Source organism: Streptomyces fumanus (genome assembly GCF_014655295.1).
GTDB classification, from domain to species: domain Bacteria; phylum Actinomycetota; class Actinomycetes; order Streptomycetales; family Streptomycetaceae; genus Streptomyces; species Streptomyces fumanus.
The window spans coordinates 228,114-283,485 of the sequence record NZ_BNBI01000005.1; the positions used below are offsets into that span (position 1 = coordinate 228,114).

Here is a 55,372-nt window from a genome sequence, read left to right on the forward strand (position 1 = left end):
GGCGGCGACCTCTTCGCCACCTGTGCCTACGTCGACCTGGGCCTGGAGGAGGGGTCCGCCTGGTGCGTCCGGGCCGGACACCTGCCGCCGGTGCTGCGCCGGCCGGACGGGCACACGGAGATCGCCGAGGCGGAGGGCGGTCCCCCGCTGGGCGTGGCCGCCCAGGCCGAGTTCCCGATGAGCCCGCTGCGCCTGACGCCCGGCACTCTGCTCGCGCTCACCACGGACGGCCTGGTGGAGTCCCCCGGCGCCGACATCGACCAGGGCATGGCCCGCTTCGCGCACGCCCTGGCCGGCGCCGACCCCGCCCGCCTCGGCCCGGTCGCCGACGCGCTGCTCGGCCGGGCCCGCCGCAGCGACGACGTCGCTCTGCTGCTGGTCCGCTACGACGGCATGGCGCTGCGCCCGCTGCGCGAGAGCTGGACGGTGTGGCGGCTCCCCGAGGCGGTGCGGCACGCCCGCCGCTTCACCGGGCGCACCCTGCGCTCCTGGGGCGTGCCGGCCGACGGCGCCGACGCCGTGCTGCTGGTCGTCTCCGAGCTGGTCACCAACGCCCTGGTGCACACCGACGGGTCGGTCCGGCTCGACCTCACCCTGGTCGGCGGCACGCTGCGGATCGCGGTCGCCGACGCCTCGCCGCGGACCCCGGTCAAGCCCACCAGCATCGGCTGGGAGGCCACCGGCGGCCGGGGCATCCTCCTGGTCGAGGCGCTGTCGGCGGCCTGGGGCACCCTGCCGGTCAGCGGCGGCAAGCAGGTGTGGTGCGAGATCGGCGTGGCCGGACCCGGCACCTGAGGGCGGTTCGGCCGGGTCCGTCCCGGAGCACCCGGTTCGTTCCCGCCGCCACGGTGCGGCAACGATCGCGGCCTCGCTGTCGTGCTGCCCAGGCGCATCAACTAACGTTCCGTTCACCCGTATCGACAGTAGGGTGAACCAGATGAAGGCACTGGTGCTGTCCGGCGGCGCGGGCACCCGGCTGAGGCCCATCACACACACCTCGGCCAAGCAGCTCGTCCCCGTCGCCAACAAAGCTGTCCTGTTCTACGGACTGGAGTCCCTGGCCGAGGCCGGGATCACCGAGGTCGGCATGATCGTCGGTGATACCGCCGCGGAGATCGAGGAGGCGGTCGGCGACGGCTCGCGCTTCGGTCTGAAGGTCACGTACATCCCGCAGGAGCGCCCCCTGGGGCTGGCCCACGCGGTGCTCATCGCCCGGGAGTTCCTGGGCGACGACGACTTCGTCATGTACCTCGGGGACAACTTCATCGTCGGCGGCATCACCGGCCTCGTCGAGGAGTTCCGCGCGCACCGGCCCGACGCCCAGATCCTGCTGACCCGGGTCGCCGACCCGCGCTCCTTCGGTGTCGCCGAACTCGACGCCTCGGGGCAGGTGATCGGCCTGGAGGAGAAGCCCCGGCACCCCAAGAGCGACCTCGCGCTGGTCGGCGTCTACCTGTTCACGCCCGTCGTCCACGAGGCGGTGCGCGCCATCGAGCCGTCCTGGCGCGGGGAGCTGGAGATCACCCATGCCATCCAGCACCTCATCGACGCCCGCGCCGACGTGCGCTGCACGGTCATCGAGGGCTACTGGAAGGACACCGGTAACGTCGGCGACATGCTGGAGGTGAACCGGGCCGTCCTGGAGGGCATGGAGCGCCGCATCGACGGCGAGGTGGACTCCGCCTCCGAGTGCATAGGCCGGGTGGTGCTGGAGCCGGGCGCCCGCATCGAGCGCTCCCGCGTCGTCGGACCCGTCGTCATCGGCGCCGGCACCGTGGTCAGCGACTCCTACGTGGGACCCTTCACCTCCATCGCGGAGAACTGCCGGATCACCGACAGCGAACTGGAGTTCTCCATCGTGCTGCGCGACTCCTCGATCCTCGGGGTGGGCCGGATCGAGGCGTCGCTGATCGGCCGGCACGTGGAAGTGACCCCGGCACCCAGTGTGCCCAGCGCCCACCGACTCGTCCTCGGAGACCACAGCAAGGTGCAGATCCACTCATGAACCTCCTCGTCACCGGCGCCGCCGGGTTCATCGGCTCCCGCTACGTCCGCATGCTGCTCGACGACGACGCCGCCGGGGCGCCGCACGTCACCGTGCTGGACAAGCTCACCTACGCCGGCACCCGCACCAACCTCGAACCCGACCATCCGCGCCTGGAGTTCGTCCAGGGCGACATATGCGACGCCGACCTCGTCGACAAGCTGATGGCCGGCGCCGACCAGGTGGTGCACTTCGCCGCCGAGTCCCACGTGGACCGCTCCATCGCGGGCGCCGCCGACTTCGTCCGCACCAACGTGGTCGGCACCCAGACCCTGCTGGACGCCGCCCTGCGGCACGGCACGGGCACCTTCGTGCACATCTCCACCGACGAGGTGTACGGCTCCATCGACTCCGGCTCCTGGCCCGAGACCCACCCGCTCCAGCCCAACTCGCCCTACTCGGCGTCCAAGGCGTCCTCCGACCTGCTCGCGCTGGCCTACCACCGCACCCACGGCCTCGACGTCCGCGTCACCCGGTGCTCCAACAACTACGGCCCGCACCAGTTCCCCGAGAAGGTCATCCCGCTGTTCGTCACCAACCTCCTCGACGGCCGCAAGGTCCCCATCTACGGCGAGGGTCTGAACGTCCGGGACTGGCTGCACGTCGAGGACCACTGCCGCGGCATCGACCTGGTGCGCACCCAGGGCCGCCCCGGCGAGGTCTACAACATCGGCGGCGGCACCGAGCTGAGCAACCGGGAACTGACCGGGCTGCTGCTGGAGGCGTGCGGCGCGGGCTGGGACATGGTCGAGCACGTCGAGGACCGCAAGGGCCACGACCTGCGCTACTCCGTCGACTGGTCCAAGGCCCGCGACGAACTCGGCTACCGCCCCCGGCGCGACTTCGCCACCGGCCTCGCCGACACCGTCGCCTGGTACCGGGACAACCGCGCCTGGTGGGAGCCGCTGAAGCGGCGCGTCACCGGGGAGCCGACGTGAGGTGGCTGGTCACCGGCGCGGGCGGCATGCTCGGCCGGGACATGGTCGCGGAGCTGACCCGGCGCGGCGAGGACGTGGTCGCCGCCGGCCGCGCCGACCTGGACATCACCGAACCGGCCGCCCTGGAGGCCGCGTTCGCCGGGCACCGCCCCGACCTGGTGGTCAACTGCGCCGCGTACACGGCTGTCGACGACGCCGAGACCGACGAGGCCCGCGCCCTGGAGATCAACGGCGAGGGCCCCCGGCTGCTCGCCCGCACCTGCGCCGCGCACGGCGCCCGGCTGCTGCACGTCTCCACCGACTACGTCTTCGCCGGCGACCGCGACGCCGGGCCCTACCCGGAGGACCACCCCCCGGCCCCGCGCACCGCCTACGGCCGCACCAAGCTCGCCGGTGAGCGGGCCGTCCTGGAGGAACTGCCGGACGCGAGCGCCGTGGTGCGCACCGCCTGGCTCTACGGCGTCCACGGCCGCAGCTTCGTGCGCACCATGCTCGAACTGGAGGGCCGCCGCGACACCGTCGACGTCGTCGACGACCAGCGCGGCCAGCCCACCTGGAGCGCCGACGTGGCCGCCCGGCTCGCCGACCTCGGCCCGCTGGTCGGCCGCGGCGCCACCGGCGTCTACCACGCCACCGCCGCCGGCGAGACCACCTGGTACGGGCTGGCCCGGGAGGTCTTCGCCCTGATCGGCGCCGACCCGGACCGGGTGCGCCCCACCGGCAGCGCGGCCTTCCCCCGGCCCGCGCCCCGCCCCGCATACAGCGCCCTCGCCCACGGCCGCTGGCAGCACACCGGCCTGCCCGCGCCCCGCGACTGGCGTTCCGCCCTGCACGAGGCACTTCCCCGTATCCGCAAGGAGTCCAGTTGAAACGCCATGAGTTCCTGCGGGAACTGCACAAGGTCAGCGCCAACCGCAACTACCTGGAGATCGGCGTCAACGACGGCCGCAGCCTGACCCTCTCCAGGGTGCCCAGCATCGCCATCGACCCCGCCTTCAAGGTCGTCACCGAACTGCGCTGCGACGTCCACCTGGTGAAGGCCACCAGCGACGACTTCTTCGCCCGGGACAACCCGCTGGGACACCTCAAGGGCGGCCGGCACCCGCTGCGCAACCTGCGCCGGGGCCGCTCCCCGGTCGGCCACTGGCGCCGCACCACGCTGGACCTGTCCTTCATCGACGGCATGCACCTCTTCGAGTACGCGCTGCGCGACTTCATCAACGTGGAGAAGCACTCCGACTGGGCCAGCGTGATCGTCCTGGACGACATGCTGCCGCGCAACACCGACGAGGCCGCCCGCGACCGCCACACCGACGCCTGGACCGGCGACGTCTACAAGGTCACCGAGGTGCTGAACCGGTACCGGCCCGACCTGGTCACCGTCCTGGTCGACACCAAGCCCACCGGCCAGTTGGTGGTCTTCGGCGCCGACCCGGGCAACACCGTGCTCAAGGACAAGTACGACGAGATCATGGCCGAGTACCTGGTCGAGGACCCGCAGAAGGTCCCCGAGAGCATCCTGGAGCGGACCGGCGCGGTGCCGCCCCAGGCCCTGCTGGAGGCGGGGTTCTGGGGCCGGCTCGTCAAGGCCCGCAACCTCGGCCTGGGCCGCGCCAAGGGCTGGGAGCCGCTGCGCCGCTCCCTGGAGCAGGTCGGCGTCAGCCGCTAGCGGCCGCCCGGCCCGCCCGCTACGACCGGCCGCGCAGCCGGTCGTAGTGGGCGGTGCAGGCCGCGTACGAGGGCAGCAGCCCGGCCCGCTCGGCCTCGGCCAGCGACGGCGCGGCGGCGTCCTTCTCGGACAGCACCGGCTCGATGCCGCCGGGCCAGTCGATGCCCAGGTCCGGGTCGAGGGGGTGCACCCCGTGCTCACGGCCGGGGGCGTACCCCGTCGAGCACAGGTACACCACCGTCGCGTCGTCGGTGAGCGCCATGAAGCCGTGCCCGAGCCCCTCGGCGAGGAACACCGCGTGCCGGTTCTCCTCGTCCAGGCGCACCGCCTCCCACTGCCCGTAGGTGGGGGAGCCGGTGCGCAGGTCGGCCACCACGTCCAGGACCGCGCCGCGCACACAGGTGATGTACTTGGCCTGGCCGGGCGGTACGTCGGAGAAGTGCACCCCGCGCAGCACCCCCCGCCGGGAGACCGAGCAGTTGGCCTGCGCGAGGCTCAGGTCGTAGCCGGTGGCCTCGCGGAACTCGGGGCCCCGGTACCACTCGTGGAAGCTGCCCCGGTGGTCGGGGAAGATTTTCGGCTCCAGTACCCAGGAGCCGGCTATGTCCAGTGATCGCACCCTCACGTCCTCACTTTCCTGATCCGGGCGGCCGCCTTGGCGACGACGGCGCCGAGCAGCCGGCGGGCCCCGCGCGCCAGTTGCAGGGCCGGTCCGGGGCGGGGCCCGGGGCCCACCCGTACCGTGTCGCCGGTCCCGCGCAGCGACTGCGGCAGCGCGTGGAAGCGGGGCCGGGCGGCGTCCGGGGCCAGGCACACGGCGGTCCGCCATACCCCGCCGGCCGGTACGGCGGCGGGCAGCACGGCCGTCAGCCCGGACCGCGCCGGGTCGGGCGTCGGCGCCAGGGTCGCGGGCACGTCGAGGGTGCGGCCGGCCGAGGCGAGCCGCAGCAGCACCGCGGTCTCGCCGGGCACGTACAGCGGGAGCCGGGCGCTGAAGCGGTCGCCGGTCACGGAGAGGTCGGCGCCGGGCAGCCCGAGGCGCCGGGTGGAGGCGGCGTGGTCCAGCGAGAGGTTGCGGTGCGGGGTGGTCCAGTACGGCAGGACCTCGCGTCCGGCGACCACGCCGGCGACCGGCTCCGGCCGGCCGGCGGGCGGCACCGGGCCGAGCCGGCACTCCTTGGTCCAGCCGCCCAGCTTGATCCGGGCCACCGCGTCCCACACCCCGGTGCCGGGCAGCGTCCCCGGGTCGACGGTGGCGGTGGCGCGCAGCGTCAGCCGCACCCGCCCGTCCTGCCCGGCCGGGACCGCCTCGCGGGTGAACTCCACGGGCTGGAAGTGCTGGGCGGCGCTGGCGCGTTCGCGCAGCAGCAGATCGGCGGTGGCCGCCGGGAACCGGGCGGCGGTCTGCGCGCCCACCCAGGCGATCGCCTCGGCGACGTCCTTCGGCGGCCCGTCCAGGGGCGTGGCGACCGCGTCGGCGGGGAAGGTCATCGGCTGCCCGGCCGAGGCGTACTCGGCGGTGAACTCGATCCGCAGCGTCCCGTCCCGCCAGGTCACGGCCCCCGGGGTGGTGCGGGGCGCGATGGCCGCCTCCCACTCGGCGAACGCGACGACGTCCTCGTACCGGTCGGCGGCGGTCAGCGCGGCGACCACCTGCTGGGTGGGCTGGAGCGCGGCGGCCACCCCGGGCCCGAAGCGCTCCACGACGACCTGGTGGATCTCCCGGAAGAGTTCGCGGCGGTAGTCGTCGGGCAGCGCCAGCAGCCGCTTGCCGCGCAGCCGTTCGACCATCTCGTTGCGCAGCCAGCGCCGGAACAGCCGGTCGCGCAGCGCCCCCGGCTCGGTGTACTTCTCCACCACGTCCAGGGCCTCGCGCAGGTTGGCGAAGTAGCCGACCGGGTCGAAGCGCTGGAAGCCCGCGTTGGACGCGTCGTCCCGCCGGACGTGGTAGTAGCAGACGTAGTCGCTGAGCACCGAGATGTTCTCGGCGCGCAGATACGCCTCGGTCACGAAGACGTGGTCCTCCAGGCGCCGCCGGCCCTCGGGGAACCGCAGCCCGATCCGGTCCAGGAACTCCCGGCGGACCATCTTGTGCGGGGTGAGGCTGTCGATCAGCGGGGCGTTGGCGAGGGTGGCGCGCGGATGGTTGCGGCGGAACAGCTCCACCGGCACCGGGCGGCCCTTGCCGGCCATTTTGCCGACCACGACATCCGCCCCGTTGGCCACCCCGTAGTCGTACATCCGTTCCAGGGCTTCGTCGCCCAGGTAGTCGTCGTTGTCGACGAACATGACGTACTCGCCCCGGGCGGCGGCGATGCCCACGTTACGGGGTTTGCCGGACCAGCCGGAGTTCTCCTGGTGGATGACCCGCATCCGGGGGTCCTCGGCGGCGAGCGCGTCGAGTCGGGCCGGAGTGGCGTCGGTGGAGCCGTCGTCGACGAAGACCACCTCGTACTCCTCCGGAGGCAGCGACTGCCGCTGGAGCGAGGCGATGCAGTCCTCGATGTAGGTCCCGGGGTTGTAGACGGGAACGATGACGCTGACCTTGACCGGCATCGGGCTTGGGCCCCCCTGGGTCTCTTGCCGTTCACGTGCTGGTGTCGCGAGGTGGGCCCGATGCTAACCCGACCGCCGCGGGCCGCCGCCCCCGGGCCGGTGTCGAGACCCTTCCGTGAGCCGGCCGCCGTCCGACCGGCCGCCCCCGGCCCGCGCGGTTACGCTGGCCCGGTGCGCCTGCTGATCATGTCCGACACCCATCTGCCCAAGCGCGCCCGGGAGCTGCCCGCCCCGCTGCTGGCCGAGCTGCCCCGCGCCGATGTCGTCCTGCACGCGGGGGACTGGGTGGACGCGGCCACCCTGGACCTGCTGGAGCGCCGCAGCCGCCGGCTCCTCGCGGTGTACGGCAACAACGACGGGCCGGAGCTGCGGGCCAGGCTGCCGGAGGTGGCCTACGCGGACCTCGGCGGCCTGCGCTTCGGCGTGGTCCACGAGACCGGCCCCGCCCAGGGCCGGGAGGCCCGCTGCGCGGCCCGCTTCCCCGACCTGGACGTGCTGGTCTTCGGGCACAGCCACATCCCCTGGGACACCACCGCCGACAGCGGCCTGCGGCTGCTCAACCCCGGCTCACCGACCGACCGCCGCCGCCAGCCGTACTGCACCTACCTGACCGCGACGGCCGCCGGCGGACGGCTCGCCGACGTCGAACTGCACCGGCTGCCGCGCCGCTAGACCCGCCGCGCCGGGGTCAGGACCGGGAGCCGGCCGCGAGGAACTGGGTGGCCGCCAGCTCCGCGTACAGCGGGTCGGCGCCGACCAGTTCGCGGTGGGTGCCGACCGCGCGGACCCGCCCGGCGTCCATCACCACGATCCGGTCGGCCATCGTCACCGTGGACAGCCGGTGCGCGACCACCAGCACCGTGGTGGCGCGGGCCACGTCGGCGACGGTGTCGCGCAGCGCCGCCTCGTTCACCGCGTCCAGTTGCGAGGTGGCCTCGTCCAGCAGCAGCAGCCGGGGGCGGCGCAGCAGGGCCCGGGCGATCGCCACCCGCTGCCGCTCGCCGCCCGACAGCTTGGTGCCGCGGTGCCCGACCAGCGTGCCCAGCCCGTCCGGCAGCCGGGCCACCAGCCCGTCCAGCCGGGTCGTGCGCACCACCCGGGCGATCGCGTCCTCGTCGGCGTCCGGGTTGCCGAGCAGCAGGTTGTCGCGCAGCGAGCCGGAGAGCACCGGCGCGTCCTGCTCGACGTAACCGATCGCGGCGCGCAGCAGCGGCAGCTCCCAGTCGGCCAGGTTCCGTCCGTCGAGGGTTATCTCGCCGGACTCGGGGTCGTAGAACCGTTCGATGAGGGAGAACACGGTCGTCTTGCCCGCGCCGGACGGGCCGACGAACGCCGTCATGCCCCGGGCGGGCACCGAGAACGTCACCCCGTGGTGGACGTAGGGCAGGTCCCCGGCGTACCGGAAGCGCACGTCGCGGAAGGCGACGGCGGCCGGTCCGGCGCCGGGGGAGGGCAGCGGGGCGGCGCGCCCCGGCGGCTCGGCGGGCAGGCGCAGCGCCTCCTGGATGCGGACCAGGGCCGCCGCGCCCGTCTGGTACTGGGTGACCGCGCCGATCACCTGCTGGAGCGGGGAGATCAGGAAGAACACGTACAGCAGGAACGCGACCAGCGTGCCGATGTCGATGGCTCCGGTGGCCACCCGCGCCCCGCCCACGGCGAGCACGGTGATGAAGGCGACCTGGAGGGCCAGGCCCGCGGTGTTGCCGGCCGCCGCCGACCACTTGGCGGCGCGCAGGCTCTGCCGCCAGGACTCCTCGGCGGCCTCGTGCAGCGCCCGTTCCTCCCGGCGCTCGGCGCCCGACGCCTTCACCGTGCGCAGCGCCCCGAGCACCCGCTCCAGCGCCGCGCCCATCACCCCGACGGCCTGCTGGGCCCGCTTGCTCGCCCGGTTGATGCGCGGCGCGATCAGCCCGATCACCACACCCGCGCCCGCGATCACCAGCACGGTGACGCCGAGCAGCACCGCGTCGACCAGGCCCATCATCACGACCGTCGCCGCCAGGGTGAGCCCGCCGGTGGCGAACCCGACCAGGGACTCGGTGGTGACCGTGCGCAGCAGGGTGGTGTCGGAGGTGATCCGGGCCATCAGATCGCCCGGCTCGGTGCGGTCCACGGCCGCGATCCGCAGCCGCAGCAGATACGAGGACAGGGCGCGGCGCGCGCCCAGGACCACCGACTCGGCGGTGCGCCGCAGCACGTAGGCGCCGAGCGCGCCCACCACCGCGTTGACGACGACCAGGGCCGTCATGGCCAGCAGCGCCCCGGCGATGGCCCGGTCGTGCGACAGGTCGTCGATCAGTCCCCGGGCCACCAGCGGCAGCAGCAGCCCGGTCGCCCCGGTGAGCAGCGACAGCACGGCACCGCCCAGCAGGGTCCAGCGGTGCGGCCGTACGTAGCCCAGGAGCAGCCGCCAGGGCGGCGGGCCGGGCTCGGAGGCGGTGAGGGTCACGGGCGCTCCTTCGCGCGGGTCGGCGGACGGGCCCCAGGCTACGTCGGCGATCCCTTGCCGATCGGTTGCGCGTAAGGTCGGCAGCGACGACGGACAGCGGCCGAGGAAAGGGTCAGCACCATGGCGCAGGAAGTACGCGGCGTGATCGCACCGGGCAAGGACGAGCCGGTGCGGATCGAGACGATCGTCGTGCCCGATCCGGGTCCGGGCGAGGCCGTGGTCCGCGTCCAGGCGTGCGGGGTCTGCCACACCGACCTGCACTACAAGCAGGGCGGCATCAGCGACGACTTCCCGTTCCTGCTCGGCCACGAGGCGGCGGGCGTGGTGGAGTCGGTGGGCGCGGGCGTCACCGACGTGGCCCCCGGCGACTTCGTGATCCTGAACTGGCGCGCGGTCTGCGGCAAGTGCCGGGCCTGTCTGCGCGGGCGGCCCTGGTACTGCTTCGACACCCACAACGCCGAGCAGAAGATGACCCTGGCCGCCACCGGGCAGGAGCTGTCCCCGGCGCTGGGCATCGGCGCCTTCGCCGAGAAGACCCTGGTCGCGGCCGGGCAGTGCACCAAGGTGGACCCGGCGGTCGCCCCGCAGGTGGCCGGGCTGCTGGGCTGCGGGGTGATGGCCGGCATCGGCGCCGCCCTCAACACCGGCCAGGTGGGCCGGGGCGACACCGTCGCCGTGATCGGCTGCGGCGGCGTCGGCGACGCGGCGATCGCCGGGTCGTACCTGGCGGGCGCGGCGAAGGTGATCGCGGTGGACATCGACGACCGCAAGCTGGAGACGGCCCGGACGATGGGCGCCACCCACACCGTCAACTCCCGGGAGACCGACCCCGTCGAGGCGATCCGCGAGCTGACCGGCGGCTTCGGCGCCGACGTGGTCATCGAGGCGGTCGGCCGGCCCGAGACGTACCGGCAGGCGTTCTACGCCCGTGACCTGGCCGGCACGGTCGTCCTGGTCGGGGTGCCCACCCCGGAGATGAAGCTCGAACTGCCGCTGCTGGACGTCTTCGGCCGCGGCGGGGCGCTCAAGTCCTCCTGGTACGGCGACTGCCTGCCCTCCCGGGACTTCCCGATGCTGATCGACCTGCACCTCCAGGGCCGCCTGGACCTGGGCAAGTTCGTCACCGAGACGATCCGCCTGGACGAGGTCGAGACGGCCTTCGCGCGGATGCACTCCGGTGACGTGCTGCGCTCGGTGGTGGTGCTGTGATGGCCGCCCGCATCGAACGCCTCGTCACCTCCGGGCAGTTCAGCCTCGACGGCGGCACCTGGGACGTCGACAACAACGTCTGGCTGGTCGGCGACGACCACGAGGTGATCGTCATCGACGCCGCCCACGACGCCGACGCCATCGCCGAGGCCGTCGGGGACCGGCGGCTGACCGCCATCGTGTGCACCCACGCCCACGACGACCACATCGGCGCCGCCCCCGCCCTGGCCGAGCGCACCGGCGCCGTCATCTGGCTGCACCCCGACGACCTGCCCCTGTGGCGGCGCACCCACCCCGACCGCGACCCCGACGCCTGGCTGGCCGACGGCCAGGTGATCGAGGCGGCCGGCGCCGATCTGACGGTGCTGCACACCCCGGGGCACGCGCCGGGCGCCGTCTGCCTGTACGATCCCGGCCTCGGCGCCGTCTTCACCGGCGACACCCTCTTCCAGGGCGGGCCCGGCGCCACCGGCCGCTCCTTCTCGCACTTCCCGACGATCATCGACTCGATCCGCGGCAAGCTGCTCACCCTCCCGGCCGCCACCCGCGTCCTCACCGGCCACGGCGACCCGACCACCATCGGCGACGAAGCCCCCCACCTGGACGAATGGATCGCCCGCGGCCACTGACGGCCGATCACCGGGAAACGGCCCGGAAAAGGCGACAGAAGATGTCCGGCTTCCCGGACACCCTCGACCAGGAACCACGAGGACCACGGGAGGCCGTACATGTCAGCACCGCTCACGGGCAAGGTCGCACTCGTCGCCGGGGCGACCCGGGGCGCCGGACGGGGCATCGCCGTCGAACTCGGCGCCGCCGGCGCCACCGTGTACGTCACCGGCCGCAGCACCCGGGCCCGGCGCTCGGAGTACGACCGGCCGGAGACCATCGAGGAGACCGCCGAGCTGGTCACCGCGGCCGGCGGCCACGGCATCGCCGTACCCGCCGACCACCTGGACCCGGAGCGGGTCCGGGCGGTGGTGGACCGGATCGACCGGGAACAGGGCCGCCTGGACGTCCTGGTCAACGACATCTGGGGCGGCGAACTGCTCTTCGACTGGGAGGCCCCCGTCTGGGAGCACGACCTCGACAAGGGCCTGCGGCTGCTCCGGCTCGCCGTCGAGACCCACGCGATCACCAGCCACCACGCCCTGCCGCTGCTGCTGCGCCGCCCCGGCGGCCTGGTCGTCGAGGTCACCGACGGCACCGCCGACTACAACCGCGACCACTACCGCGTCTCGTTCTTCTACGACCTCGCCAAGACCGCCGTCCTGCGCATGGGGTTCGCCCTCGGCCGGGAACTCGGGCCGCGCGGCGCCACCGCCGTCGCCCTCACCCCGGGCTGGATGCGCTCCGAGATCATGCTGGACCACTTCGGCGTCACCGAGGACACCTGGCGCGACGCCCTGGCGAAGGTCCCGCACTTCGCCATCTCCGAGACGCCCCGCTACGTGGGCCGGGCCGTCGCCGCCCTCGCCGCCGACCCCGGGGTGAGCCGCTTCAACGGCCGGTCCCTGTCCAGCGGCGGCCTCGCCCAGGAGTACGGCTTCACCGACCTGGACGGCAGTCGCCCGGACGCCTGGCGCTACATCGTCGAGGTCCAGGACCCGGGCAAGCCGGCCGACGTCACCGGCTACCGCTGACGGTCGGCACCGGCCAGCGCGCGGGATGGCCCGGCGGCAGCGCCAGGTCCTCGCGTACGGCCGCGTAGTACCGCTCCCGGGCGGAGCGCTGCCGTCCCAGCAGCACCTGCCAGGCGTCCGGGTCCCGGGTCCCCGCGCGCAGGAACCGCTCCATCTCCATGGCCGCCGCCACCCAGAGCCGGGCCCGCTCCACCACCTCGGTGCTGCCCAGCAGGAGCAGCGCCTCCCCGGCCGGGTCCCGGGCCTGGGCGGCCTCGGCCATCAGCGGCGCCGCCTCCTCGGGCGTCAGCGGATGCGGGTGCGGGTCGTTGCCCAGGTGGGCGGCGACCCGGTAGGTCAGCGTCACCGACCGCTTGAGGGCCCTCGCGAAGTCGCTGTAGACGGCGAGCCGGCGCTCCTCCCAGCGGGCGGCCGTCTCCCGCCGCAGCCGCACCCGGTCACTGCGGACCACCGCCAGGTACGAACCCAGCGCACCGATGACGACGCCGATCAGCGCGGGCAGTTGTCGTACGAACTCGGCCATGGAGGCACGCTATCCGCCCGGGCCGGTCCCCGGGCAGGACCCCGAAGTACGGGACCGCCCACCGCCCCGGGCCTGAACTGCCGTACGGCCCGGGGCATATGGACGTGACAAGAGACACGGTCCGTTATGTCCGTTTAACTCGTGATTACTCACGGCGTCTTCACCTCGCGCGCCGTATGCTTCACAGCATGTCCACCACTGTTGAACCCTCTTCCGAGCGATCGGCTGACGAGGTCAACGAGGAGATCCGGGCCCTGTGGCGCCGGTCGGGCGGGACACTGAGCGTCGAGCAGCGCGAGGAATACCAGCGGCTCGTCCTGGAGTGGGCCGCCGCGGCCCCGCAGCGGGTGAGCGCCGCCTGACCGGCGGCCGGGCCTTCCTCCTCGTCGCACCTTACCCCCCCGCCCGGGGCACTCCGCCCCGGGCCCCTGCCCTCCTCACCGCCTCGACCGTCCCGTACGGCACCGGCGGCGCGCTGCCTGCCGCCGCCACGGTGCCGGGGCACGGCATTCCCCCCGCACCCCTCCGTCAGCGCCAAGTCGCCGAGTACTGCCGCCGGTAGGCGCCCCGCTCCGCCTCCGCGCGCAGCCGGCGGGTCGCGGCCAGCGCGATCAGGCTACCCGCGACGATCAGCAGACCGGGGCCGACGGCCCGGCCGCCGGTGAGGCGGCCCAGCGGCGTCTCCGCCTCCCGGCCCCCTGCCCCGGGCGGGGCCGTCTGCGGGGCGGTGCCCCCGGCGGCGGCCGGCGCCGACGGTGCGGGCGTCCCCGGCGCCGCGGTGACCAGGCGCACCCCGAGCGAGGCCAGCGCCTCCCGCACCGGCTGGAAGAACGTCGTACCGCCCTCGGCGCAGTCACCGTTGCCGCCCGAGGTCACGCCGAGCGCGACGCCCTCCGAGAACATCGGGCCGCCGCTGTCCCCGGGCTCCGCGCACACGTCCGTCTCGATCAGCCCGGTGACCGTGCCCTCCGGATAGTTCACCGTCGCGTCCACCGCCGTCACCCGCCCGGCGCGCAGCCCGCTGGTGCTGCCGCTGCGGAACACCCGCTGCCCCACGGCCGGATCGCCCGCGCCCGTGATCCGCACCCCCTTCCCGTCCCCGACCGCGACCACGTCGGCCCCCGCGCCCGCCCGGCCCCCGGCGTACTCCACCAGCGAGAAGTCGTCGCCCGGGAAGCTGCCCGCGACCGTCTCCCCGACCTCCCGGCCGCCCCCGTCGCCGGCGAACCACACCGACCCGGACGGACCGCAGTGACCGGCGGTGAGGATGAAGTCGCGGTCGCCGTCGGTCACGTTGAACCCCGCCGAACACCGCCCGGCCGCCGACAGGATGGGCAGCGCCCCGTTCAGCCGCGGCGTGAACACGCCCTCGGTGCGCTTCATCCGCACGAACCCGCCGATGCCCTCCGCGACCCGCGTCAGCCGCGACCAGTCCCCGGGGGAGACGGTGCTGTCGCCGCGGACCACCACCTCGTTGGCGCGGTAGTCCACCGCCCACGCCGTGCCCGCCACCCGGGGGGCCGCGCGCAGCGCCGCCGTCGCCGACCGCAGCTCGCTCATGCTGTGCCGCACCAGCTTCGCGCCGGCGCCCGCGCGGCGGACCGCCGCGGCGCCGTCCGCGTCGGTGACCGCGACCACCGGCCGCCCGTCCGCGCCCACCCAGTGACCCGCCGTACGGGAGGCGCCCAGCGTCCGCGCCAGGGCGGCGCCGGTCCCCGCGGCCGGCCCGGCCAGGGCGCGCGGCGCCCCCGGCGGGCCCCCGGGTCCGCCCGCCACCGCCGTGGTCACCATCGTGCCCCCGAGCAGGAGACCCCCGACGGCCGCCAGCCGTACCGCCCGCCCAAGGACGCGTCGTCGTGCCCGTCTCATGGTTGCGCTCCTCTACGGCCGCAGTCGCGGCGCCCGCCGGAGGCCGGGCGTCCGGTCTCCCGTACGTCTCCCGGGACCCGGGCGTTCAGCGCGCCGGCGACCTATCGTGGGCCCATGACGAACCCCTTGCGCGTCCTCACCCTCGACGACCTCAGGCGCCGCACCAGCATGAAGTGGCGCACCTACCCCGAGGACGTACTGCCGCTGTGGGTGGCCGAGATGGACGTGCCGCTGGCCGAACCGGTCGTACGGGCCGTCGCGGAGGCGATGGAGCGCGGCGACACCGGCTACGCCGCCGGCACCGGCTACGCCGAGGCGCTGGCCGCGTTCGCGGGCAAGCGCTGGGGCTGGGACGGGCTCGCGGTGGACCGCACGGCGATCGTCCCCGACGTGATGCTGGGCGTGGTGGAGATGCTGAGGCTGGTGACCGGCCCCGGCGACCCGGTGATCGTCAACCCGCCCGTCTACCCGCCGTTCTTCGCCTTCGTGACCCACCTGGACCGGCGGATCGTCGAGGCGCCGCTCGGGCCGGACCTGCGACTGGACCTCGCCGCTCTGGAGGACGCCTTCCGGCGGGCCGTCGGCGGCGGCGGCCGGGCCGCCTACCTGCTGTGCAGCCCGCACAACCCGACCGGCACCGTGCACACCGCCGGGGAACTCGCCGCCGTCGCCCGCCTCGCCGAGCGGTACGGCGTCCGGGTCGTCGCCGACGAGATCCACGCGCCGCTGGTCACCGGCGGCGCGCGGTTCGTGCCGTACCTGAGCGTGCCCGGCGCGGAGCGCGGACTGTCGCTGATGTCGGCGTCCAAGGGCTGGAACCTGGCCGGGCTCAAGGCCGCCCTCGCCGTGGCCGGCCCCGGCGCCGCCGCCGACCTGGCCCGGCTGCCCGAGGAGGTCGGCGACGGACCCAGCCACGTCGGTGTGCTCGCCCACACCGCCGCCCTGCGCGACGGCACCGCCTGGCTGGACGCCCTGCTCGCCGGGCTCGACGAGAACCGGCGGCTGCTCACCCGCCTGCTGGCCGAGCGGCTCCCCGGCATCGTGCACCGCGCCGGGGAGGCGACGTACCTGGCCTGGCTGGACTGCCGCGCCCTGGGCCTCGGCGACGACCCCGCGGAGGTCTTCCTGCGCCGGGGCCGGGTGGCGCTCAGCCCGGGTCCCGACTTCGGCACCGGGGGCGCCGGGCACGTCCGGCTCAACCTCGCCACCACGCCCGAGGTGCTCACCGAGGCGGTACGCAGAATGGCCGCCGCCGTGTCCTGAACCGCACCGGCCCTCTCGTCCCGCGGTGCGGGCGGGCCTAGACTCGCTGACCATGGACGAGGCGTCGCTGGCCCGGCTCGGCGCGGGCAAGTACCTGCTGCTGACCACCTTCCGGAAGAACGGCACCCCGGTCGCCACCCCGGTGTGGGTGGTCCGGGACGGCGACGCGCTCGGTGTGTGGACCGTCGCCGGCTCCGGGAAGGTCAAACGCGTCCGCAACCGCCCCGACGTCCTGATCGGCCCCTGCGATCTGCGCGGCCACCCGACCGGCGACCAGCGGCCCGCCACCGCCGAGATCGGCGACCAGGCCACCGTCGCCCGCTACCGCGCCCTGATCGCCCGCAAGTACGGCCTGACCGGCCGGCTCACCCTGCTCGGCAGCAGGCTGCGCCGGGGCCTGAACGGCACGGTCGGCATCCGCCTCACGCTGAACGAGTCCAGCACCGACCGCACCTGACGCCCTGTCAGGTCCAGGCGCGGTACGGCTCGTCGACCAACTGGAAGACCGGCTCGCCCCGCACCGGGTCCTTCACCGTCGACAGCCGCACCCGGTCCCCGCTGTGGATGCCGATGAGCGGGCCCATCACCCGGCCGCGCACCACGAAGCCCTCGGCCATCTCGATCAGCGACACATTGCGGGCGACGGGCGTGTTGCGGTGCGCCACGGTGGAGTGCCGCACCGTGCCCGTGCCCTTGCTGCGCTCGGTCCGCAGATCGCTGCCCCGGCAGACCGGACAGAGCAGCCGGTGGTACATGGCGGTGCCGCACCAGGTGCAGCGCTGGAAGAGCAGGCCCTGCTCGGTGTCCTGGGCCCCCGGTTCCAGGACGCCCGTCGCGGAGCCGACGGCCTGCTGAGCGGCGCTTCCTGAGGGGTGGTACACGCTGGTCAACTCCCTGCACTCGGCCGGAAACCCGCGTGCGCGGTCACCGGGCACGCGTGTGCGCGGTGCGTCGTGCCACCGTGCACGGCATCAGCGTATGGCACTGAGTGACACCCGTAAAGGCACTGCGTATCACCTCCGGGGGTGGCCGGGCGGAACCGGTCAGCTCCGGCCGAGCGCGGACTCCAGCTCCCGCACCACCCGCCACAGCGGCGCGTCCCGGCGCGCGACCACGACCACCACGTCCTCGGGCCGCTCGCCGCGCGGCGCCGGAGGCGTGCCGCCGAACGCCGACCGCACCTGCCCGAGCGCGTGGTCCACCGCCGCCACCGCGTCGCCCCGCCCGTCGGCGCGCAGCCAGGAACGCAGCGCGTTGTTGTGCGCCGCGACCACCGCCGCGGCGATCACGTCCGCCCGCAGCGCCCCGTCCGGGCGGCCGGCCAGCCGGGTGCGCAGATACCCGGCGAGGGCGCGCTGGTAGCGCCACACCACCGACAACTCGTAGGCGCGCAGCCCCGGCACCTCCTTGGTGAGCCGGTAGCGCTGCACCGAGAACGCCGGGTTCCTGGCGTACATGCGCACCACCAGCCGGGCCGCGTCGCACACCCGGCCCATCGGTTCGGCGTCGGGGGGAGAGGCGGCCAGGAAGGCGGTCAGGCCGGCCAGGCACCCCTCGTGGTCGGGGAAGACCACGTCCTCCTTGGACGGGAAGTACCGGAAGAACGACCGCCGTCCGACCCCCGCGAGCGCCACGATGTCGTCGACCGTGGTCCGTTCGTAGCCCCGCTCCAGGAAGAGCCGGAACGCCGCGTCGACCAGGGCGTCCCGCATCGGCGGCCGGCCGGCCGGGCCCGGCGCCTTCCCGCCGCGGCGGGCCGCCGCACTGCTGGAGCTGCTCATGGCGCGAACGTAGCACCGGCCCGGCCCCCGTGGCACGCGGTGCCGGACAGAGAGGAACCGAGTCCCCCGTTACGATCGTTGCCCGCCGTCCCCGAGGAGTCCCCGTGCCGCCCCGCCGCCCCCGCGTCCTGTACGTCACCGACCTGGCCTACCCGGCGCGCGGCCGGCGCTACGGCGACGAGGACGTGTTCCTCACCGCACGACTGCGCGAGGAGTTCGACCTGGCGCTGTGCCATCCGCGCGACGCCGCCGCCCTGCTGGACGCCTTCGACGCCGTGGTGGTCCGCAACAGCGGACCGGTGCTCGCCCACCCCGAGGCGTACGCCGCCTTCCGCCGCCGCGCGGCCGAGCGGGGCACCCGCGTCTACAACCCGCTCTCGGGCCGCGCCGACATGGCCGGCAAGCAGTACCTCGTCGACCTGACCGCGGCCGGCTTCCCGGTCATCCCGACCGTGGACCGCGCCGAGCACCTGTCCCGGCTGCCCGCCGCCGACCGGTACGTGGTCAAGCCCAAGCTGGGCGCCGACTCCCTGGGCCTGCGGACCGTCGGCGCCGACGCGGCGCGCGAGGCGCTGGCCGGGGCGGACGGCACCCTGCTCGCCCAGCCCCGGATCGACTTCGTCCACGAGGTCTCCTTCTGCTTCGTCGACCACGCCTTCCAGTACGCCCTCCGGGCCCCGGACCCGGCCCGCCGCTGGGACCTGCGGCCCTTCGAACCCACCGCCGAGGACCTGGCGTTCGCCCGCCGGTTCATCGACTGGAACACCCTCGACCACGGCATCCAGCGCGTCGACGCCTGCCGCACCCGCGACGGCGGCCTGCTCCTGGTCGAACTGGAGGACCTCAACCCGTACCTGTCCCTGGACGCCCTCGACGAGCCCCGCCGGGACGCCTTCGTCACCGCCTGGACGGCCTCGCTGCACCGGTTCCTCGCCGCCGGGAGGTGAGCCGGGCCGCCGGCGCGGGCAGGCGGGGAGGGAAACGGCGAGAGGAGTTCGGTGGACATGACGGCGGCGGACGCGTTCATCGGCCAGCTCGATCCCGACATGTGCGTGGTGACGGCCGCGGCGCGCGGGGAGCGGTCCGGCTGCCTGGTCGGCTTCGCCTCGCAGTGCTCGCTCGACCCGGTGCGGTTCGTCGTCTGGATCTCCCGGGTCAACCGCACCTTCCGGGTGGCCCGCCGCGCGGAGGTGCTCGCCGTCCACCTGCTCGCCCGCGACCAGTACGCCACCGCCGAGCTGTTCGGCGGCCGGACCGGCGACCGCACCGACAAGTTCCGCGAGGTCCGCTGGCACGAGGGGTACGGCGGTGCCGTCGTCCTGGACGATGTGCAGGCGTGGTTCGTCGGCCGGGTGGTACGGCGGATCGACGGCGGCGACCACGTCGGGTTCGTCCTCGACCCGGTCGACGACGGCGCCCCCGCGGCGGCCGAGCGGCCGCTGCTGCGGCTGACCGGCGCGCACACCATCGAGGCGGGCCACCCGGCGGACTGAGCCACCCGGTGGGCCGGACTACCCGTCCGGGTCCTCGTCGTCCGGGTGCGGCACCCGGATGTCCAGCACGCACACGTCGTCCCGCCGCTCCCGGCCCTCCAGCAGTGCCGTCAGGATCCGCCCCAGGGAGCCGGTGTCGGCCCGGGGCGCCGCGGCGGCCCGCGCCAGCCGCTCCAGACCCAGGTCGATGTTCTCCGGGGGCCGCTCCACCAGCCCGTCCGTGTAGAGGATCAGCCGGTCGCCCGGCCGCAGCACGCACGCGTACTCCTCGTAGGCCGGTGCCGCGCTCGCGCCGAGCAGCACGCCCCGCGGCCGGTCGAGGTAGCGGGCGGTGCCGTCGCGCACCAGCAGCGGCGGCGGATGGCCCGCCTGCGCCCACACCAGCCGGTGCCGGCGCCGCTCGTAGCGGCCCAGCACCATGCTGGCGGTGCCGTGCGCGTCGCGGGAGTGCAGCAGCAGCGTGTTCAGCCGGGTCAGCGCGCCGGTCAGCGAGGAGCCGGTGATGACCATGCCCTTGGCGGCGAAGCGGAGCTGCGCCATCGTGGCGACCGCGTCGACGCTGTGTCCGGCGACGTCCCCGACCACCAGCAGCGCGTCCCCGTCGGGCAGTTCGATGGCGCTGAACCAGTCGCCGCCGACGTGCACCCCGGCCTGCGCGGGCAGGTAGGCCACCTCCACCCGCAGCCCGGACAGCCGCACCGGCTCCTCGGGCAGCGGCAGCAGCGCGTGCTGGAGCCGGGCGGCCAGGGTGCGCTCGGCCCGCAGCACGTCGTGCTGGGTCAGCATCGCCCGCTCGCTCTCCACCAGGGCCAGCTCGACCCGGCGCCGCGCCGTCAGGTCCTGTACGAAGCCGTGCACCGCGACGGGCGTGCCGCCGGCGTCGGTGGCGGCCTCGGCGACGAACCGCACATGCCGCACCCCGAGCGGCGTCCGGCTGCGGAACGGCACGTCACAGGGCCGGCCGTGGTGCAGCAGGCCCTCGACGGCGCGGTCCACCTCGGGCCGGTCCTCGGGCTGGGCCAGCGCGGGCAGGTCGCCGAGGCGGACCGGGCCGCGCACCGGGTCCCGGCCGAAGATGGCGAAGACCTGCGTGGACCAGCCCGCCTCATGGGTGACCAGGTTCCAGTTGGCCCAGCCCAGGTTGCCCAGCCGCTGGAGGTCGGCCAGCCGCTGCTCCTGCCGGTCGGAGGAGTCGTGCCGGACCCAGGTGAGCATCAGCCCGCCGCCCAGCGGAACCACCCGAACGGAGTACATGGAGAGTTCCGCGGCGCCCGCCACGACACCCTGATGGGCGAACGGCTCGCCCTCGTAGGGCTCCCCGGTGGCCAGCGCGTTCAGACAGGCCGGCCAGAGCGGCTCGCCGGCCAGCGCCGGGAAGCACTCCAGGAACCGCCGGCCGGCCAGCGTCTCACCGCCGCGGCCGGCCAGGCCGGCCGCCTGTCCGGTCGCCGCGTCGATGCGCAGGTCCCGGACCTCGCCCGAGGCCCCGCGCAGCGGCGTCAGCAGCATCGCGGCGACCGGGAGGGTGTCCAGGACCCGCTGGACGGTCTCGGCGTCGGCGGCCGTGGCGGCCTCCCGGCGCACGCCGTAGGTGCGCAGCGGTCCCGCGCAGAGCCGGGCGACGGCCCGCAGATGGTCCCGGGCGGCGGGGGAGAAGGGCCCGGCCCGGCGGCGGAGCACCCCCAGGCAGAACTCGGCCGTGCCGCCCCCGGCGCCCTCGGGCACCGGCAGCCAGGCCCGGGACCGCCAGCGGCCGGGCGGGTCGCCGATCAGCAGATACCGCTGGCTGTCCCGCTCGAAGTCCTCGAGCCAGCGCGGCTCACCGGAGCGCAGCGTGTCCGGTGCGGCCATCCCGGCCAGCGGGGGCACCTGCCGCCACTGCGCGGCCAGTATGGCGTCGATCCCGGCGTGCCCGGCCAGCTCCAGCGCCCCGGAGGACAGCTTGGAGTAGAGCAGCACGGCGTCCGCGCCGACGTCCGGGGCGAGGTGCTCCAGCAGGCAGCGGGCCAGGTCCTGCGGGGAGCCGACGCGGACCAGGGCCTTGGCGAGGCGGGTCAGCGCGGCGGAGACGTCGTCGGAGGCGGGCGCCGCCGGGGGCACGGTCCCGGCGGGGGCCGCCGCGGCCTCGGCGAGGTGGGGGTCGTCGGCCGCGGGCAGCGGCGGGCCCAGTCCGCCGAGGGTGGTCCAGCACTCCTCCAGCAGGCTGTGCCCCCGGGTCTTCGCCCGCTGCGCCAGGGCCTCGCGCGCCTCGTCGGCGGAACACCCGGTCAGCGCCATCACCGCGCCCTTGGCCCGTTCCAGCACCGCGGAGGTCGCGGCCCGGTCGAGCAGCCGGTCCATCTCGGCACGCTGGTTGGCGACGGCCTTGGACAGGGTCTCCAGGTCGGGCGCGGCGCCGGTCCCCGCCGGCGTGGCGTGCTCGCTCGTCACGTGTTGAGCATCGCACACCGGACCCCGTTCGAAGACCGTTCGGCCGCCGCCGGTCAGCCGGGCCCCGGCACCGGCCCGCCGGCCGTGCGGGCCGGGCTCAGCGGCCCGGGCCGGGCAGCTCGGTCAGCGCCTCGGTGACCGCGCGGACGCTGCGGGCGATGTGCTGGAGCTGGCGCAGTTCCGCCGCGTACAGCTTGATGGTGTGCTCGATGACCGACTCCGGCAGGCCGAGCCGGGGCAGGTCGGCCCGCGCGGTCTGCAGGGCGGTGCGGGCCACCCGGATCTCCTGCTGGACCTGGAGCTGGGCGTGCCGGGCGAGCAGCACGGGGTGGCGCAGCAGCGCCGGGTAGCCGCCGTAGCGGGCCGGCACCAGCTCGCGCAGCCACCTGACCGCCGAGCGCTCCCAGTCGAAGCTGCCGGGGGTCTTGACCTGGCACGGCCAGTCCGGGCGGGTGCGCGTGGACGTCAGGGGCATGCACGGAAGTATTGATATATGCCGTGCACTTTGCAAGAAGCATGAAAACATTCATGTACGCCGGGCGGCACCCCGCCGGTTCGCTCCCGCCGGCTCAGTCCCGCAGGAAGAACTGGCGCTGCTCGGCGATCTGCTCGTACTCCTCCAGCCGGGCCTGGGTCCGCTCCGGATCGGCGTCCGTCATCGCCTGGAGCAGCGCCGCGCACATCACGCCCGGCGCCGCGTAGGAGTCGAAGACCAGCCGGGAGCCGGTGCCGGTGGCGAAGGTCACGTCGGCCTCGTCCACCACCGGCCCGAACGCCAGATCGGTGATCAGTGCCACCTTCAGCCCGGCCTCCCGCGCCACCCGCACGGCCAGCAGCGTCTCCTGCGCGTGCCGGGGCATCGAGAACGCCAGCACCCAGGTGCCGCCCGCCGCCCGCGCCTGGAGCAGGGCGTCGTAGGCCACGCTGCCGCCCCGGGTGACCAGCCGTACGTCGGGATGGATGCGGCGGGCGGCGTAGGCGAAGTACTCGGCCAGCGAGACGGAGATGCGCAGCCCGAGCACGGTCAGCGGCGTCGACTCCGACAGTTGCCGCCCGGTGTCGATCACCCCGTCGGGGTCGGCGAAGTCCCGCCGCAGGTTCTCCAGATGGGCGATCTCCGCGTCCACCGCCGCCTGCAGTTCGTTGCCGCGGATCTCCTCGGCGGGGGCGCCGGAGCGGGCGCCGAGCGCGAGGGACTGCAGCCGCTCGCGCAGCGCGGGGTAGCCGCTGAAGCCGACCGCCGAGGCGAACCGGGTCACCGACGGCTGGCTCACCCCGACCCGCTCGGCGAGGTCGGTGATCGACAGGAACGCCGCCTCGGTGAGGTTCTCGATCAGGTACTGGGCGATGCGCCGCTGTCCCGGGGAGAGACGGGGCCGGTCGAACAGCGTCCGGAGCCGGGCGGCCGGGGAGACCTCCGCCGGGGGAGCGGTCCGTCCCGAGGTGATCGCGGACGCCTGTGCGCGTGCCTGCTGCGGCGATGGCACCGGTGCGCCTCCTTCGTCTCCCAGGGAGGTTCAACATAGCTCAAGGGATATCCGCGCCCGGCCCGGGAACCCGCAGCCAGGTAAGAACCCGGCACGACGGACGAGGAGCCGCCGCGATGACCGTTCCCGAAGAGAACCGCCCCAAGACCGACACCACCGACGAGGTCCTGGAGAAGACCACCCGCGAGCACGGCCAGGACGAGCACGGGGACCGGGCGGCCGGCGCCACCGGCCGCACCCTGCGCGAGGCCCTGGAAGAGGCGCACGTGCGCCCCGACGACTACGACGACCAGTGACGCGCCGGCTGACGGCGACCGCCCCCGCGACCCTCGGCAGGTGACGACGGCATGGGCGCACTCAGCGCTTTGGAAGCAGCCCTGGAACACCGGATGGCGGCCCTGTGGGGGAGAGTCTTCGGCAAGGAATCCGTCGAACTCCTGAACGCCCTGCATGCCGAGTGCGACAGCAACGCCGTGGTCTGCGCCGAGGGCCGGGTGCTGGTCCCCAACGCCTACGACGTGGCGCTCGCCGACGGCGTCCACGAGGAGCTGAACCGGCGGGGCGGCCGGGTGGGCCAGGCGATCACCGACAGCCTGGCCCGGCACGCCGAACGGCACGGCTACGAGTGGGCGGGCCCCCTCGCGGTGCACATCGCCCGCTCCGACGACGTGCCCAACGGCCGCTACCGCGTGGCGAGCCGGGTTATGCCGCACGTCCGCGCGGACGGCTTCCCGCACGCGTCGGGCGGCTGAGGCGGTCGCCCGACGCGGGCATCGCGGACCGACTGGATTACGGCGTACCCGGGGGCGCGAGTGCGCGCGCCCCCGCCGCGACAGTCCCGGCCACCGGCGGGAGGCCCCTGCCGTCAGGCCGTCCGGCGCCCCACCACCCCCGGCACCACCAGGTCGGCCCGGTCCCGGGTGGCCGCGACCAGGTCGGCGTTGCGCTGGTCGCTGCCGAGCACCCAGGCCACCGCGGCCTCGTGGGACTTGCCGAACTCCTCGTGCCGGGCGACCAGCCGGCGGATCCGTGTCTCCTCGTCGGCCTCGCAGAACCACACCTCGTCCAGCAGCGGACGCACCCGTGCCCACGGCCCGCTGTCCAGCAGCAGGTAGTTGCCCTCGGTCACCACCAGCCGGGCCTCCGGCGGCACCGGCAGCGCCCCGGCGATCGGCTGCTCCAGGACGCGTTCGAATCCCGGCGCGTAGACGGTCTCGCCGTCCTCGTCGGCGCGCAGCCGCCGCAGCAGCGCCGCGTACCCGGCCGCGTCGAAGGTGTCGGGGGCGCCCTTGCGGTCGCGGCGGCCGAGCCGGTCCAGTTCGGCGTCGGCGAGGTGGAAGCCGTCCATCGGGACGTGCGCCGCCCAGGGCGCGCCGTCCCCGTTCAGCTCCCGCACCAGGGCCTCGGCGAGGGTCGTCTTGCCCGCGCCCGGTCCGCCGGCGATACCGAGGATCGCGCGCCGGCCGGTCCCGGTCAGGGCGCGGGCACGGGCCAGGAGGTCGTCGAAAGTGATCGGCACACCCCGAGTGTGTCACCCGTCCCCGTGTCGGGGACCACCCGTTGGGAGGCGCCCGCGCGGGGAACTGTCACGGGTATGACCACGCAGCTCGGCCTCCCCGAAACCATCCTGGCCTGTCTCTTCGACCTCGACGGAGTCGTCACGAAGACGGCGGTGGTGCACGCCGCCGCCTGGAAGGAGACCTTCGACGCCTTCCTGCGCGAACGGGACGGCGACGGCTTCCGGCCCTTCACCGACGCCGACTACGGCGAGTACGTCGACGGCCGCCCGCGCGCCGACGGGGTGCGCACCTTCCTCGCCTCCCGGGGCATCGAGCTGCCCGAGGGCGGCCCCGACGACCCGCCGGACGCTCAGACCGTCAACGGCCTCGGCAACCGCAAGAACGACCTGCTGCTGAAGAAGATCCGCACCGACGGCGTCGAGGCGTACGACGGCACGCTGCGCTACCTGGCGGCGGTCCGCGCGGCCGGGCTGCGCACCGCCATCGTCTCCTCCAGCGCCAACACCGTGGACGTGCTGCGCTCCATCGACGCCGAGCACCTCTTCGACACCCGGATCGACGGGGTGGTCGCCCGGGAGCGCGGACTGCCCGGCAAACCCCGCCCCGACACCTTCCTCGCCGCCGCCCGCGACCTGGGCGTCGAACCCTCCCGGGCCGCCGTCTTCGAGGACGCGCTGGCCGGCATGGACGCCGGCCGCTCCGGGCACTTCGGGTACGTCGTCGGCGTCGACCGGGTCGGGCAGACCGACGCGCTGTACGCGCACGGCGCCGACCGCGTGGTGCGGGACCTGGCCGAGCTGGGGAGCGGCCGGTGATCACCAACCGGGCGTACACCGTCGAACCCTGGTCGGTGCGCGAGACCGAGCTCAACCTCGACCTGCTGGCCCAGAGCGAGTCCGTCTTCGCCCTCTCCAACGGGCACGTCGGCTGGCGCGGCAACCTCGACGAGGGCGAACCGCACGGCCTGCCCGGCAGCTATCTCAACGGCGTGTACGAACTGCACCCGCTGCCCTACGCCGAGGCCGGCTACGGCTACCCCGAGTCGGGCCAGACCGTCATCGACGTCACCAACGGCAAACTGCTGCGCCTGCTCGTCGACGACGAGCCCTTCGACCTGCGCTACGGCCGCCTCGTCCGGCACGAACGCACCCTCGACCTGCGCCGGGGCGTCCTCGAACGGGTCTGCGAGTGGACCTCCCCGGCCGGCTCCACGGTCCGGGTCCGCTCCACCCGGCTGGTCTCCCTCACCCAGCGCGCCATCGCCGCCGTGGACTACGAGGTCGAGCCCGTCGACGCCCGCATCCGCGTGGTGATCCAGTCGGAGCTCGTCGCCAACGAGAGCCTGCCCGACCCCGACGGCGACCCCCGCACCGCCCGGGCCCTGAAGTCCCCGCTGGAGCCCGAGGAGGACCTCGCCCAGGGACCCCGGCTCCGCCTGGTCCACCGCACCCGGCGCAGCGGTCTGCGGGTCGCGGTCGCCGCCGACCACGTGGTGGACGGACCCGAGGGCACCACGACGGCCGGCGAGAGCAACGAGGACGTGGCCCGGCTGACGGTCACCTCCGTCCTGGAACCGGGGCAGAAGCTGCGGGTGCAGAAGACCGTCGCCCACGGCTGGTCCGGGGCCCGCTCCCGGCCCGCCATGAGCGACCAGGTCGAGGCCGCGCTCGCCGCCGCCGCGCACGGCGGCTGGGAGGGGCTGCTGGCCGAACAGCGGTCCTACCTCGACGACTTCTGGGCCCGCGCCGACGTCGAGGTGGACGGCGACGAGGAGATCCAGCAGGCGGTCCGGTTCGGCCTCTTCCACGTCCTGCAGGCCGGCGCCCGCGCCGAGCAGCGCGCCATCCCCGCCAAGGGCCTCACCGGCTCCGGCTACGACGGCCACGCCTTCTGGGACACCGAGATGTTCGTGCTGCCGGTGCTCACCTACACCGAGCCCCGGGCCGTCGCCGAGGCGCTGCGCTGGCGCCAGGACACCCTCCCGGCCGCCCGCGAGCGCGCCGCCCAGCTCGGCCTGCGCGGCGCCGCCTTCCCCTGGCGGACCATCGAGGGCTCGGAGGGCTCGGCGTACTGGCCGGCCGGCACCGCCGCCTTCCACGTCAACGCCGACATCGCGCACGCCGTGGTCCGCTACGTCGCGGCCACCGGCGACACCCGCTTCGAACGCGACACCGGTCTGGAACTGCTCGTGGAGACCGCCCGGCTGTGGCGCTCGCTGGGCCACCACGACCACCACGGCGTCTTCCACATCGACGGCGTCACCGGCCCCGACGAGTACAGCGCCGTCGCCGACGACAACACGTACACCAACCTCATGGCCCGCTCCAACCTGCTGGCCGCCGCCGAGGTGTGCGAGCGCCACCCCGACCTGGCGGCCCGGCACGGCGTCGACGACGAGGAGAGCGCCGCCTGGCGCGACGCCGCCGAGGCCGTGCACATCCCGTACAACGAGGAACTCGGCGTCCACGAGCAGCACGCCGGCTTCACCCGGCACCAGCGCTGGGACTTCGCCCGCACCGGCCCCGACCAGTACCCGCTGATGCTGCACTTCCCCTACTTCGACCTCTACCGCAAGCAGGTGATCAAGCAGTCCGACCTGGTGCTGGCGATGTACACCTGCGGAAGCTGGTTCGACGCGCACTGCGACGAGGACCAGATCGCCCGCAACTTCGCCTACTACGAGCCGCTGACCGTACGGGACTCCTCCCTGTCGGCCTGCTGCCAGGCCGTCGTCGCCGCCCAGACCGGCCATCTGCGGCTCGCCTACGACTACGCGGCGGAGGCCGCGCTGATGGACCTGGCCGACCTGGAGCACAACACCCGCGACGGGCTGCACATCGCCTCCCTGGCCGGTACCTGGATGGCGCTGGTCGCCGGGTTCGGCGGCATGCGCCGGGACGGCGACACGCTCAGCTTCGGGCCCCGGCTGCCGGAGAAGTTCAGCCGCCTCGCCTTCCGGCTGCAGTTCCGCGGCCGGTGCCTGCGGGTGGAGATCGACGGCGACCGGGCGACGTACACGCTGCTGTCCGGGGAGCCGCTGAGGATCCGTCACCACGGCAGCGTGCTCACCCTGAACGGCAGCGGACCCGTCGTGCGGACCGTCCCCGCCGTCCCGCCGCGCCCCGAGCCGGAACAGCCCCCGCACCGCCGCCCGAACGTCCGCTGACCGGCCGACCGGCCGGACAACTCCCTGCGTTCTCTCCCGGCCCGGGTTAGGTTGGCTGTGTTTTCGTATGGTTTCCCCGGTGTTCTCCCGGGCTCCACGGAGAGGCGTCCATGAACGCGATCCTCGTCGGCATGCGGCGGCGCGCCCCGGCCCCCGCGTCCGGCGCGCCCCGCCGCGCACCCGGCGCCGGCCTCCTCGCACTGGTGGCCGGCGCCTTCACCCTGGCCCAACTGGTGCTGGTGCGCCCCGGAATGGGCCTCGGCTGGGACGAGACGGTGTACGTCAGCCAGGTCACCGCCCACACCCCGGCCGCGTTCTTCAGCGCCCCCCGCTCCCGGGGCGTCTCGCTGCTGGTGGCGCCGGTCGCCTCCTGGTCGTCGTCCACCGCGCTGCTGCGGGTCTACCTCGCCGTGCTCTCCGGGCTCGGCCTCTACCTCGCCCTGCGCGCCTGGCGCGGCCTGTTCCCGCCCCGCGTCCTGGCCACCGCGGGCGCCCTGTTCGCCACCTTGTGGGTGACGCTGTTCTACGGCCCGCAGGCCATGCCCAACTACTGGGTCGCCGTCGGCGCCCTGATCTGCGCCGGCTGCTTCCTGCGGGCCCGGGGCGGCGAACCGGGCCGGGCCGCGCTGTACGGGGTGGTGGCCGGGGCGGCGCTGATGGCGTGGATGCGGCCCACGGACGCCGTCTACGTCAGCCTCCCGCTGCTCGCCGCCGCCCTGTGGCGGCGCCACTGGCGCCTGCTGCTCGCCCTCGCGGGCGGCCTCGCGGCCGGGGGAGTGGAGTGGGTGATCGAGGCGTACGCCTGGTACGGCGGCCTGGCCGAGCGGCTGCACGAGGCCAGCCGCATCCAGGGCGGCCTGGGCTGGCAGTGGGCCGTCGACGACCAGCTCCGCAGCCTGGGCGGACGCGCCCTGTGCCGCCCGTGCACCGGGCCGATGGCGCATCCGCTGGTGACCGCCTGGTGGTTCGCGCTGCCGGTGCTCGCCGCCGTGGGCCTCGCCGTGGCGGTCCGCGCCGGGCGCACCGCCCGCACCCTGGTCCCGCTCGCCTGCGCGGCGACCGCCGCCGTGCCCTACCTGTTCCTGATCGGCTACGCGGCGCCCCGCTTCCTCCAGCCCGCCTACGCCCTGCTCGCGCTGCCGGTCGCCGACGCGCTGTGGCACCTGGTGCGCACCCCCGCCGGGCGGTGGCGGCCGGTCGCGGCGGGCCTGGTCGCGCTGGCGCTCGCCGGGCACCTGGCGGTGCAGTACACCGTCCTGGACCGCACCGTGGACCGCAACACCGCCGGCCGCCGCGACTGGGCCCGCACCGCCGACACACTGCACCGCCTCGGGGTGCGCCCGCCCTGCCTGCTCACCGGCCACGAGGCGATCCCGCTCGGCTACTACACGGGCTGCTCCTCCGGCAACACCGCCGGACACAACAAGAGCACCACGCCCGCCGAGGTCGAGCGCACCGCCCGCCGGGTCCCGGTCGCCGCCGTCACCCGCCCCGGCGGCACCCCGCCCTCCTACGCCCGCACCTGGACCCCGCACCGGATCGGCGGTCTCGTCGTCCGCATCGCCCCGGCGCCGCGCTGACGTTTCCCGGGCGGTGCCGCCAGGTAGGACAGGGGTACCGGCGACGGACGAGGGGGGAGCGGCATGGCGGGCGGCGAGCCGGAGGGCAGGCTGGGGGAGGAGTTCTTCACCCCCGGGACCTCGTCCTTCACCGAATTCCTGGCGGCCCACCGCCCCGAGCTGCTGACCACCCGGCGGGTGCTGCCCGACGGGGTGCGGGCCGCCGCCGGGCGGGTGCCGCACGGCACCACCGTGCTCGCCCTGACCTACCGCGACGGCGTGCTGATCGCCGGTGACCGCAGGGCCACCATGGGCCACCTCATCGCCCAGCGCGACCTGGAGAAGGTCCACCCCGCCGACGACCACACCGCCGTCGCCTTCGCGGGCACCGTCGGGCTCGCGGCCGACCTGGTCCGGCTCTACCAGGTGGAGCTGACGCACTTCGAGAAGATGGAGGGCATACCCATGTCCCTGCCGGCCAAGGCCAACCGCCTGGCCGGCCTGCTCCGGCAGAACCTGGGCCAGGCCCTGCAGGGCCTCGCCGTCGTCCCGCTGCTCGCCGGCTACGACCTGGCCGCGCCGGGCGGCGGCCGCGGCCGGATCTTCTCCTACGACGTCGCCGGCGGGCGCTACGAGAAGCACGGCTTCCACGCCGACGGCTCCGGCTCGCCCTACGCCCGCGGCGCCCTGAAGAAGCTGTACCGGCCCGGCCTGGACCGGCGCGAGGCGGTGCTGGCCGCGCTGCACGCCCTGTGGGACGCCGCCGACGACGACTCCGCGACCGGCGGCCCCGACCTCGGCCGGCGGATCTTCCCGGTGGTGTCGGTCATCACCGAGGACGGCTACCAGCGGGTGCCCGAGGCCGAGACGGAGGAGCTGAGCCGCGTCCTGGTCGAGCAGCGCCGCGACCGCCCGGACGGCCCGCCCGCCGCGCCCTGACACCCGCGCCCCCTCCCGCGCGCCCGCACGGGTGCCGCCGAGGTTAAAGATCGCCTGACGGGAAACGCGAAAGCAGACACCGACAGGACGAAGCGACGCAGCGCGAGAGGGAGGCAGCGATGGGCACGGACCCGATGGCCGACGACGCCTACCAGCCCACCGGGGACAACGAGGAGCAGGAGGACGCCGCGCCGCTGGACATGCAGGACGCGCTGGACGAGCGCACCTACGACGACACCCTCGACGAGGGCTACTCCCCGCCGGAGAAGCCGCTCGGGGTGAACAAGGTCGGCACCACGGCCGCCGAGCAGCACGAGGGCGAGACCCTCGACGAACGGCTCGCCCAGGAGGTGCCCGACGTCAGCCCGCCCGACGGCGACGGCGTGGGCGACACCCCCGGCGGCGAGGGCGAGCCGATCGACCCCGAGGCGGGCGGCGCCCGGGCCGGCCGGCTGGTCGCCCCGGACGAGGGGCTGCGCACCGACACCACCCCGGAGAGCGTCGCCGACGACGTCGGCATCGACGCGGGCGCGGCCGGCGCCGAGGAGGCCGCCGTCCACGTGGTCGAGGACGACACGGAGCTGCCGGACCGCTAGGGCCCGGCAGCTCGGGGAGGGGCGTGCCGGACCGCCGGCGGCCCGGCAGCCCGGGAAGGGGTGCCGCGGGTCAGGGCAGCAGCTTGTCGAGGGCCGCGGGGCCCTCGTCGGCCAGCTTCCGCCTGGCCCACTCCAGGTTGGGTTCGGTCAGGTCCCGGCCGGCCGCCAGGACCAGGTCCTCGGGCGACACGTCGGTGCCGTTGCGGGTGTGGAGCAGAGCGTCCGGGGTGGCGCGGTCGTCCTGCGCGCGGGCCCCGGACGGCCGGGAAGCGTCGGGCTGTGACGTCGACATGATGTACGGCTCCTCGGGTCCGGATCGCTGGTTCGGTCCCGTACGCAATCGGTCCCGAACCTCCCGGTATCACCGTAACGTCCCCGGCCGGGGGGCGCCGCGCGGACGGGGGCCGCTAGAAGGCGCCGAGGGTCAGCCGTATCCCCGTAGGGGCGGTGTCCTGGATGTAGGAGGCGAAGTCGGCGACGTCGTCGAAGGCGAAGCCGTACGCCCTGCCGTCCTCGGTGGCCGCGTGCATCGCCTTGGCGTAGTGGTTGGTCAGCGCGGCCCGGTAGAACGCGGCCGGGTCGGTCGCCGGCTGGGCGGCCGAGGTCAGCAGCGTGGAGCGGTTGAAGCCGGCGCCGAGGACCGCCGCGACCGGGCCGGTGGTGCCGTCGTTGGGCGCGGCCAGCGCCCCGTCGCAGAACAGCACGTCCCGGGTGGACGGCTTGGCGAAGGACACCTGCGCGGGCCCGTCGAAGGCCAGTCGCCCGCCGCGCACCCGCCCGGTGAACGTCCCCGCGTCGGTGGTCACCTTCAGGTCCTTGCCGGTGTACGTGCTCCACACCTCGTCGATGTACGGGGCGAGGTAGTCCTTCGGGAACAGCCCGGCGTCCAGCCCGTGCCCGGGGGCGATGATCCGGGTGTCGTCCACCACCAGCGGCGCGAACTCCGGGATCGCGCGGACCGCGGCGAACGCCGCCGCCCGGCCGCCGGCCCGCACGGTGCCGGTCGTCTGGTCCTTCGCGCCGGTCAGCCGGATGGCGAGCGGCACGCTGAACATGTCGACCATGGTGGTGTTGCAGAACATCCCGGAGGCGTTGTACGTGAACTCGGCGCAGTCGTGCAGCACCCCGTAGTTGGGGTCGGACTTCACCCAGCCGGCCGGGTACTGCAGCGCCGGGTTGCCGGCGCCGTCGGTGACCGCCTTGAACTTCAGCTTCCGGCCGAGCGACACATAGATCCGGCCGGACATGTACGGCAGGTTCAGCCGGGTCTCGCCGCCGCCGGCCAGGCCGATCGCGTAGTCGGTGTAGCCGTCGGCACCGTTGTCCGACAGGGCGACCGGGGCGAGGGTGCCGTCGGGGGTGACCCGGACCTGCCGGCCGTCCTGGTTGCCGACGATGTAGAGGTGGACGTCGGCGTCGCCGAAGGAACCCGTGCCGTTGACCACCGTCAGCGGCAGGGCGCCCGCGGCCCGCGTCCCCGCCCGCCCGGAGTCCGTACCGGCGAGGGCGTACGGGGCCACGGCGGCGGCGACGGGCGCGGCCACCGCGGCGCCGCCGAGGGCGACGAGCAGCTTGCGGCGGCCGAGACGGCGCTGGTGACGAGGAGTCATGTGGGGGGCCTCCTGGGACGTGCGGTTCGTGCTGATCGGGACAGAGCGGCGGAACACGCCTGAGAGCGCTCTCACGCCGGGGCCGATGCTACGGACGGCCCGCCGCGCGACCAACCGCTTCCCGGACCGTCAAAACGCCTGTTCCCGGGCGTACTTGCGGATTCCGTGAGCCGTCGGCGGGGCGCTTAACCGGCGCTTAAGGACCGCTTAAACCGCGCGGTAAACCGCTGGCCCCGCCCGCCGGATCTCCGTACCGTGTGATCCCTTCCCGTCGCCCCGTCGCCTCGTCGCGCCTGGTCCGGCCGGGAGCGCTCCCAGTGGTACGTGTCCCGGAGGAACCCCATGACCGACCTGGTCGTACGCGCGCTCGACGCGAGCGACGCGGACGTCTTCGACGCCCTGCCCGACCCCCTCGCCGCCCGCGAGGCCCACCGGCTGACCCGGCACCGCCCCGACTGGAAGCGGGTCGCGCTCCGCGACGGCGCCGTCGTGGCCCGGGGCGCGTGGTGGGGCGGTCCGGACGACCCCGAGCCTGTCGTCCTGAACTGGTTCGACGTGGCCGAGGGGGAGGAGGAAGCGGGCGCCGAACTGCTGCGCACCGCCCCCTGGCGGGTCGACCTCGAACTCAACCTGCCCGACGGCTGGCGCGGCGACCCCGCCGCCCGCGCCGCCGCCGAGACCCGCCGTGCCGCCGCCCGGGCCGCCGGGTACGAGCCCCTGGTCGAACGCCTGCTGTACCGCTGGACCCCGGCCTGCGGACTGCCCGAGCGGCCCGGACGGCTGCGGTTCCGGGCGGAGCCGGACGACGCCGTCTTCTTCGACGCGCTGCGCCGCATCCACTCCGCCACGCTGGACGCGCACGCCCGCCGGGCGGTCGAGGAGGGCGGGCTCGACCGGGCCGCGCAGGAGGAACTGGACTTCTTCCACTGGTGCCCCTCCCCGCGCGCCTGGTGGCAGGTGGCGTCCACCCCGGACGGCGAACCGGTCGGCATCCACATCCCCGCGCACAACCCCTCCGGCCCGTGCGTCGCCTTCATCGGCGTCCTGCCCGAGCACCGCGGCCACGGGTACGCCTACGACCTGCTGGCCGAGTGCACCCACCTCCTGGCCGGCGAGGGCGCGCGGTTCATCGCCGCCGCCACCGACCGCGGCAACCACCCCATGGCCGCGAACTTCGCCAAGGCCGGCTATCCGGTGGTGCGGGAACGGATCAACTTCCGGCCGACCGGGCCCGCCGGGTCCTAGCCGCGGGCGTCGCGGGCGTCGCGGGGTTCGCCGTGCCAGCGCCAGGCGGTGCGGCGGGGGCGGCCCGGGAGGTCGGCGCGGCCGGTGGCCCACAGCAGCGCGGGCCACGGCGGGCAGTCGGCCGGGACGTCCGGGAACAGGCGGTGCAGGACGCGGGCGCACAGATCGGCGGGCGGGTCCCAGGGCAGGCCGAGCCCCTCGGCCAGATCGTGGGTGTGCACCAGGGTCTCCACCACGCCCATCGCGGCGAAGCCCTCCGGGTCGGAGATCCCGAAGGTGTGGTACGCCCGCACCTCCGGCGGCGTGGTGCGCACCATGGCGGTCAGCAGCGCCCCGCTCGCCTCCAGCACCTGCAGCAGGCCGGCCGGTCCCGCCGTCCGGTCGGCGTGGACGGCGTTGGCGGGACCGCCGGGTCGGCGGCGCTCCCACACGAAGGGCACCTCGCCCGTCAGCGGGGGCTGTTCGGGGCCGAGTTGGGCGGCGTAGGCGAACAGGTCGTCGCTGAGGTGCTCGACGGTCTCCCAGCAGTCCCACTCCAGTGAACCCGCCCGGCCGTCCCAGGCCCCGGCGGGCGCCCGCCGCAGTACCTCGACGGCGAGCCGGACGGCCCGCCGCACGTCGTCGGCGGTGACGGGGGAGGGGGCGGCGGGGGGTGGCGTCATGAGGGACACGGTAACGCGGGCGCGGGCCCGCCTTCCGGGCGGCCGTCAGGCGACCGGCCGGCCGGCGGGGGCGTCCAGCAGGCCCTGGGCCGCGGCGAGGATCTCCGTGACCCGCAGGCCGAACGCGGCGTCGCACGGGTGCGGGCGGCCGGTACGGGCGGCGTCCAGCAGCGCGTCGCCGGCCCGCAGCAGCGCCGACACGGCGTCCCCCGCGCTCTCCGGCAGCGACGTCACCCCCGCCCCGCCGCGCAGCTCCACCACGGCGCCCGCCGCCGCGGTCGGGGCCGTCAGACTGAGCGTCAGCACACTCGACGCGCCCCGGTCGTGCTCCAGGACGACATGGACGGTGTCCCCGGGGCCGGGCGCCGCCGCGGTCACCCGCCGTACGTCACCCAGGACCGGCAGCAGCACGGACAGGGCGTGCGGGCCCACGTCCCACAGCGCCCCCTTCTCCCGCCGCCACGGTGACCGGGCGTACGGGCTGTCCCCGGTGAACACCGCCCCCAGCCACTCGGCGCGCGCCGTGAACCAGTCCTCCCGGCCCGCCTGTTCCGCGATCCACGCCTCGATCTCGGGCTGGAACCGGCTGGTGAAGAACACCACCGACGCCACCCCCGTCTCCCGTACCGCCTCGGCCACGGCCCGCGCGTGCTCCGCCGTCACCGCCAGCGGCTTGTCGAGCAGCAGATGGCGGCCCGCCCGGGCCGCGCGCACCGCCGGCTCCGCCTGCGCGTCCGGGGAGAGCGCGATCGATACGGCCTCCACGTCGTCCAGCAGGGCGTCCAGGTCGGCGTAGGCCCGGGTGCCGTGCCGGGCCGCCAGTTCCTCGGCGGCCTCCGGGCGGCGCCCCCACACGCCGACGAAGTCCAGCCCGTCGTGCCGGCGCAGCGCCGGGGCGTGGGCCGTGTCCGCCCAGGGTCCGGTGCCGAGCAGTCCGATACGCAATGCCGCCGCCTTTCCACGGTGTGTGTCCCGGCCGTCCGTTCGCGGTGCCGGACGGCTTCCGGTCGTGTGCCCATGATGCGGGCGGGGTCACGCCCGGCGGGCGGGGCGCGTACGTCACGGCGCGGGTGGTCGTGCGCGGCCCCGAGGGGGGGGAGGGGAGGACCGGATTCCGGATGGCCGGTGATTTTGCCGATCCCGGCGGGCGCGTCCCCGCCCGACAGTGGCACGGCCAGCTCATCGGCGATGGCCGGCCGCCGCGCCCGGGACGCGACCCCACGCGTGCCCGAGCCCTGTGCGGTCGACGGCCGGGCCCGTCGCCGCGACAGAGAGGAACGACTCGTCGTGCACCCGTACCCCCCCACCGAAGCCGCCCACCGGGCACCCAGGACACCGTTCCGCGGGACCCGGCGGCGACTCGCCGGCGCGGCGGCGGCGATCGCCGCGGTCGTCGGGCTCACCACCCTCAGCGGACCGGGCACCGCCCAGGCCGCGGACAACCCGTACGAGCGCGGCCCGGCCCCCACCACCTCCAGCATCGAGGCGCTGCGCGGCCCGTACGCCACCTCGGAGACCAGTGTCTCCTCGCTCGCCGTCACCGGCTTCGGCGGCGGCACCATCTACTACCCGACCAGCACCAGCGACGGCACCTTCGGCGCGGTCGCGATCGCCCCCGGCTACACCGCGTACCAGTCCTCCATGGCCTGGCTCGGTCCGCGGCTGGCCTCGCAGGGCTTCGTGGTGTTCACCATCGACACCAACACCACGCTGGACCAGCCCGCCTCGCGCGGCGAGCAGCTCCTCGCCGCCCTGGACTACCTGACCCAGCGCAGCTCCGTGCGCAGCCGTATCGACAGCAGCCGGCTCGGTGTGATGGGCCACTCGATGGGCGGCGGCGGCACGCTGGAGGCCGCCAAGGACCGGCCGTCCCTGCAGGCCGCGATACCCCTGACGCCCTGGAACCTCGACAAGACCTGGTCCGAGGTCAAGACGCCCACGCTGATCGTCGGCGCGGACGGCGACACCGTCGCCCCCGTCGCCTCGCACGCCGAGCCGTTCTACTCGTCCCTGCCCTCCAGCACGGACCGCGCCTACCTGGAGCTGAACAGCGCCACCCACTTCTCGCCGAACACGTCGAACACGACGATCGCGAAGTACAGCATTTCCTGGCTCAAGCGGTTCATCGACAACGACACCCGCTACGAGCAGTTCCTCTGCCCGCTGCCGCGGGCCAGCCTGACCATCGAGGAGTACCGCGGCAACTGCCCGCACACCTCCTGACGTTCACGGCACCACCCGGCGGCGGCCCCTCACGGTGGCCGCCGTCCGGCGTTGTGCGGGCGCACGGCCGGGCGCCCGCGGCACTGGGCGGCGGCACAGGCCGCACCCCGCCCCCGCCGGGCCAACCCGCAGGTGACGGCGGGCGGCGCCGGGCCGGGCCGGTGCGGACCAGTGGCTTCCGCCTCTGGTTACGCGCGCGTAACCTCCCGGGAATGACCGGAGAGACGATCGTTCGACCGACGATGCGGTGGTACGGCCGCGGCACACAGCGGCGGGCCGTCGGAGCGCTCATGGACACGCTGCGGACGCACGGTGCCGGACTGGTGGTGACCGGCGAGCCCGGTCTCGGCCGCACCTCCCTGCTGCGGTGGGCCGCCCGGTCCTTCACGGCCGGCCCCGTACTCCACCTGCGGCCCGGCCCGGAGATACGGCCCAGGGGTGGTCCGTCCGCCCTCGACCTGCTGGGCCACTGGCGCGCGGCGGCCGGTGACGGCCCGCTGCTGGTCTGCGTCGACGACGCCGACCAGTGGGACGCGGCGGCACGGGCCGCGCTGGGCGCGGCGGCCGAGAGGCTGCCCGCCGCCGGCCGGATCGGCCTGCTGGTCTCCGTCGCCGGGCACCGCGCCGTCGACCCCGCCCTCGCCCATCTGCCCGTCGTCCGCCTGGACCCGCTGGCGCCGCCGGAGGCCGAGGCGCTGCTCGACGAGGCGACCGACGGCTGCGCCGACCCGGCCGTCCGCGCCGAACTCCTCGCCGAGGCCGAGGGCAACCCGGCCCTGCTGCTCGCCCTGCTGCGCCGTCTCACCCCCGCCGAACTGCGCGGCCACCGCCCGCTGCCCCGGCCGCTGGCCGACGCCGGCACCCTGGCGGGCGTGGCGGGCCGCGCCCTGGCCGAGACCGACCCGGCCGCCCGGGACCTGCTGCTGACGGTGGCGGCGGCGGTCCGCGCGGCGGACGGCCAGGACACCGACGCGGCCCTCGTCCGGGAGGCCGTACGGCGACTGCGGCCGGGGCGGGCGACGCCGTGGCCGGACCGGCTGCCCGCGCCGCTCGCCCAGGTGGAGGGCCGGCTGCGCTTCCACAGCCCCCTGGTCCGGCGCGCCGTCCTCGCCACCGCCGACCCCGACCACCGCCGCGCCGCCCACCGGGCCCTCGCGGAGACCCTGGACGCGACCGCCGCCGACCGCCACCGCCGTGCCGCCCCCGGCGGGCTGCCCGGCGCCCTGGACGGGACCGCCGGCCACCATCTCCCCGTCCTGCTGCACCGCTCCTGGAGCCTCCCGGCTCCCGGGCTCACCCCCACCGACCCCTCCATAGCCGTGGACGGCCCGCCCACCGGCCCTACCACCGGCACTGCCTCGGGCGGCCCGTCCACCGACCCCACCGGCCCCGCTGCCCCCGCCACGCTCGCCGACCGGCTCGCCGCGCGGGCGGCCGACCCGGCGTCGGACGCTTCGCACCGGCTGCGGGCGACGGCGTTCGTGCGGGCCGCCGAGCTGACGGGAGAGGGGCCGGGGCGGGCGGAGCGGTACACGGCCGCCGCCGAGCAGGAGCTGCTCGCGGGGCGCCCGGACCGGGCCCGGCCGCTGCTCGCCGCCGCCCGGGCGTGCGCCGCGCCGCCCGCCGTACGCGGCCGGACGGAGCTGGCCAGCGGCCTGACGGAGCTGCGGGACGGCCCCGTCGGCGACGCCCACCAGACCCTGCTGCTGGCGGCCTCCCTGCTGGCCGGCCCCGCCCCCGCCCAGGCCGCGACCGCCGCCCTCGCCGCCGCCGACGCGGCCTGGGCCGCGGGCGACCTGGAAGCCTGTCTGGCCACCCTCGGCACCGACCGGCGCGGCGACGCGGTGAGCGAGCACCGGGTCGGGATGCGCGCGCTGCTCCAGGGCCGCCTCGACCAGGCCGTCGTACCGCTCGGGCACGTGGTAGAGCGGGCCGGCACCGACGACCGGCCCGAGACGCTGCTGCGCTCCGCGGCGGCGGCGCTGCTGCTCGGCGAGGTGGACGCGGCCCGCCGGGCCGGCGCCCGCGCCCTGGCCGCCGCCCGGCACCACGGCTCCGCCGCGCTGGTCCCGCAGGTGCTGGAGTACCTCGCCTACGCCGAACTCCGCGCGGGCCGGCACGCCCAGGCCCGCGCCCACGCCGAGGAGGGCCTGCGCACCGCGGTCCGCGCCGGGCAGCGCAACACCGCCGCCCTGCACCAGGCGATCCTCGCCCTGGCCGCGTCGATCGAGGAGGCGCCGGACGTGGTCGCCCGGCATGTGACGGCCGCGCTGGCCACCGCCCGGCGGCACGGACTGGCCCAGGCGGCCACCCTCGCCGAGTGGGCCCTCGCCCGCGCCGACCTGGGCCGCGGCCGGCCCCTCGACGCCGCCGACCGGCTCGGCCTGCTGGTGCTGCCCGGGCCCCGGCGCGGCCACTTCGCGGTGTGGCGGCTGGCCGTGCCCTGCTTCGTGGAGGCCGCGGTGCCCGCCGGACGGTACGAGGACGCCCGTACGGTCCTGGCGGACTTCGCCGACTGGGCGGCGTTCGGCGCCGACCCGCAGGCCGCCGCCCAACTGGCCCGCTGCCGCGCCCTGCTGGCCCCGGCCGAGCACGCCGACGACCTGTACCGGCACGCCCTGGCGCTGCACGACGAGACCGGCGGCGGCGAGTTCGAGGGCGCCCGCACCGCCCTGCTGTACGGCAAGTGGCTGCGCCGCCGCCGCAGACCGAAGGAGGCCCGGGACCGTCTCGGCGGCGCCCTCGCCGGGTTCGAGCGCTGCGGCGCCGGCGTCTGGGCCGAGCAGGCCCGCGCCGAGCTGCGCGCCATCGGCGCCGCCCCCACCGGCCGGGACACCGGCGCGGGCGCGCTGACCCGGCTCACCCCGCAGCAGCAGCGCATCGCCCGGTACGTCGCCGAGGGCGCCACCAACCGGGAGGTCGCCCTCACCCTCGCGGTCAGCACCCGCACGGTCGACTACCACCTGCGCAAGGTCTTCGCCACCCTCGGCGTCCGCTCCCGCGTCGAACTGGCCCGCATGGTCGAACAGGCCCTGCGGACCACCGCGCAGCCCTAGGGGACCCGGTGCCGCACTCCCGTCGGCCGCCGTGTGCCGGATGTGCGGTCCGCCCCTGGTTCGAGACCCAATTTTGACAGCAGAGCCCTAGGGACCGACCGGACGGTATGCCATCCTTCGGGCAAGGACGAGTCAGGGGACAGTCACGCGCCCGGGCGCCCGGCCCGGTGCGTGCTGCCGCCGGAAGCCCGAGCCTGGGGGAGGACCGCCATGCAGCACGCCGTACGGTCACGAGGAGCGATCCGCAGCGCACCCACGCCCGTGCCACGCCCGCGGACCCGGCGCGTCACGTCGCTGATGGACGCCGACGCGCTGCGCGTCCTGCACCGCGCCGCCCGGATCCTCCTCGACGACCTGCCCGACCTCACCGACCGGCTGGTGGCCGTGCTCCAGGAGCAGGAGCCCGCCTACCGGGCCGCCATGGCCGGCGACCCCACCGCCACCTGGCAGGAGGCCCACCGCTCGCTGCGGCACAGCGTCCACTCGCTGCTCGACCCGCGCAGCGCCCGGGACGCGGCCCGCCGCTGCTCCTGGCGGATCGGCGCCACCCGCGCCGAACAGGGGCTGCCGCTGGACGCCCTGCTGCACGCCTTCCGGCTCGGCGGCTCCCTGGTGTGGCAGCGGCTGGTCGAGGAGACCTCGCGGACCGCCCCCGAGGACGTCCGGCTGCTGGTGCACGTGGCGGCCGACGTGTGGAACTTCGTCGACGAGCACTGCACCCTGGTCGCCGACGCCTACCGCCAGGTCGAGTGGCAGGTCAACCGGCGCCGCGAGAACCGGGCCCGGCTGCTGGCCGCCGCCCTGCTGGATGGCAGCAGCCGCATCGCCGATCTGCCCGAGACCGCCCAGGCCCTGGACCTGCCCGAACACGGCCGGTACGTGGTCGTCGCCGTCGCCGCCGGGCACCCCGCGCGGTGCGCCGTCGCACGGGCCTCGGCCGTCCCCGAGGGCCGGCGGGTGCACTGGCACGCCGGGGTGGACGTGGACCACGGCATCGTCCTGGTCGGCGACGACGGCCTGCCCGAACCGGCCCCCCGCCCCGCCGACCTCGCCCAGGGCGTCCGGATCGGCGTCGGCAGCCCCGTCGAGGGCCTCGCGGCCGTCGGCGACGCCCGCCGCCTGGCCGACACCGCCCTGAGCATCTGCCCCGCCTCCGGCGGCACCGTCCGCCTCGCCGACCACCTGCCCGCCGCCCTGGTCGTCTCCAGCCCCGAACTCGGCCGGTCCCTGGCCGAGCGGGTGCTCGGCCCGCTGCTGCGCCTGGAGCCCGGCGACCGCGACGTGCTCCTTGACACCCTCACCACCTGGCTGGCCTGCGACGGCTCCGCGCAGCGCGCCGGCGAGCGGCTCTACTGCCACCGCAACACCGTCCTCAACCGGCTGCGCCGCTGCGAGCAGCTCACCGGCCGCTCCCTGGCCCGGCCCGCCGATGTGGTCGAGGTCAGCCTCGCCCTGACCGCGCACCGCCTGCTCCGGGACTGAGCCGCCCCGGCGGGACGGCTCTGGGCGTCTCTGGGCGTCCGCACAGCGTCACCCGGCCCGGACTGGGACGCCGCAGCGACCCCGCCCCGGGCGCTGTACCGGCCGGTGACGCCCGTGCTGTCGTGAGCGCGCGTTCCTCCCCGAACGCCTGATCCGAATGTCTGCACGACAGCACCTGTGAACGCCCCCGTACCGTGCCGGTTCGCCCCGGCACGGCTCCAAGGAGCCGCGATGCCCGAAGCACCACCGGACGAGGCGCCCGCGCTGCACGTCGAGGAGATCGACGTGACGTACGGCCGCGCCCTGTCCGCCCTCCGTTCCGTGTCGCTGACCGTCCCGCACGGCGGTGTCGTCGCCCTGCTCGGCGCCAACGGCGCGGGCAAGACGACCCTGCTGCGGGCCGTCTCCGGCACGCTGCGCCTGCACCGCGGCGCCGTCACCGCGGGCCGGATCCGCTACGGCGGCACCGTCCTCGACGGCCGGGACCCGGTCGCGGCCGTCCGCGCCGGGGTCGTCCAGGTGCCCGAGGGCAGGCGGGTGTTCGCCGGGCTCACCGTCGACGAGAACCTGCGCACCGGGGGACTGGGGCTCTCCCGGCGCGCCCCCGCCCAGGTCCGCGAGGCCCGGGAGCGGGTGCTCACCCTCTTCCCGCGGCTCGCCGAACGCCACCGCCAGGCGGCCGGGCTGCTCTCCGGCGGCGAACAGCAGATGCTCGCCATCGGCCGCGCTCTGATGGCTTCCCCGCGCCTGCTCCTGCTGGACGAGCCCTCCCTCGGACTGGCCCCCCTGATGGTCGAGCGGATCGCCGAGGTGGTCCGCGAGATCAACGCCCAGGGCACCGCCGTCCTCCTGGTCGAGCAGAACGCCGGCATGGCCCTGTCGCTCGCCGACCACGCCCACGTCCTGGAGGTCGGCGAGGTCAGGCTCTCCGGCCCGGCCGCCGAACTCGCCCGCACCGACGCCGTACGCCGCCTCTACCTCGGTGAGACCGCCGACGGTCAGGGGGCCGCGTGACCGCCCGCACCGCCGCGCCGCCGCCGCTGGAGGTCCGGGAGGTGACCGTGCGGTTCGCCGGCCTCACCGCGCTGGACGAGGTGTCCTTCACCGTCGCCCCGCGCACCGTGCACGCCGTCATCGGCCCCAACGGCGCGGGCAAGTCCACCTGCTTCAACGTCCTGTCGGGCCTGTACCGGCCGGTCTCCGGCACCGTACGGCTCGGCGAGCGGGAGCTGACCCGGCTCGCCCCGCACCGGATCGCCGCCCTCGGCGTGGCCCGTACCTTCCAGAACATCGTCACCACCCAGGGCACGGTCGCCGACAACCTGATGCTCGGCCGGCACGCGCTGTCCCGCGCCGGGTTCGCCGCCAGCGCCCTGAGGCTGCCCCGGGCCGTGCGCGAACAGCGCGAGCACCTCGCCAGGGCCCGCGAGATCGCCGAACTCACCGGCCTGGGCGCCCTGTTCGACACCCCGGTCGCCCTGCTCTCGTACGGCGACCGCAAGCGGGTGGAGCTCGCCCGCGCCCTCTGTCTGGAGCCCCGTGTGCTGCTGCTCGACGAGCCCGTGGCCGGCATGAACGCCGGCGAACGGGTCCGCATGGCCGAGGTGGTCGGCGAGGTGCGCGCCGAACTCGGCCTCTCCGTCGTCCTCGTGGAACACGACATGGGCCTGGTGATGCGGCTGGCCGACGAGGTCACCGTCCTCGACTTCGGCCGCCGGATCGCGCACGGCACCCCCGACCAGGTCCGCCGCGACCCCGAGGTGCTGCGCGCCTACCTGGGCACCGGGGCCGGCGGGGAGGACGCGGCATGACCGGCCTGATCGACAGCCTCTTCAACGGCCTGGCCCTCGGCTCGGTCTACGCCCTGATCGCGCTCGGCTTCGTCACCATCTTCAAGGCGTCCGGCGTGCTCAGCTTCGCCCACGGCTCGCTGCTGCTGCTCGGCGGCTACCTGATCGCCGTCCTCCACGACGAGCTGGGCTTCGCCGGGGCGCTGGCCCTCGCGGTCCTCGTCACCGCGGCCGTCGCCGGGCTGGTGGACCGGGTGGTCCTGCAGCGGATCGGCGCCGACCCACACGCCGCCCACGTGGCCACCATCGCCACCATCGGCATCGACATCGTCCTCGTCACCGACCTCGCCCGGCGCATCGGCGGCGACCTGCTCACCCTCGGCGACCCGTGGGGCGACGCGGTCACCGACCTGGGGCCGGCGACCGTCGCCGACAGCCGGATCGCCGCGATCACCGTCTCCGCGCTGGCCATCGGCGGCGCCTTCGCCCTGTTCCGGTTCACGCCCTGGGGCCTGTCCCTGCGCGCCGCCGCCGAGGACGCCGAGGCCGCCGCCCTGATGGGCGTACGGCTGACCCGGGTACGGATGCTCGCCTGGTGCCTGGCGGGCGCGCTGGCCGCGCTGGCCGCGGTCTTCCTCGCCGCGTTCCCCGCCCCCGGCCTGGAGCGCACCACCGGGCAGATCGCCCTCAAGGCGTTCCCCGCCGCCATCCTCGGCGGCATGGCCTCGCCCGTCGGCGCCCTGGTCGGCTCGATGGTGATCGGCCTCACCGAGGCGTTCACCGCCGGCTACCAGAGCGATCTGCACGTCCTCGGCGAGGGCTTCGGCGACGTCGCCCCGTACGCCGTGATGGTCCTCGTCCTCCTGGTCCGCCCCGCCGGACTCTTCGCGGCGAAGGGAGCGGCCCGTGTCTGACCTCCTGCGGCGCGGCAGGCTGCTGATCCCCGTCCTGCTGCTGTGCGCGCTCCCCTTCTACCTGGACGCCTTCTGGCTGCGCATCGGCCTGTTCTCGATGGCCGCCGCCATCGGCGCCGTCGGCCTCGGCCTGCTCAGCGGCACCGCCGGCCAGCTCTCCCTGGGCCATGCCTTCTTCCTCGCCGTCGGCGCCTACGGCTACGTCTGGCTGGCGGGCGACGACGGGCCGGGACTGCCGCCCGCGGTGGCCCTGGTCCTCGCGGTGCTGCTCGCCGGGGCGGCCGGCGGGCTGTTCAGCCCCGTGGCCGGCCGGGTCAAGGGCATCTACCTGGGCGTGGCCACCCTCGCCCTGGTCTTCCTCGGCCACCACGTGCTGCTCACCGCCGACTCCGTCACCGGCGGCTTCAACGGCAGCTCGGTACCGCCCCTGGAGGTGGGCGGCTTCGCCTTCGACCAGGGCGACGGCCTCGCCGTCCTGGGCGTGCCGTTCGGCGCCGAGGAACGCCTGTGGTACCTGGGCCTGGCCCTGTTCGCGCTCACCTGGTTCACCGCCCGCGGCCTGCTGCGCGGACGCCCGGGACGCGCCCTGGTCGCCCTGCGCGACAGCGAGACCGCCGCCGCCGTGATGGGCGTGCACGTGGCCCGGTACCGCTCGGCCGCGTTCGTCGTCTCCTCGATGTACGCGGGACTGGCCGGCGTGCTGCTCGCCCTCGCCTTCCGGCGCGTGGTGCCCGACTACTTCTCCCTCGCGCTGTCCGTCGACTACCTCGCCATGATCGTCATCGGCGGGCTCGGCTCGGTCGCCGGAGCCACCGCGGGCGCCGTCTTCGTCACCGCGCTGCCACTGCTGATGACCCGCTACGCCGACCAGTTGCCGCTGGTCGCGGCGCCCGGCAGCGGGGACGGCTCGCTCGGTCCGACCGAGGCCGCCCGCTATCTGTACGGCGCCGCGATCGTGGTGATCCTGCTGTTCGCGCCGGACGGACTGACCGGCCTGGCCCGCCGCGCCCGCGCCCGCCTCGCCCGCCGAAGGCGACCCGCCTCCGCCCCCTCCGACCCCGGGGCCGCGCCCCGGCCCCCCGCCACCGCCGTACGAGCCAAGGAGCACACCCCGTGAACGTCTCGCACCACAGGCCCCGCACCATCAAGATCGCCCTGGCCGCGGCCGTCGCCGCCGTGCTGCTCGCGGGCACGGCCTGCAGCTCCAAGGCCGACGGCGACGACGCGGACGGCGGCGCCGACGGCGTCAAGGCCGGACCTGGAGTCAGCGCCGGGACCATCAAGCTGGGCGCCCTCACCGACCTCACCGGCCCCTACGCCACCCTCGGCAAGTCCATCGTGCAGGCCCAGCAGATGTGGGCCGACGAGGTCAACGCCCAGGGCGGCATCTGCGACCGCAAGGTGCAGATCGTCGTCAAGGACCACGGCTACGACGTGCAGAAGGCCGTCACCGCCTACGCCGACATCTCCTCCGACGTGGTCGCCCTGCCGCAGGTCATCGGCTCGCCCGTGGTCTCCGCGCTGCTCGACGACATCCAGCGGGACACGATGCTGACCTTCCCGCAGGCGTGGGCCGCCTCCCTGCTCGGCAAGGACGCCGTGCAGGTCCTCGGCACCACCTACGACCTGGACATGATCGCCGCCGTCGACTTCCTCACCCGTACCAAGAAGGTCGCCGAGGGCGACACCATCGGGCACGTCTACTTCGAGGGCGACTACGGCGCCAACGCCCTGGAGGGCTCCCAGTGGGCCGCGAAGAAGGCGGGCCTGAAGGTCGCCGGGCAGAAGATCAAGGCCACCGACACCGATCTGTCCGCCCAGGTCTCGGCGCTGCGCAAGGCCGGGGTGAAGGCCGTGCTGATCAGCGCCGGCCCCGCCCAGACCGCCTCCCTGGCCGGCGTCGCGGCCTCCCGGGGCCTGACGGTGCCGATCGTCTCCAGCGCCCCGGGCTACGCCCCCCAGCTCATGAAGACCCCGGCGGCCAAGGCGCTGGAGGCCATGGTGCACGTGGTCAGCGCCGCTCCCGCGGTCAGCTCCGACCTGCCGGGGGTGAAGAAGATGGTCGCCTCCTACGGCAAGAAGTACCCCGGCTCCCCGGTCGACTCCGGTGTGCTCTCCGGGTACAACGCGGCCCAACTGCTGGGCGCCGACCTGAAGAAGGCGTGCGAGAGCGGCAGCCTCACCCGTGAGGCCGTCGTCAAGGCGCACCGCTCGCAGACGAACGCCGACACCGGCCTCGGCACGCCGCAGGACTTCAGCGACGTCTCCCGGCCCGCCAGCCGGTCCACCTACGTCCTCAAGCCCGACGCCAAGGCCGTGGGCGGCATCGTGAACGTCGAGGAAGCCCACGAGGCCCCGGGCATCGAGGAGTACCTGTCCTCCCGGGGCTGACGGGGTGACGGCCGGTCCGGTCCGCGCCGGGGAAGGCGGCCCGGACCGGCCGCGCGCGGCCCAACGGCCTTACCCGGAAAGCTGGTTCCGGCTGCCGCCCACTCCCTAGGATGTACTGTCACAAGCCGAACGCGCACCGTACGGAGCTGGGGGAAAGATGCAGGCCGACAAGCCGCTGTCCACGGAGATCAACGCCCAAGTGCCGACGGCGGCGCGCATGTACGACTACTACCTCGGCGGCAAGGACAACTACGCGGCCGACCGCGCCGCCGTCGAGGAACTCGACAAGGTCGTCCCCAGCACCCGCGCGCTCGCCCTGAACAACCGGCGCTTCCTGCAGCGGGTGGTGCGCACCCTCGCCCAGGAGTACGGCATCCGGCAGTTCCTGGACCACGGCTCCGGCCTGCCCACGCAGGACAACGTGCACCAGATAGCCCAGCGCGTCACCCCCGACGCCCGCGTGGTCTACGTCGACAACGACCCGATGGTGCTGGTGCACGGCCGGGCGCTGCTGGACCAGAACGACCGCACGGCGGTCATCCACGCGGACATGCGGGCCACCGACGAGATCTTCTCGCACCCCGAGACGCAGCGCCTGATCGACTTCTCCGAGCCGGTCGCCGTGCTGTTCAACTCGGTCTTCCACTGCATCCCGGACAGCGACACCGACGGCCCGCTCGCCGTGGTCCGCCGGGTCACCGAGCGCCTGGCGCCCGGGAGTTACGCGGTGATGTGCCAGTTGGTCAGCGAGGACCCCGAGGTCCGCGAGCGCGTCACCGCCTTCATGGACCAGGCCACCCAGGGGCACTGGGGGCGGGTGCGCGAGGAGAAGGACGTCGAGGCGTGGTTCGAGGGCATGGAGGTCCTCGAACCCGGTCTGGTGGAGGTCTCCACCTGGCGGCCCGACAGCGAGGTCGTGCCGCGGCAGCTCACCCAGGAGTGGATCGAGTTCGGCGGCGTGGGCCGCATCGTCCGCTGAACCCGGCCGGGGCCCCCGGTTCCGGAATCGGGAGCCCCCGGGTTCCGGCGCTGGAGCCGGGGGCCCGGGCCGCGCTCACTTCGCGGCGTAGCGCTCCTCGGCCGTGCGGCGCAGCAGCTCCACCGACTCGCGCGGGGTCAGCGCCTCGTCGGCCAGCCGGTCCAGCGCCACCCGGTACTCCTCGGTCTCGTCCCGGTCCTCCAGGAAGTTGGCGCTCTTGATGTGCTCCAGATAGACCACGTCGGGCAGGTCGGCACCGCCGAACCGCAGATAGGTGATCGGCATGTTCGGCGCCGAGGCGTTGGTGACGTCCAGCGGCACGACCTGCAGGGTGACGTTGGGCCGCTCGGCCATCTTCGTCAGGTGCCGGAGCTGCTCGCGCATGATGTCGGTGCTGCCCAGCACCCGCAGCAGTACCGATTCGTCGATGACCGCCCACAACTGGGGCGCCTCCGCCCGGGTCAGCAGCTCGGCCCGCCGCATCCGCAGTTCGACCCGCCGCTCCACCTCGGCGCCCGGCGCGTTGGGCAGGCCCCGCAGCACCACGGCGCGGGTGTAGTCCGGGGTCTGGAGCAGACCGGGGACGTACTGGATCTCGAAGGTGCGGATCGTCATGGCGGCCTCCTGGAGGCCGACCAGCCGGTCGAACCACTCGGGCATCAGCCGCTTGTCGTACCGCTGCCACCAGCCCGGCTCACCGGCCCGGCGCAGCAGCTTGAGCAGTACCTGCGCCTCGTAGTCGTCGGTGCCGTACAGATTCAGCAGGGCCCGGACGTCCGCCTCGGCCGGGGGCCTGCGGCCCTTGCCGGCCTCTATCCGGGAGAGCTTGGCGGCGCTGAACCCCAGTGCCCGCGCCGCCTGTTCCTGCGACATGCGGGCGTCCTCGCGGAACCCGGCCAACTGGACGCCGACCAGCATCTTCAGCAGCGTGGGGGCCGGCTCGCGCCGGTCCAGATACGGCTCCAGACGGGAGAGGCGATGCGACGACGCGGCGGACATCCTGACTCCCAGCAGACCGGCAGAGTTGAGAAAACAGAATAATGCATCCGACCGGTCCGCGCCGCATCAAGCGGGGGGAATCACGGCAGTTGGGCACGGAAGGGGATCCCCCCCCCCGTGCCCGCCGCGCCGTCGCCCGGGGTCCGGCCTCAGAGCAGGTGGTCGAACTCGCCGTCCTTCACCCCGGCGAGGAAGGCGGCCACCTCCGCGGGGGTGTAGACGAGCGCGGGGCCGTCCGGGTCGCGGGAGTTGCGCAGGGCTATGCCGCCGTCCACGGAGGCGACCTCGACGCAGTTGCCCTCGGCATTGCTGTGCCGGCTCTTGATCCAGCAGGCGTCCAGTGAACTCGCCTGCACTCCGTTCCGCACTGTTGGCACCGCTGTCTCCTTGCTGTTCGGGGGAGCTGACGGCGACTCGTCGGCCGTACGGGGGGTCGGCCGATTTTTCGTGCAATTCCTCGTGCAATTGCACGCGAGTGCTGTCAGGATGGATAATAGCCGGGGCGTCAACCCCCTTGGCGACGCCCATGCCTGACGTTCGATCAGGGAGACCCCGTGCCGTCACCCGCGCACCGACCGCTCCGGTCGCCCGCCCACCCCCTCTGACCCCGACTGCCCGCGGAAAGGCCCCACGCCATGCGCACCGCTCCGACACCGCAGTTGAGCACCGAGCGCACCGACCCCCACCCGCAGTTCACCCGCGGCACGCCGCTCACCGGGCTCGACGAGGTGCCCTGGGACGAGATCCAGGACGCCCGCGGCAGCGCCGCCGCCATCCCGGTCCTGCTCGACCGGATCGCCCGGGGCGACGCGGAGACCGCCCGGACCGCCCTCGGCGAACTGCGCCAGCGCGTCTGCCGGTACGGCTTCGTCGTCGAGCAGGCGACCGCCGCCACCGTCCCCTTCCTGTGGGAACTCGCCCAGCGGCCCGAGGTGAGCTGCCGCGCACGCATCATCGAGCTGCTGGGGAGCATCGCCGGCGCCCGGCAGTGGGAGAGCACCGCGGCCGTCTACCCCAAGCTGCTCAACCGCCGCGAGAACCCCGTGGTCTGGGAGCGCGCCGCCCGCCGGGCCGTCCGCGCCCGCCGGGAGGCGATCGAGCGGCTGATGGCCGAGGACGACACCGAGATCACCCGGGCCACCACCGAACTGGCCCGCAGGCTCGGCGAGTAGACCACACCCCGGGGGAAGCGGACCCGCGCCCTTCACGGGGGTGAGGGCGCGGGTCTCCCCGCGGACCCCCGCGGTTCATGCGTCACTCCTGGCCGAACGGGTAAGAAAGCGCTTGCCCCGACTCGGCAACACAGGAGGACCGCCGCCCATGGCGTCGTCGCTGGAGAGACCGCTCGACCACCGCTACCGCGGTGAGCACCCCATACGCACCCTCGTCTACCTGCTCCGCGCCGACCGGCACCGCCTGGCCGGCGCGGTCGTCGTCTTCACGGTGAAGCACAGCCCCGTCTGGCTGCTGCCGCTGATCACCGCGTCCATCATCGACACCGTCGTCCAGCACCGGCCGATCGCCCACCTGTGGACCAGCACCGGCGTCATCATGGTCATCCTGCTGGTCAACTACCCCCTGCACCTGCTCTACGTCCGGCTGCTGTACGGCAGCGTCCGCCGGATGGGCACCGCGCTGCGCTCCGCGCTCTGCACCCGGATGCAGCAGCTTTCCATCGGCTACCACTCCCGGGTCAGCGCCGGTGTGCTCCAAGCCAAGGTGGTCCGGGACGTGGAGACGGTCGAGCAGATGGTGCAGCAGACCGCGGAGACCGGGCTCGGCGCCCTGACCGTGCTCGCCGGCGGCCTGGTCATCATCGCCGTGCGCACCCCCGAGTTCCTGCCGGTCTTCCTCGTCGTCGTGCCCGCCGCCGCCCTGCTGGTGGCCCGGCTCCGGGCCCGGCTGCGCGCCCACAACGAGCACTTCCGCCACGAGGTCGAGGCCCTGTCCTCCCGGGTGACGGAGATGACCCGGCTGATCCCGGTCACCCGCGCCCACGGACTGGAGCGCAAGGCGCTGCGCCGCATGGACGGCACCCTGGACCGGCTGCTCACCTCCGCGCTCCGGCTGGACCTGGTCAACGGCCGGTTCGGCTCGCTGTCCTGGGTGGTGCTCAACGTGGTCGGGGTGTGCGTGCTCGCGGGCGCCGCGCTGGTCTCGTACTACGACGTGTGGGGCGTCACCGCCGGAGACGTCGTCATGCTCAGCGCCTTCCTGACCACCCTCACCAACTCCACGACGACGCTGGCGAGTCTGGCGCCGGTCATCACCAAGGGCCTGGAGTCCGTCCGCTCGGTCGGCGAGGTGCTCCAGGCGCCCGAACTGGAGGACAACGAGGGCAAGGCCGAACTGACCGCGCTGCGCGGCGCCGTCACCTTCGAGCACGTCGGCCACCGCTACGAGGGGGACGAGCGGGCGGCCGTCGAGGACTTCACGCTCGATGTCGCCCCCGGCGAGACCATCGCCCTGGTGGGCGCGTCCGGCGCCGGCAAGTCCACCGTGCTCAACCTGGTGATCGGCTTCCTGCGCCCCACCTCCGGGCGACTGCTGCTGGACGGCACCGACATGAGCACCCTCGACCTGCGCACCTACCGGCGGTTCGTGTCGGTGGTGCCGCAGGAGTCGATCCTCTTCGACGGCACCGTCCGGGAGAACGTCGCCTACGGGATGGACGACGCCGGCGAGGAGGCGGTGCGCGCGGCGCTGCGGGACGCCAACGCCCTGGAGTTCGTCGACCGCCTGCCGCAGGGCCTGGACACCCTGGTCGGGGAGCGCGGGGCCCGGCTCTCCGGCGGGCAGCGCCAGCGCCTGGCCATCGCCCGCGCGCTGATCCGGGACCCCCGGGTGCTGATCCTGGACGAGGCGACCTCGGCGCTGGACACCCGGTCCGAGGCGCTGGTCCAGCAGGCGCTCGCCAGGCTGCTGCGCGGCCGCACCACGTTCGTCGTGGCGCACCGGCTGTCCACCGTGCGGGGCGCGGACCGGATCGTGGTGATGGGCCAGGGCCGCATCCTGGAGACCGGCACCCACGAGGAACTCCTGGCCCGGGGCGGGGCGTACACCGCGCTGCACAGCGGTCAGGTCGCCTGAGCCCCCGCGCCCGGCGTGGGCCCCGCCGCCACGGGGCCCGTCAGGCCACGCTGTTGCGCCGCACCCGGCGGGCGCAGCCGGTGTCGTGGTCGGTGCCGCAACTGGTCCACCAGCGTTCGCAGCAGGCGGTGTCCAGGTGCGCGCGGACCTCCGCCTCGTCCGGCCGCCGCACCGGCGCCGTACGCCCGGCGCGGCGGCCGGCCGCGCGGCGCTCCTCGGCGAGCACCGTCTCCCGGACCACGGCGATCACCGGCACCAGGCTGGCGGCGCCGAACAGCGCTGCGGCCCACGGCGGCCCGAAGCGCAGCTCCAGGACCGCGGTCCAGGCCAGTTGGGTACTGGTGGCGAGGTAGAGGGCGCAGAGCAGACGACTGGATCGCGTCATCGGGAACACCGTTCGTCCGGAGGACCTTGCACGCTGCTCAACGGCCGGGGCGGCTCCGGGAAGCGGGGCGGATGATTCCTTTTCGGCCACACTCCTGTTCGTTCAGGCTGGTGATCGGTGAGTAAGCAAAGAAATCCGGTCAATTGAGGAAGCTGGTGTGCAAGGGGCGAATGTTTCGAGCGGGTCCGGGCAGGCGCAGGGAAAATCGAGAGAGGGGCGCTACGTGCTGGTACCGGACCCGAAGGTCGTCAGAAAGCTGCTGACGCGCTACGCGTCGCTGCGGATCGCTCAGGCTGAGCGGGAGACTCCGGCGAGGGCGCGTGAGCTGGCGGACGTCAGCTACACACTCTGCGTGATGATGGGCAAGACCGGCATCCAGGAAGCGGTGGCCGCGGCGGACGAGTTGCTCGCCGGGGCGCGCGCCGCCGGCGCCACGGCGACGGCCGGATCCGACGGCGAGAAGGACCTGTTCCTGGCCGTGTGAGGCCGCGGTCCCCGGCACGGTCCGCCGGGTGGCCGGCACCACGTCTGTCGTGCGGCGTGGTGCCGCCCACCCGGCGGACCGCTGGACGGGGCCCCTCGGCGGACCGCCTGGCGGACTCCCTCGGCGGCCCGTCTGGCCGGTCACCCTGCGGACCCCCTGGCCGATCACCCGGCCCGGCTGAGCGCATCGCCTGGCGGGGGGGGGGCGCGTCCCTGGCGATAATCCGTGGGAAGCTGTCGTTTTCGCCACTGGGCGATCTTGCGGGCGCTGCCTAGCGTGAGGTGCCGACGTTCACCGAGATCCACCGCGCACCCCGGAGCCCCGCACGATGACCAAGCTGTTGCTGTCCCTGCATGTCCTGGCCGCCATCGTCGCGGTGGGGCCGGTCACCGTCGCGGCGAGCATGTTCCCGCCGGCGGCCCGGCGGGCGGGCGCGGGGGAGCCGGGGACGGTACGGCTGCTGCACCGGATCTGCCGGGTGTACGCCGGTGCCGGGATCGCCGTGCCGCTGCTCGGGTTCGCCACCGCCTCCGCGATGGGCGTGCTGGGCGACGCCTGGCTGATCGCCTCGATCGTGCTGACCGCCGCCGCGGCCGGTGTGCTGGCCCTCGCCGTCCTGCCCCGCCAGGAGGAGCTGGTGGAGCGACTGGACGGCGGGGCGGTGGCCGAGCGGACCGCCACCGTGCGACTGGCCATGCTCACCGGGGTGTTCAACCTGCTGTGGGCCGCCGTCACGGTCCTGATGATCCTCCGCCCGGGCTCCACGACCGGAGCGTGAGACGAGCCGTCCCACCGGGGGGACGCGTACCCGGGGCGGACGGACGCCTAGACTGACCGGTCGCGCCTGAACCGCAGGGGCGGACCTCACGAAAGGCACGGTGACGGGTGTTCCAGGATTCCCCCATCTACGACCGGCTCATCGCCGAGCGCGGCGACGTCCCCGCGCTGGTGCGCGGCGAGGCCGAACGCCTGCGCAGGGAACTGGAGGTCGTCATGCGCCCCCTGCGTCCGTCCGGTGCCCGCCCCATGGCGCACGGCAACACCTGGCAGCGCACCGCCGCCATGCTGCCCGGCCCGCGCCCCGACTGACCGCCCGCCGGCCGCCGTCAGGGCACGGCCGCGCCGGTGCCGTCCGGGCGCTCCGCCCGCTCGGGCCCCGGCCGGGCCAGCCACTCGGCGATGGTCCGGGCGATCGGCAGACCGGTGTCCACCTCGACGAACCCGAACTGCCCGGACTGGTTGCACTCCAGGAACCACCACGTCCCGTCGCCGTCCTCGGCGAAGTCGAACGCCCCGTACGCCAGTCCCGCCCCCCGGAGGTAGGCGCGCACGCCCGCCGCGGCCCGCGCCGGCACCCCGGCGGGACGCCACGGCTCGGGCGACTCGGCGAAGCGCACGTCCACCTGGTCGGGGTCGGCCCCCGCGGGCGTCGCCTTCCGGGCGGCGAGCAGTCGCCCGCCCACCGCGGTCAGCCGGATGTCGGCCCGCTTGGCGACCCGGCGCTGCAGCAGCGTCGGCCCGTAGGCGACCGCCGAGAAGTCCGCCTCCGGCGGCACCCTGCTGGTCGGCACCGCCCGCGGCGGGTCCTGCGGATGGGTCCCCGAGACCGGCTTGACCACCAGGTCCGGATGGCGCCGCGCGAACTCCCGCGCCGCCCCCGGCACCGTCGTGATCAGCGTGGCCGGCACCGGCAGCCCGCAGTCCTGGGCGAGCCGCAACTGCCAGGGCTTGTACCGGGCCCGGCGGGCCGCGTCCGGATGGTTCATCCACCGCGCGGGCGACCCGCGCAGCATCCCGTACAGCGCCTGCCCGGACTCCTCCGTCAGCCACGCCGACGGCTGCGCCGCCCGGGCCGCCGGCACCCCCGGCCGGCGCACCCACACCGAGCGCAGCCCGCCGAGGCTCACCAGCCGGCCGCCCGCCCAGAGCCGGCCGTGGAACGAGCTGTGGCCGAACTCCCCGGACAGCGCCACCGAATCGGTCAGGTCGGCCGGGTCCAGCCGCACCACCGGAACACCCGACTCGTGCAGCCGCACCACCACCATGTCGGCGGTGACGTCCTCGGCACAGGTCAGGATCAACACGGTCATCGACGACGGCCCGTGATCAGTCGTCGAAGTGGGTTTTCGAGCCCGCGGTGGAGGTCGTGGTCCCCAGCTCCCGCAGCAGGGCGTGGTCCCGGGCAGCCACCCGCCCGTCGAGGAGCACGTTCAACTGCAGCCCGGCGTCGTAGACGTACGGAGCGGCGATCTCCGTTTCCCCTGCCGGACGTGCGTAGTCGAGCGCGAACGGTTGCATCGTCTCTCCCTCGTCGGTGCTAGCCGATCAAGCGATGGGCCGGCTGCGCCGTCGCCTGGTCCGCCGACTTTCTTCGGCTTCCAAGGACTTATACGATTCGAACGAGTGGATGGTTTCCTTACGCTCCGTCATCACGGCGCGGGCTCCCGCTCCGCCTCGCGGAGCGTGCCGCGTCCGCGCCCGCCGAGGGAGCCGCGCATCGAGCGCAGCGCGAGCAGCAGAACGCCTATGTCGTCCAGGTAGACCGGGTCGGGCACCAGGTCGGTGGGCAGCACCAGATAGAGCACCGCGCCCCAGAACACCCAGCGCGGACCGGTGGGCAGCCCGGCCCGGCGCAGCTCCCGCCGGGTCCGCACCAGCTTCACCAGTACGGTGACGGCCAGGGCGAGCAGGATCACCGCGACCACCGCCGCCACGGCGAACACCGCTGTGGTCGTCTCCACCGCGCCCCTCCTTCTCCGCCGCCGCGGCCGTCCGCGACGCGCACCTGTCCTGTCTGATTCCCGGCCCGGCCCGGTGTATGGCGGTCGGACGGAAGCGCTCATCCCTGTGACCCGTCCGAGTGGCGGCAGATGCTGGATGCACTTAGTAATGGTCTCCACACAGTCGCGTGTCGCATGTCGGGGACGC

At 74.7% G+C, this 55,372-nt stretch carries 57 protein-coding genes (1 of these 57 running past the window's edge); 36 read left to right on the plus strand and 21 right to left on the minus strand.

Annotation, left to right across the window (positions count from 1 at the left end; genetic code table 11):
* The 5 genes from IE316_RS12815 to IE316_RS12835 all read left to right on the plus strand — a co-directional run.
* Positions 1-795, plus strand: partial view of a SpoIIE family protein phosphatase gene (locus tag IE316_RS12815; protein ID WP_229910365.1) — the 3' end only. 1,662 nt of this gene lie to the left of the window's left edge; 795 of the gene's 2,457 nt are visible here — the last part of the coding sequence; the start codon falls outside the window, past its left edge; the stop codon is at positions 793-795.
* Between the two features lie 142 nt (positions 796-937).
* Positions 938-2,005 carry a glucose-1-phosphate thymidylyltransferase gene (locus IE316_RS12820; protein ID WP_190204386.1) on the plus strand — a complete coding sequence of 356 codons (1,068 nt, stop codon included), beginning with the start codon at positions 938-940 and terminating at the stop codon, positions 2,003-2,005.
* Positions 2,002-2,982 carry a dTDP-glucose 4,6-dehydratase gene (rfbB, locus tag IE316_RS12825; RefSeq protein ID WP_190204387.1) on the plus strand — a complete coding sequence of 327 codons (981 nt, stop codon included), beginning with the start codon at positions 2,002-2,004 and terminating at the stop codon, positions 2,980-2,982. Before IE316_RS12820 ends, rfbB begins: the two co-directional genes overlap by 4 nt.
* The gene (gene rfbD, locus IE316_RS12830) at positions 2,979-3,851 is read left to right on the plus strand and encodes a dTDP-4-dehydrorhamnose reductase (RefSeq protein ID WP_190204388.1); all 873 of its coding nucleotides are present in this window, start codon (positions 2,979-2,981) and stop codon (positions 3,849-3,851) included. Before rfbB ends, rfbD begins: the two co-directional genes overlap by 4 nt.
* Positions 3,848-4,651: a class I SAM-dependent methyltransferase gene (locus IE316_RS12835; RefSeq protein ID WP_190204389.1), complete on the plus strand. Its 804-nt coding sequence runs from the start codon at positions 3,848-3,850 to the stop codon at positions 4,649-4,651. The genes rfbD and IE316_RS12835 overlap by 4 nt, the downstream gene beginning before the upstream one ends.
* Positions 4,652-4,670: 19 nt before the next feature.
* On the opposite strand, the gene rfbC is transcribed toward IE316_RS12835, so the two are convergent.
* A complete protein-coding gene (rfbC, locus tag IE316_RS12840) occupies positions 4,671-5,270 on the minus strand; it encodes a dTDP-4-dehydrorhamnose 3,5-epimerase (protein ID WP_190204390.1) in 600 nt (199 codons plus the stop codon).
* Between the two features lie 2 nt (positions 5,271-5,272).
* Positions 5,273-7,207, minus strand: coding sequence for a glycosyltransferase family 2 protein (locus IE316_RS12845; protein ID WP_190204391.1), 1,935 nt, complete (start codon positions 7,205-7,207; stop codon positions 5,273-5,275).
* Between the two features lie 171 nt (positions 7,208-7,378).
* On the opposite strand from IE316_RS12845, the gene IE316_RS12850 reads away from it, so the two are divergent.
* Positions 7,379-7,879: a metallophosphoesterase family protein gene (locus IE316_RS12850; RefSeq protein ID WP_190204392.1), complete on the plus strand. Its 501-nt coding sequence runs from the start codon at positions 7,379-7,381 to the stop codon at positions 7,877-7,879.
* A 16-nt stretch (positions 7,880-7,895) separates the two neighbouring features.
* On the opposite strand, the gene IE316_RS12855 is transcribed toward IE316_RS12850, so the two are convergent.
* The gene (locus IE316_RS12855) at positions 7,896-9,656 is read right to left on the minus strand and encodes an ABC transporter ATP-binding protein (protein ID WP_190204393.1); all 1,761 of its coding nucleotides are present in this window, start codon (positions 9,654-9,656) and stop codon (positions 7,896-7,898) included.
* Between the two features lie 120 nt (positions 9,657-9,776).
* Here IE316_RS12855 and IE316_RS12860 point away from each other — a divergent pair, with 120 nt between their 5' ends.
* The 3 genes from IE316_RS12860 to IE316_RS12870 all read left to right on the plus strand — a co-directional run bounded on the left by IE316_RS12860 (position 9,777) and on the right by IE316_RS12870 (position 12,508).
* A complete protein-coding gene (locus IE316_RS12860; RefSeq protein ID WP_190204394.1) occupies positions 9,777-10,865 on the plus strand; it encodes an S-(hydroxymethyl)mycothiol dehydrogenase in 1,089 nt (362 codons plus the stop codon).
* Positions 10,865-11,494, plus strand: coding sequence for an MBL fold metallo-hydrolase (locus IE316_RS12865; RefSeq protein ID WP_190204395.1), 630 nt, complete (start codon positions 10,865-10,867; stop codon positions 11,492-11,494). Before IE316_RS12860 ends, IE316_RS12865 begins: the two co-directional genes overlap by 1 nt.
* A gap of 99 nt (positions 11,495-11,593) precedes the next feature.
* Positions 11,594-12,508: an SDR family oxidoreductase gene (locus IE316_RS12870; protein WP_190204396.1), complete on the plus strand. Its 915-nt coding sequence runs from the start codon at positions 11,594-11,596 to the stop codon at positions 12,506-12,508.
* Here the strand turns inward: IE316_RS12870 and IE316_RS12875 are convergent.
* Positions 12,492-13,031, minus strand: coding sequence for a hypothetical protein (locus tag IE316_RS12875; protein ID WP_190204397.1), 540 nt, complete (start codon positions 13,029-13,031; stop codon positions 12,492-12,494). The genes IE316_RS12870 and IE316_RS12875 overlap by 17 nt on opposite strands.
* 176 nt (positions 13,032-13,207) lie before the next feature.
* Between IE316_RS12875 and IE316_RS12880 the strand changes: the two genes are divergently transcribed.
* On the plus strand, positions 13,208-13,393 hold the full coding sequence (locus IE316_RS12880; RefSeq protein ID WP_190204398.1) for a hypothetical protein: 186 nt from the start codon (positions 13,208-13,210) through the stop codon (positions 13,391-13,393).
* 166 nt (positions 13,394-13,559) lie between these two features.
* Here IE316_RS12880 and IE316_RS12885 read toward each other — a convergent pair whose 3' ends face one another.
* A complete protein-coding gene (locus tag IE316_RS12885) occupies positions 13,560-14,900 on the minus strand; it encodes a S1 family peptidase (protein WP_190204399.1) in 1,341 nt (446 codons plus the stop codon).
* A gap of 114 nt (positions 14,901-15,014) precedes the next feature.
* Between IE316_RS12885 and IE316_RS12890 the strand changes: the two genes are divergently transcribed.
* Together IE316_RS12890 and IE316_RS12895 are read left to right on the plus strand one after the other, a co-directional pair.
* Entirely contained in the window at positions 15,015-16,163 is a 1,149-nt protein-coding gene (locus tag IE316_RS12890; RefSeq protein WP_190204400.1) for a MalY/PatB family protein, read from the plus strand.
* A gap of 52 nt (positions 16,164-16,215) precedes the next feature.
* The gene (locus IE316_RS12895; protein ID WP_190204401.1) at positions 16,216-16,620 is read left to right on the plus strand and encodes a PPOX class F420-dependent oxidoreductase; all 405 of its coding nucleotides are present in this window, start codon (positions 16,216-16,218) and stop codon (positions 16,618-16,620) included.
* A gap of 7 nt (positions 16,621-16,627) precedes the next feature.
* Here IE316_RS12895 and IE316_RS12900 read toward each other — a convergent pair whose 3' ends face one another.
* Both IE316_RS12900 and IE316_RS12905 read right to left on the minus strand, forming a co-directional pair.
* Positions 16,628-17,044, minus strand: coding sequence for a Zn-ribbon domain-containing OB-fold protein (locus IE316_RS12900; RefSeq protein WP_190204402.1), 417 nt, complete (start codon positions 17,042-17,044; stop codon positions 16,628-16,630).
* A 162-nt stretch (positions 17,045-17,206) separates the two neighbouring features.
* Entirely contained in the window at positions 17,207-17,944 is a 738-nt protein-coding gene (locus IE316_RS12905) for a TetR family transcriptional regulator (RefSeq protein ID WP_190204403.1), read from the minus strand.
* A 104-nt stretch (positions 17,945-18,048) separates the two neighbouring features.
* On the opposite strand from IE316_RS12905, the gene IE316_RS12910 reads away from it, so the two are divergent.
* Together IE316_RS12910 and IE316_RS12915 are read left to right on the plus strand one after the other, a co-directional pair.
* Positions 18,049-18,891: a hypothetical protein gene (locus tag IE316_RS12910; protein WP_190204404.1), complete on the plus strand. Its 843-nt coding sequence runs from the start codon at positions 18,049-18,051 to the stop codon at positions 18,889-18,891.
* Between the two features lie 57 nt (positions 18,892-18,948).
* Entirely contained in the window at positions 18,949-19,437 is a 489-nt protein-coding gene (locus IE316_RS12915; protein WP_190204405.1) for a flavin reductase family protein, read from the plus strand.
* A gap of 18 nt (positions 19,438-19,455) precedes the next feature.
* Here the strand turns inward: IE316_RS12915 and IE316_RS12920 are convergent, their stop codons facing one another.
* From IE316_RS12920 to IE316_RS12930, 3 genes are all read right to left on the minus strand, one after another.
* Entirely contained in the window at positions 19,456-21,867 is a 2,412-nt protein-coding gene (locus IE316_RS12920; RefSeq protein ID WP_373311167.1) for a SpoIIE family protein phosphatase, read from the minus strand.
* Between the two features lie 97 nt (positions 21,868-21,964).
* Positions 21,965-22,342, minus strand: coding sequence for a hypothetical protein (locus IE316_RS12925; protein WP_190204406.1), 378 nt, complete (start codon positions 22,340-22,342; stop codon positions 21,965-21,967).
* Positions 22,343-22,436: 94 nt separating this feature from the next.
* Positions 22,437-23,354, minus strand: a complete 918-nt coding sequence (locus IE316_RS12930) for a MurR/RpiR family transcriptional regulator (protein ID WP_190204407.1) — start codon at positions 23,352-23,354, stop codon at positions 22,437-22,439.
* A gap of 116 nt (positions 23,355-23,470) precedes the next feature.
* Between IE316_RS12930 and IE316_RS12935 the strand changes: the two genes are divergently transcribed.
* Both IE316_RS12935 and IE316_RS12940 read left to right on the plus strand, forming a co-directional pair.
* Positions 23,471-23,650: a hypothetical protein gene (locus IE316_RS12935; RefSeq protein ID WP_190204408.1), complete on the plus strand. Its 180-nt coding sequence runs from the start codon at positions 23,471-23,473 to the stop codon at positions 23,648-23,650.
* Positions 23,651-23,701: 51 nt separating this feature from the next.
* Positions 23,702-24,106 (plus strand): DUF3662 domain-containing protein, encoded by a 405-nt coding sequence (locus tag IE316_RS12940; protein ID WP_190204409.1) that lies wholly within the window; start codon positions 23,702-23,704, stop codon positions 24,104-24,106.
* A gap of 113 nt (positions 24,107-24,219) precedes the next feature.
* On the opposite strand, the gene IE316_RS12945 is transcribed toward IE316_RS12940, so the two are convergent.
* Positions 24,220-24,873, minus strand: a complete 654-nt coding sequence (locus tag IE316_RS12945) for a nucleoside/nucleotide kinase family protein (protein WP_190204410.1) — start codon at positions 24,871-24,873, stop codon at positions 24,220-24,222.
* Between the two features lie 75 nt (positions 24,874-24,948).
* On the opposite strand from IE316_RS12945, the gene IE316_RS12950 reads away from it, so the two are divergent.
* From IE316_RS12950 to IE316_RS12970, 5 genes are all read left to right on the plus strand, one after another.
* Positions 24,949-25,689 (plus strand): beta-phosphoglucomutase family hydrolase, encoded by a 741-nt coding sequence (locus tag IE316_RS12950; RefSeq protein ID WP_190204411.1) that lies wholly within the window; start codon positions 24,949-24,951, stop codon positions 25,687-25,689.
* The gene (locus IE316_RS12955; protein ID WP_190204412.1) at positions 25,686-28,040 is read left to right on the plus strand and encodes a glycoside hydrolase family 65 protein; all 2,355 of its coding nucleotides are present in this window, start codon (positions 25,686-25,688) and stop codon (positions 28,038-28,040) included. Before IE316_RS12950 ends, IE316_RS12955 begins: the two co-directional genes overlap by 4 nt.
* A 110-nt stretch (positions 28,041-28,150) precedes the next feature.
* The gene (locus IE316_RS12960; protein WP_229910366.1) at positions 28,151-29,620 is read left to right on the plus strand and encodes a CPP1-like family protein; all 1,470 of its coding nucleotides are present in this window, start codon (positions 28,151-28,153) and stop codon (positions 29,618-29,620) included.
* A 63-nt stretch (positions 29,621-29,683) separates the two neighbouring features.
* On the plus strand, positions 29,684-30,538 hold the full coding sequence (gene prcB, locus IE316_RS12965; RefSeq protein WP_190204413.1) for a proteasome subunit beta: 855 nt from the start codon (positions 29,684-29,686) through the stop codon (positions 30,536-30,538).
* Between the two features lie 119 nt (positions 30,539-30,657).
* A complete protein-coding gene (locus tag IE316_RS12970; RefSeq protein ID WP_190204414.1) occupies positions 30,658-31,134 on the plus strand; it encodes a DUF5709 domain-containing protein in 477 nt (158 codons plus the stop codon).
* A gap of 70 nt (positions 31,135-31,204) precedes the next feature.
* Here the strand turns inward: IE316_RS12970 and IE316_RS12975 are convergent, their stop codons facing one another.
* Both IE316_RS12975 and IE316_RS12980 read right to left on the minus strand, forming a co-directional pair.
* The gene (locus IE316_RS12975) at positions 31,205-31,426 is read right to left on the minus strand and encodes a hypothetical protein (RefSeq protein ID WP_190204415.1); all 222 of its coding nucleotides are present in this window, start codon (positions 31,424-31,426) and stop codon (positions 31,205-31,207) included.
* 115 nt (positions 31,427-31,541) lie between these two features.
* Positions 31,542-32,744, minus strand: coding sequence for a beta-1,3-glucanase family protein (locus IE316_RS12980; protein WP_190204416.1), 1,203 nt, complete (start codon positions 32,742-32,744; stop codon positions 31,542-31,544).
* A gap of 342 nt (positions 32,745-33,086) precedes the next feature.
* On the opposite strand from IE316_RS12980, the gene IE316_RS12985 reads away from it, so the two are divergent.
* Positions 33,087-33,989 (plus strand): GNAT family N-acetyltransferase, encoded by a 903-nt coding sequence (locus IE316_RS12985; protein ID WP_190204417.1) that lies wholly within the window; start codon positions 33,087-33,089, stop codon positions 33,987-33,989.
* Here IE316_RS12985 and IE316_RS12990 read toward each other — a convergent pair.
* Together IE316_RS12990 and IE316_RS12995 are read right to left on the minus strand one after the other, a co-directional pair.
* Positions 33,986-34,651, minus strand: coding sequence for a hypothetical protein (locus IE316_RS12990; RefSeq protein WP_190204418.1), 666 nt, complete (start codon positions 34,649-34,651; stop codon positions 33,986-33,988). The genes IE316_RS12985 and IE316_RS12990 overlap by 4 nt on opposite strands.
* 45 nt (positions 34,652-34,696) lie before the next feature.
* On the minus strand, positions 34,697-35,596 hold the full coding sequence (locus IE316_RS12995; protein ID WP_190204419.1) for a Gfo/Idh/MocA family protein: 900 nt from the start codon (positions 35,594-35,596) through the stop codon (positions 34,697-34,699).
* 342 nt (positions 35,597-35,938) lie between these two features.
* On the opposite strand from IE316_RS12995, the gene bdeA reads away from it, so the two are divergent.
* The 9 genes from bdeA (at position 35,939) to IE316_RS13040 (ending at position 47,486) form a co-directional block, all read left to right on the plus strand.
* Entirely contained in the window at positions 35,939-36,874 is a 936-nt protein-coding gene (bdeA, locus tag IE316_RS13000; protein WP_229910367.1) for a bis(hydroxyethyl) terephthalate hydrolase, read from the plus strand.
* A gap of 212 nt (positions 36,875-37,086) precedes the next feature.
* Positions 37,087-39,930 carry a helix-turn-helix transcriptional regulator gene (locus IE316_RS13005; protein WP_190204421.1) on the plus strand — a complete coding sequence of 948 codons (2,844 nt, stop codon included), beginning with the start codon at positions 37,087-37,089 and terminating at the stop codon, positions 39,928-39,930.
* 210 nt (positions 39,931-40,140) lie between these two features.
* Entirely contained in the window at positions 40,141-41,412 is a 1,272-nt protein-coding gene (locus tag IE316_RS13010; protein WP_190204422.1) for a PucR family transcriptional regulator, read from the plus strand.
* A 231-nt stretch (positions 41,413-41,643) separates the two neighbouring features.
* Positions 41,644-42,426, plus strand: coding sequence for an ABC transporter ATP-binding protein (locus IE316_RS13015; protein ID WP_190204423.1), 783 nt, complete (start codon positions 41,644-41,646; stop codon positions 42,424-42,426).
* Positions 42,423-43,223, plus strand: a complete 801-nt coding sequence (locus IE316_RS13020) for an ABC transporter ATP-binding protein (RefSeq protein ID WP_190204424.1) — start codon at positions 42,423-42,425, stop codon at positions 43,221-43,223. Before IE316_RS13015 ends, IE316_RS13020 begins: the two co-directional genes overlap by 4 nt.
* Entirely contained in the window at positions 43,220-44,116 is an 897-nt protein-coding gene (locus IE316_RS13025; RefSeq protein ID WP_190204425.1) for a branched-chain amino acid ABC transporter permease, read from the plus strand. Before IE316_RS13020 ends, IE316_RS13025 begins: the two co-directional genes overlap by 4 nt.
* Positions 44,109-45,233 (plus strand): branched-chain amino acid ABC transporter permease, encoded by a 1,125-nt coding sequence (locus IE316_RS13030; RefSeq protein ID WP_190204426.1) that lies wholly within the window; start codon positions 44,109-44,111, stop codon positions 45,231-45,233. The genes IE316_RS13025 and IE316_RS13030 overlap by 8 nt, the downstream gene beginning before the upstream one ends.
* Entirely contained in the window at positions 45,230-46,507 is a 1,278-nt protein-coding gene (locus IE316_RS13035; RefSeq protein ID WP_190204427.1) for an ABC transporter substrate-binding protein, read from the plus strand. The genes IE316_RS13030 and IE316_RS13035 overlap by 4 nt, the downstream gene beginning before the upstream one ends.
* Before the next feature lie 157 nt (positions 46,508-46,664).
* Positions 46,665-47,486 carry an SAM-dependent methyltransferase gene (locus IE316_RS13040; RefSeq protein ID WP_190204428.1) on the plus strand — a complete coding sequence of 274 codons (822 nt, stop codon included), beginning with the start codon at positions 46,665-46,667 and terminating at the stop codon, positions 47,484-47,486.
* A gap of 75 nt (positions 47,487-47,561) precedes the next feature.
* Here IE316_RS13040 and IE316_RS13045 read toward each other — a convergent pair whose 3' ends face one another.
* Together IE316_RS13045 and IE316_RS13050 are read right to left on the minus strand one after the other, a co-directional pair.
* The gene (locus IE316_RS13045; protein ID WP_190204429.1) at positions 47,562-48,485 is read right to left on the minus strand and encodes a helix-turn-helix domain-containing protein; all 924 of its coding nucleotides are present in this window, start codon (positions 48,483-48,485) and stop codon (positions 47,562-47,564) included.
* A 149-nt stretch (positions 48,486-48,634) separates the two neighbouring features.
* On the minus strand, positions 48,635-48,862 hold the full coding sequence (locus IE316_RS13050) for a DUF397 domain-containing protein (protein ID WP_190204430.1): 228 nt from the start codon (positions 48,860-48,862) through the stop codon (positions 48,635-48,637).
* Positions 48,863-49,120: 258 nt separating this feature from the next.
* Here IE316_RS13050 and IE316_RS13055 point away from each other — a divergent pair, with 258 nt between their 5' ends.
* Entirely contained in the window at positions 49,121-49,657 is a 537-nt protein-coding gene (locus IE316_RS13055) for a hypothetical protein (RefSeq protein ID WP_190204431.1), read from the plus strand.
* 148 nt (positions 49,658-49,805) lie between these two features.
* The gene (locus IE316_RS13060; protein WP_190204432.1) at positions 49,806-51,575 is read left to right on the plus strand and encodes an ABC transporter ATP-binding protein; all 1,770 of its coding nucleotides are present in this window, start codon (positions 49,806-49,808) and stop codon (positions 51,573-51,575) included.
* Positions 51,576-51,615: 40 nt separating this feature from the next.
* On the opposite strand, the gene IE316_RS13065 is transcribed toward IE316_RS13060, so the two are convergent.
* Positions 51,616-51,960, minus strand: coding sequence for a hypothetical protein (locus tag IE316_RS13065; protein WP_190204433.1), 345 nt, complete (start codon positions 51,958-51,960; stop codon positions 51,616-51,618).
* A gap of 223 nt (positions 51,961-52,183) precedes the next feature.
* On the opposite strand from IE316_RS13065, the gene IE316_RS13070 reads away from it, so the two are divergent.
* The 3 genes from IE316_RS13070 (at position 52,184) to IE316_RS13080 (ending at position 53,533) form a co-directional block, all read left to right on the plus strand.
* Positions 52,184-52,444: a DUF5133 domain-containing protein gene (locus IE316_RS13070; RefSeq protein ID WP_190204434.1), complete on the plus strand. Its 261-nt coding sequence runs from the start codon at positions 52,184-52,186 to the stop codon at positions 52,442-52,444.
* Positions 52,445-52,772: 328 nt separating this feature from the next.
* On the plus strand, positions 52,773-53,222 hold the full coding sequence (locus IE316_RS13075; protein WP_190204435.1) for a hypothetical protein: 450 nt from the start codon (positions 52,773-52,775) through the stop codon (positions 53,220-53,222).
* Between the two features lie 107 nt (positions 53,223-53,329).
* Positions 53,330-53,533, plus strand: a complete 204-nt coding sequence (locus IE316_RS13080; protein ID WP_190204436.1) for a hypothetical protein — start codon at positions 53,330-53,332, stop codon at positions 53,531-53,533.
* A 17-nt stretch (positions 53,534-53,550) separates the two neighbouring features.
* On the opposite strand, the gene tgmB is transcribed toward IE316_RS13080, so the two are convergent.
* From tgmB to IE316_RS13095, 3 genes are all read right to left on the minus strand, one after another.
* Positions 53,551-54,534 carry an ATP-grasp ribosomal peptide maturase gene (gene tgmB / locus IE316_RS13085; protein ID WP_190204437.1) on the minus strand — a complete coding sequence of 328 codons (984 nt, stop codon included), beginning with the start codon at positions 54,532-54,534 and terminating at the stop codon, positions 53,551-53,553.
* A gap of 16 nt (positions 54,535-54,550) precedes the next feature.
* Complete coding sequence (gene tgmA / locus IE316_RS13090) at positions 54,551-54,742, minus strand: putative ATP-grasp-modified RiPP (protein ID WP_190204438.1); 192 nt, start codon at positions 54,740-54,742, stop codon at positions 54,551-54,553.
* A gap of 131 nt (positions 54,743-54,873) precedes the next feature.
* Entirely contained in the window at positions 54,874-55,185 is a 312-nt protein-coding gene (locus IE316_RS13095) for a YkvA family protein (RefSeq protein WP_229910368.1), read from the minus strand.
* Positions 55,186-55,372 lie beyond the last annotated feature (187 nt).

What these genes read in the sequence shown, in the direction of transcription:
- IE316_RS13010 (WP_190204422.1), top strand. Translation starts at nt 40,141, where the DNA reads ATGCAGCACGCCGTACGGTCACGAGGAGCGATCCGCAGCGCACCCACG.
- IE316_RS12970 (WP_190204414.1), top strand. Translation starts at nt 30,658, where the DNA reads ATGGGCACGGACCCGATGGCCGACGACGCCTACCAGCCCACCGGGGAC.
- prcB (WP_190204413.1), top strand. Translation starts at nt 29,684, where the DNA reads ATGGCGGGCGGCGAGCCGGAGGGCAGGCTGGGGGAGGAGTTCTTCACC.
- IE316_RS13065 (WP_190204433.1), bottom strand. Translation starts at nt 51,960, where the DNA reads ATGACGCGATCCAGTCGTCTGCTCTGCGCCCTCTACCTCGCCACCAGT.
- IE316_RS13075 (WP_190204435.1), top strand. Translation starts at nt 52,773, where the DNA reads ATGACCAAGCTGTTGCTGTCCCTGCATGTCCTGGCCGCCATCGTCGCG.
- IE316_RS12960 (WP_229910366.1), top strand. Translation starts at nt 28,151, where the DNA reads ATGAACGCGATCCTCGTCGGCATGCGGCGGCGCGCCCCGGCCCCCGCG.
- IE316_RS12940 (WP_190204409.1), top strand. Translation starts at nt 23,702, where the DNA reads ATGGGCGCACTCAGCGCTTTGGAAGCAGCCCTGGAACACCGGATGGCG.
- IE316_RS12820 (WP_190204386.1), top strand. Translation starts at nt 938, where the DNA reads ATGAAGGCACTGGTGCTGTCCGGCGGCGCGGGCACCCGGCTGAGGCCC.
- IE316_RS12980 (WP_190204416.1), bottom strand. Translation starts at nt 32,744, where the DNA reads ATGACTCCTCGTCACCAGCGCCGTCTCGGCCGCCGCAAGCTGCTCGTC.
- IE316_RS12865 (WP_190204395.1), top strand. Translation starts at nt 10,865, where the DNA reads ATGGCCGCCCGCATCGAACGCCTCGTCACCTCCGGGCAGTTCAGCCTC.
- IE316_RS12860 (WP_190204394.1), top strand. Translation starts at nt 9,777, where the DNA reads ATGGCGCAGGAAGTACGCGGCGTGATCGCACCGGGCAAGGACGAGCCG.
- IE316_RS12895 (WP_190204401.1), top strand. Translation starts at nt 16,216, where the DNA reads ATGGACGAGGCGTCGCTGGCCCGGCTCGGCGCGGGCAAGTACCTGCTG.
- IE316_RS12890 (WP_190204400.1), top strand. Translation starts at nt 15,015, where the DNA reads ATGACGAACCCCTTGCGCGTCCTCACCCTCGACGACCTCAGGCGCCGC.
- rfbB (WP_190204387.1), top strand. Translation starts at nt 2,002, where the DNA reads ATGAACCTCCTCGTCACCGGCGCCGCCGGGTTCATCGGCTCCCGCTAC.
- tgmA (WP_190204438.1), bottom strand. Translation starts at nt 54,742, where the DNA reads ATGCAACCGTTCGCGCTCGACTACGCACGTCCGGCAGGGGAAACGGAG.
- IE316_RS12935 (WP_190204408.1), top strand. Translation starts at nt 23,471, where the DNA reads ATGACCGTTCCCGAAGAGAACCGCCCCAAGACCGACACCACCGACGAG.
- IE316_RS13025 (WP_190204425.1), top strand. Translation starts at nt 43,220, where the DNA reads ATGACCGGCCTGATCGACAGCCTCTTCAACGGCCTGGCCCTCGGCTCG.
- IE316_RS13045 (WP_190204429.1), bottom strand. Translation starts at nt 48,485, where the DNA reads ATGTCCGCCGCGTCGTCGCATCGCCTCTCCCGTCTGGAGCCGTATCTG.
- IE316_RS12845 (WP_190204391.1), bottom strand. Translation starts at nt 7,207, where the DNA reads ATGCCGGTCAAGGTCAGCGTCATCGTTCCCGTCTACAACCCCGGGACC.
- IE316_RS13040 (WP_190204428.1), top strand. Translation starts at nt 46,665, where the DNA reads ATGCAGGCCGACAAGCCGCTGTCCACGGAGATCAACGCCCAAGTGCCG.
- IE316_RS12990 (WP_190204418.1), bottom strand. Translation starts at nt 34,651, where the DNA reads ATGACGCCACCCCCCGCCGCCCCCTCCCCCGTCACCGCCGACGACGTG.
- IE316_RS12880 (WP_190204398.1), top strand. Translation starts at nt 13,208, where the DNA reads ATGCTTCACAGCATGTCCACCACTGTTGAACCCTCTTCCGAGCGATCG.
- IE316_RS12925 (WP_190204406.1), bottom strand. Translation starts at nt 22,342, where the DNA reads ATGCCCCTGACGTCCACGCGCACCCGCCCGGACTGGCCGTGCCAGGTC.
- IE316_RS12915 (WP_190204405.1), top strand. Translation starts at nt 18,949, where the DNA reads ATGACGGCGGCGGACGCGTTCATCGGCCAGCTCGATCCCGACATGTGC.
- IE316_RS13055 (WP_190204431.1), top strand. Translation starts at nt 49,121, where the DNA reads ATGCGCACCGCTCCGACACCGCAGTTGAGCACCGAGCGCACCGACCCC.
- IE316_RS12885 (WP_190204399.1), bottom strand. Translation starts at nt 14,900, where the DNA reads ATGAGACGGGCACGACGACGCGTCCTTGGGCGGGCGGTACGGCTGGCG.
- IE316_RS12870 (WP_190204396.1), top strand. Translation starts at nt 11,594, where the DNA reads ATGTCAGCACCGCTCACGGGCAAGGTCGCACTCGTCGCCGGGGCGACC.
- IE316_RS13060 (WP_190204432.1), top strand. Translation starts at nt 49,806, where the DNA reads ATGGCGTCGTCGCTGGAGAGACCGCTCGACCACCGCTACCGCGGTGAG.
- IE316_RS12950 (WP_190204411.1), top strand. Translation starts at nt 24,949, where the DNA reads ATGACCACGCAGCTCGGCCTCCCCGAAACCATCCTGGCCTGTCTCTTC.
- IE316_RS13005 (WP_190204421.1), top strand. Translation starts at nt 37,087, where the DNA reads ATGACCGGAGAGACGATCGTTCGACCGACGATGCGGTGGTACGGCCGC.
- tgmB (WP_190204437.1), bottom strand. Translation starts at nt 54,534, where the DNA reads ATGACCGTGTTGATCCTGACCTGTGCCGAGGACGTCACCGCCGACATG.
- IE316_RS12975 (WP_190204415.1), bottom strand. Translation starts at nt 31,426, where the DNA reads ATGTCGACGTCACAGCCCGACGCTTCCCGGCCGTCCGGGGCCCGCGCG.
- IE316_RS13015 (WP_190204423.1), top strand. Translation starts at nt 41,644, where the DNA reads ATGCCCGAAGCACCACCGGACGAGGCGCCCGCGCTGCACGTCGAGGAG.
- IE316_RS12985 (WP_190204417.1), top strand. Translation starts at nt 33,087, where the DNA reads ATGACCGACCTGGTCGTACGCGCGCTCGACGCGAGCGACGCGGACGTC.
- IE316_RS12875 (WP_190204397.1), bottom strand. Translation starts at nt 13,031, where the DNA reads ATGGCCGAGTTCGTACGACAACTGCCCGCGCTGATCGGCGTCGTCATC.
- IE316_RS12905 (WP_190204403.1), bottom strand. Translation starts at nt 17,944, where the DNA reads ATGAGCAGCTCCAGCAGTGCGGCGGCCCGCCGCGGCGGGAAGGCGCCG.